This is a genomic window from Kordiimonas sp. (genome assembly GCF_048260245.1).
GTDB lineage: Bacteria > Pseudomonadota > Alphaproteobacteria > Sphingomonadales > Kordiimonadaceae > Kordiimonas.
The window spans coordinates 1-50,288 of the sequence record NZ_JBLXGZ010000029.1 but is presented as its reverse complement, the minus strand read 5'-3'; the positions used below and the strand labels follow the sequence as shown (position 1 = coordinate 50,288).

Annotated in this window: 44 protein-coding genes, 1 tRNA gene and 1 pseudogene; 20 read left to right on the top strand and 26 right to left on the bottom strand. The window is 55.0% G+C overall.

Translation table 11 applies throughout. The annotated features are described in order from the left end of the window. From ACN0VM_RS13790 to mobA, 3 genes and pseudogenes are all read right to left on the bottom strand, one after another. Nucleotides 1-922 (bottom strand): annotated as a pseudogene (locus ACN0VM_RS13790) (hypothetical protein); the annotation flags it as partial. A gap of 248 nt (nt 923-1,170) precedes the next feature. Further along, a complete protein-coding gene (locus ACN0VM_RS13785; RefSeq protein WP_262692902.1) occupies nt 1,171-1,377 on the bottom strand; it encodes a cold-shock protein in 207 nt (68 codons plus the stop codon). A 225-nt stretch (nt 1,378-1,602) separates the two neighbouring features. Continuing rightward, complete coding sequence (mobA, locus tag ACN0VM_RS13780; RefSeq protein ID WP_417451471.1) at nt 1,603-2,139, bottom strand: molybdenum cofactor guanylyltransferase; 537 nt, start codon at nt 2,137-2,139, stop codon at nt 1,603-1,605. 583 nt (nt 2,140-2,722) lie between these two features. Here mobA and ACN0VM_RS13775 point away from each other — a divergent pair. The 3 genes from ACN0VM_RS13775 to ACN0VM_RS13765 are packed head-to-tail and all read left to right on the top strand — an operon-like array spanning nt 2,723 to nt 7,727. After that, a complete protein-coding gene (locus ACN0VM_RS13775) occupies nt 2,723-3,415 on the top strand; it encodes an RNA polymerase sigma factor (protein ID WP_417451470.1) in 693 nt (230 codons plus the stop codon). A gap of 34 nt (nt 3,416-3,449) precedes the next feature. Continuing rightward, the gene (locus ACN0VM_RS13770) at nt 3,450-4,448 is read left to right on the top strand and encodes a FecR family protein (protein WP_417451469.1); all 999 of its coding nucleotides are present in this window, start codon (nt 3,450-3,452) and stop codon (nt 4,446-4,448) included. Between the two features lie 54 nt (nt 4,449-4,502). Beyond that, entirely contained in the window at nt 4,503-7,727 is a 3,225-nt protein-coding gene (locus tag ACN0VM_RS13765) for a TonB-dependent receptor domain-containing protein (RefSeq protein ID WP_417451468.1), read from the top strand. Nucleotides 7,728-7,782: 55 nt separating this feature from the next. Here the strand turns inward: ACN0VM_RS13765 and ACN0VM_RS13760 are convergent, their stop codons facing one another. Continuing rightward, nucleotides 7,783-8,142, bottom strand: a complete 360-nt coding sequence (locus ACN0VM_RS13760) for an energy transducer TonB (RefSeq protein WP_417451467.1) — start codon at nt 8,140-8,142, stop codon at nt 7,783-7,785. Between the two features lie 197 nt (nt 8,143-8,339). On the opposite strand from ACN0VM_RS13760, the gene ACN0VM_RS13755 reads away from it, so the two are divergent. The 4 genes from ACN0VM_RS13755 to ACN0VM_RS13740 all read left to right on the top strand — a co-directional run bounded on the left by ACN0VM_RS13755 (nt 8,340) and on the right by ACN0VM_RS13740 (nt 12,776). Beyond that, a complete protein-coding gene (locus tag ACN0VM_RS13755) occupies nt 8,340-8,885 on the top strand; it encodes an NAD(P)H-dependent oxidoreductase (protein WP_417451466.1) in 546 nt (181 codons plus the stop codon). Further along, nucleotides 8,878-10,674, top strand: coding sequence for a monovalent cation:proton antiporter-2 (CPA2) family protein (locus ACN0VM_RS13750; RefSeq protein ID WP_417451465.1), 1,797 nt, complete (start codon nt 8,878-8,880; stop codon nt 10,672-10,674). Before ACN0VM_RS13755 ends, ACN0VM_RS13750 begins: the two co-directional genes overlap by 8 nt. Nucleotides 10,675-10,743: 69 nt before the next feature. Next, entirely contained in the window at nt 10,744-11,016 is a 273-nt protein-coding gene (locus ACN0VM_RS13745) for a hypothetical protein (protein ID WP_417451464.1), read from the top strand. 206 nt (nt 11,017-11,222) lie between these two features. Continuing rightward, nucleotides 11,223-12,776: a SulP family inorganic anion transporter gene (locus ACN0VM_RS13740; protein WP_417451463.1), complete on the top strand. Its 1,554-nt coding sequence runs from the start codon at nt 11,223-11,225 to the stop codon at nt 12,774-12,776. Nucleotides 12,777-12,786: 10 nt separating this feature from the next. Here ACN0VM_RS13740 and ACN0VM_RS13735 read toward each other — a convergent pair whose 3' ends face one another. Together ACN0VM_RS13735 and ACN0VM_RS13730 are read right to left on the bottom strand one after the other, a co-directional pair. After that, nucleotides 12,787-13,353 carry a PAS domain-containing protein gene (locus tag ACN0VM_RS13735; protein WP_417451472.1) on the bottom strand — a complete coding sequence of 189 codons (567 nt, stop codon included), beginning with the start codon at nt 13,351-13,353 and terminating at the stop codon, nt 12,787-12,789. 83 nt (nt 13,354-13,436) lie between these two features. Then, nucleotides 13,437-14,585 (bottom strand): glycosyltransferase, encoded by a 1,149-nt coding sequence (locus ACN0VM_RS13730; protein WP_417451462.1) that lies wholly within the window; start codon nt 14,583-14,585, stop codon nt 13,437-13,439. A 120-nt stretch (nt 14,586-14,705) separates the two neighbouring features. Between ACN0VM_RS13730 and ACN0VM_RS13725 the strand changes: the two genes are divergently transcribed. After that, a complete protein-coding gene (locus tag ACN0VM_RS13725) occupies nt 14,706-15,920 on the top strand; it encodes a M24 family metallopeptidase (protein ID WP_417451461.1) in 1,215 nt (404 codons plus the stop codon). Here the strand turns inward: ACN0VM_RS13725 and aroQ are convergent. The 5 genes from aroQ to ACN0VM_RS13700 form a co-directional block, all read right to left on the bottom strand. Then, nucleotides 15,917-16,438: a gamma subclass chorismate mutase AroQ gene (gene aroQ / locus ACN0VM_RS13720; RefSeq protein ID WP_417451460.1), complete on the bottom strand. Its 522-nt coding sequence runs from the start codon at nt 16,436-16,438 to the stop codon at nt 15,917-15,919. The genes ACN0VM_RS13725 and aroQ overlap by 4 nt on opposite strands. Beyond that, a complete protein-coding gene (locus tag ACN0VM_RS13715; RefSeq protein ID WP_417451459.1) occupies nt 16,438-16,947 on the bottom strand; it encodes a SixA phosphatase family protein in 510 nt (169 codons plus the stop codon). The genes aroQ and ACN0VM_RS13715 overlap by 1 nt, the downstream gene beginning before the upstream one ends. Nucleotides 16,948-16,969: 22 nt before the next feature. Continuing rightward, complete coding sequence (locus tag ACN0VM_RS13710) at nt 16,970-17,860, bottom strand: alpha/beta hydrolase family protein (protein WP_417451458.1); 891 nt, start codon at nt 17,858-17,860, stop codon at nt 16,970-16,972. Nucleotides 17,861-17,934: 74 nt separating this feature from the next. After that, entirely contained in the window at nt 17,935-20,730 is a 2,796-nt protein-coding gene (locus ACN0VM_RS13705) for an MASE1 domain-containing protein (RefSeq protein ID WP_417451457.1), read from the bottom strand. Between the two features lie 70 nt (nt 20,731-20,800). Then, nucleotides 20,801-22,030 carry a TIGR03862 family flavoprotein gene (locus ACN0VM_RS13700; RefSeq protein WP_417451456.1) on the bottom strand — a complete coding sequence of 410 codons (1,230 nt, stop codon included), beginning with the start codon at nt 22,028-22,030 and terminating at the stop codon, nt 20,801-20,803. A 268-nt stretch (nt 22,031-22,298) separates the two neighbouring features. Here ACN0VM_RS13700 and ACN0VM_RS13695 point away from each other — a divergent pair, with 268 nt between their 5' ends. The 4 genes from ACN0VM_RS13695 to ACN0VM_RS13680 all read left to right on the top strand — a co-directional run bounded on the left by ACN0VM_RS13695 (nt 22,299) and on the right by ACN0VM_RS13680 (nt 26,140). Beyond that, entirely contained in the window at nt 22,299-23,222 is a 924-nt protein-coding gene (locus ACN0VM_RS13695) for a hypothetical protein (protein WP_417451455.1), read from the top strand. Nucleotides 23,223-23,357: 135 nt separating this feature from the next. Next, nucleotides 23,358-24,410 (top strand): pseudaminic acid synthase, encoded by a 1,053-nt coding sequence (gene pseI, locus ACN0VM_RS13690; protein ID WP_417451454.1) that lies wholly within the window; start codon nt 23,358-23,360, stop codon nt 24,408-24,410. Beyond that, nucleotides 24,410-25,372 carry an ATP-grasp domain-containing protein gene (locus tag ACN0VM_RS13685; RefSeq protein ID WP_417451453.1) on the top strand — a complete coding sequence of 321 codons (963 nt, stop codon included), beginning with the start codon at nt 24,410-24,412 and terminating at the stop codon, nt 25,370-25,372. Before pseI ends, ACN0VM_RS13685 begins: the two co-directional genes overlap by 1 nt. Nucleotides 25,373-25,378: 6 nt before the next feature. Further along, on the top strand, nt 25,379-26,140 hold the full coding sequence (locus ACN0VM_RS13680; protein ID WP_417451452.1) for a cytidylyltransferase domain-containing protein: 762 nt from the start codon (nt 25,379-25,381) through the stop codon (nt 26,138-26,140). 18 nt (nt 26,141-26,158) lie between these two features. On the opposite strand, the gene ACN0VM_RS13675 is transcribed toward ACN0VM_RS13680, so the two are convergent. The 4 genes from ACN0VM_RS13675 to ACN0VM_RS13660 form a co-directional block, all read right to left on the bottom strand. Further along, the gene (locus ACN0VM_RS13675) at nt 26,159-27,337 is read right to left on the bottom strand and encodes a type III PLP-dependent enzyme (RefSeq protein WP_417451451.1); all 1,179 of its coding nucleotides are present in this window, start codon (nt 27,335-27,337) and stop codon (nt 26,159-26,161) included. Nucleotides 27,338-27,437: 100 nt separating this feature from the next. Further along, complete coding sequence (locus tag ACN0VM_RS13670; RefSeq protein WP_417451450.1) at nt 27,438-27,584, bottom strand: hypothetical protein; 147 nt, start codon at nt 27,582-27,584, stop codon at nt 27,438-27,440. 268 nt (nt 27,585-27,852) lie between these two features. Then, entirely contained in the window at nt 27,853-28,515 is a 663-nt protein-coding gene (locus ACN0VM_RS13665) for an RluA family pseudouridine synthase (RefSeq protein WP_417451449.1), read from the bottom strand. Between the two features lie 3 nt (nt 28,516-28,518). Next, nucleotides 28,519-29,064, bottom strand: a complete 546-nt coding sequence (locus ACN0VM_RS13660; protein WP_417451448.1) for a GNAT family N-acetyltransferase — start codon at nt 29,062-29,064, stop codon at nt 28,519-28,521. A 129-nt stretch (nt 29,065-29,193) separates the two neighbouring features. Here ACN0VM_RS13660 and ACN0VM_RS13655 point away from each other — a divergent pair, with 129 nt between their 5' ends. Beyond that, complete coding sequence (locus tag ACN0VM_RS13655; protein ID WP_417451447.1) at nt 29,194-30,936, top strand: formate--tetrahydrofolate ligase; 1,743 nt, start codon at nt 29,194-29,196, stop codon at nt 30,934-30,936. A gap of 35 nt (nt 30,937-30,971) precedes the next feature. Here ACN0VM_RS13655 and ACN0VM_RS13650 read toward each other — a convergent pair whose 3' ends face one another. The 7 genes from ACN0VM_RS13650 to ACN0VM_RS13620 all read right to left on the bottom strand — a co-directional run bounded on the left by ACN0VM_RS13650 (nt 30,972) and on the right by ACN0VM_RS13620 (nt 38,988). Further along, nucleotides 30,972-32,300, bottom strand: coding sequence for a hypothetical protein (locus ACN0VM_RS13650; RefSeq protein WP_417451446.1), 1,329 nt, complete (start codon nt 32,298-32,300; stop codon nt 30,972-30,974). Between the two features lie 84 nt (nt 32,301-32,384). Beyond that, a complete protein-coding gene (locus ACN0VM_RS13645; protein ID WP_417451445.1) occupies nt 32,385-34,742 on the bottom strand; it encodes a radical SAM protein in 2,358 nt (785 codons plus the stop codon). Further along, the gene (locus ACN0VM_RS13640) at nt 34,711-35,388 is read right to left on the bottom strand and encodes an HAD family hydrolase (RefSeq protein ID WP_417451444.1); all 678 of its coding nucleotides are present in this window, start codon (nt 35,386-35,388) and stop codon (nt 34,711-34,713) included. The genes ACN0VM_RS13645 and ACN0VM_RS13640 overlap by 32 nt, the downstream gene beginning before the upstream one ends. After that, on the bottom strand, nt 35,385-36,383 hold the full coding sequence (locus tag ACN0VM_RS13635; protein ID WP_417451443.1) for a C-terminal binding protein: 999 nt from the start codon (nt 36,381-36,383) through the stop codon (nt 35,385-35,387). Before ACN0VM_RS13635 ends, ACN0VM_RS13640 begins: the two co-directional genes overlap by 4 nt. A 4-nt stretch (nt 36,384-36,387) precedes the next feature. Beyond that, nucleotides 36,388-37,167, bottom strand: a complete 780-nt coding sequence (locus ACN0VM_RS13630; RefSeq protein ID WP_417451442.1) for an HpcH/HpaI aldolase family protein — start codon at nt 37,165-37,167, stop codon at nt 36,388-36,390. Between the two features lie 22 nt (nt 37,168-37,189). Beyond that, a complete protein-coding gene (locus tag ACN0VM_RS13625; protein ID WP_417451441.1) occupies nt 37,190-37,936 on the bottom strand; it encodes a cytidylyltransferase domain-containing protein in 747 nt (248 codons plus the stop codon). Beyond that, entirely contained in the window at nt 37,933-38,988 is a 1,056-nt protein-coding gene (locus tag ACN0VM_RS13620; RefSeq protein ID WP_417451440.1) for a glyceraldehyde 3-phosphate dehydrogenase NAD-binding domain-containing protein, read from the bottom strand. The genes ACN0VM_RS13625 and ACN0VM_RS13620 overlap by 4 nt, the downstream gene beginning before the upstream one ends. Before the next feature lie 191 nt (nt 38,989-39,179). Here ACN0VM_RS13620 and ACN0VM_RS13615 point away from each other — a divergent pair, with 191 nt between their 5' ends. The 7 genes from ACN0VM_RS13615 to ACN0VM_RS13585 all read left to right on the top strand — a co-directional run bounded on the left by ACN0VM_RS13615 (nt 39,180) and on the right by ACN0VM_RS13585 (nt 48,211). Beyond that, a complete protein-coding gene (locus ACN0VM_RS13615; protein ID WP_417451439.1) occupies nt 39,180-40,478 on the top strand; it encodes a hypothetical protein in 1,299 nt (432 codons plus the stop codon). 81 nt (nt 40,479-40,559) lie between these two features. Next, nucleotides 40,560-41,510, top strand: coding sequence for an FkbM family methyltransferase (locus ACN0VM_RS13610; protein WP_417451438.1), 951 nt, complete (start codon nt 40,560-40,562; stop codon nt 41,508-41,510). Between the two features lie 11 nt (nt 41,511-41,521). Then, nucleotides 41,522-42,835 carry a nucleotide sugar dehydrogenase gene (locus ACN0VM_RS13605; RefSeq protein ID WP_417451437.1) on the top strand — a complete coding sequence of 438 codons (1,314 nt, stop codon included), beginning with the start codon at nt 41,522-41,524 and terminating at the stop codon, nt 42,833-42,835. A 16-nt stretch (nt 42,836-42,851) separates the two neighbouring features. Continuing rightward, the gene (locus tag ACN0VM_RS13600) at nt 42,852-43,844 is read left to right on the top strand and encodes an NAD-dependent epimerase/dehydratase family protein (protein WP_417451436.1); all 993 of its coding nucleotides are present in this window, start codon (nt 42,852-42,854) and stop codon (nt 43,842-43,844) included. A 7-nt stretch (nt 43,845-43,851) separates the two neighbouring features. Beyond that, nucleotides 43,852-44,784 (top strand): GDP-L-fucose synthase family protein, encoded by a 933-nt coding sequence (locus ACN0VM_RS13595; RefSeq protein WP_417451435.1) that lies wholly within the window; start codon nt 43,852-43,854, stop codon nt 44,782-44,784. 47 nt (nt 44,785-44,831) lie between these two features. Then, nucleotides 44,832-46,565, top strand: coding sequence for a hypothetical protein (locus tag ACN0VM_RS13590; RefSeq protein ID WP_417451434.1), 1,734 nt, complete (start codon nt 44,832-44,834; stop codon nt 46,563-46,565). Nucleotides 46,566-46,576: 11 nt separating this feature from the next. After that, nucleotides 46,577-48,211 carry a tetratricopeptide repeat protein gene (locus tag ACN0VM_RS13585; protein ID WP_417451433.1) on the top strand — a complete coding sequence of 545 codons (1,635 nt, stop codon included), beginning with the start codon at nt 46,577-46,579 and terminating at the stop codon, nt 48,209-48,211. Between the two features lie 25 nt (nt 48,212-48,236). Here the strand turns inward: ACN0VM_RS13585 and ACN0VM_RS13580 are convergent, their stop codons facing one another. The 4 genes from ACN0VM_RS13580 to ACN0VM_RS13565 all read right to left on the bottom strand — a co-directional run. Continuing rightward, complete coding sequence (locus ACN0VM_RS13580; RefSeq protein ID WP_417451432.1) at nt 48,237-48,995, bottom strand: hypothetical protein; 759 nt, start codon at nt 48,993-48,995, stop codon at nt 48,237-48,239. 173 nt (nt 48,996-49,168) lie between these two features. Beyond that, nucleotides 49,169-49,244, bottom strand: a tRNA-Phe gene (locus ACN0VM_RS13575). 212 nt (nt 49,245-49,456) lie between these two features. Then, nucleotides 49,457-49,630, bottom strand: a complete 174-nt coding sequence (locus ACN0VM_RS13570; RefSeq protein ID WP_417451431.1) for a DNA gyrase inhibitor YacG — start codon at nt 49,628-49,630, stop codon at nt 49,457-49,459. Nucleotides 49,631-49,641: 11 nt separating this feature from the next. Beyond that, a partial coding sequence (locus tag ACN0VM_RS13565; RefSeq protein ID WP_417451430.1) for a ribonuclease E/G occupies nt 49,642-50,288 on the bottom strand: 647 nt, incomplete at its 5' end.

The window sequence follows — 50,288 nt, the reverse complement described above, 5'->3', positions numbered from 1 at the left end:
TGTCGACCAGCGTGGGTCGCCCGTCGCCCGTTATGGTGTATAGGTCGCCAAGATAAAGGTAGGCGAGGGTGGGGCTCGTATCGCGCGACGCGGTGAGCGACCTCACAGCATGCGGGCCGTGGTTTGTCAGCCGCTTGTTGTCACCGTTTTTGTCATGATGCCACACATTGAAGGTGCCACTGCGGTCGCTGAGGAAATAGAAGCCACCCTGTTTATCCCAAACAGGCGCATGGTCGCCCGCCGGATCTGTGGTGATTTGCGTGTGTTTACCGGCTTTGGCGTCATAGAGCCAGATGTCGCGCGCGAAGGCGGAGCGGTCATGTTTGCGGTTTGGCGCTTCATATGCCTTTTCTTCACGGTAAAGGAGTTGAGCGTCATCCTCATTCCAGACCGCGTCCATCGCGCCATTGACGGGGAGTTGTACCGGGGTGCCGCCCGTAATCTTCACTTCGTAAAGCTCCGGTAGCCGCGTGATTGGATGCTGGGCCGTGGTGGCGGATTTTATCCGACCGCTGGAGAACAGGACCTTGCGGCCATCTGCGCTGAAGTCGGACGGGATATCGTCGGCACTGTGGAAGGTGAGGCGTGTGGCATCACCACCTGAGGCGGGCATGACGTAAATATCAAGGTTGCCGTTGCGGTCGCTTGCAAAGGCTATCTTTTTGCCGTCATGGGACCAGACCGGATGGCCTTCCCATGCAGAATTTACAGTGAGAGGAACGGCTGTACCACCGCCTGTCGCAACCCTGTATATATCGCCGCGAAAGCTGAAGAGGATGCTGTCTCCACCCGGTGAGATAGCGCTATGGCGCAGGAAATTTGGACTGAGCTCCGCCGCGCGCTGCGCAGATACGCCAAAGCTTGTGCTCAATGTAAGAAGTGCTATTGCGCCTGCTGTGCGCATGAAAGACCCGCGAGCCATAAGTTCCCCCTTCTGCCTCTGTCTTCAAGGTGCCGTGCCTGCGACTGGCTTTTTGTGGACTGGGCATAAAGACGCCAGCCCCATATCCCTGCCACTAAGTGGTTACTTTTGCAACTGATCATTGGTTGCTGTGGCTTGGTGCCGCAGAGAGAGAAAGGCTACTTGCCTGCTGTGTAATCACCTTGGGAACAAGGCAATAAAAAAGGGGCGGTAAAACCGCCCCTTCTCGCAACCAGCTATGAAGCTGATTAGAGAACTTCGATGTTGCCCGCAGACATACGACCGCGACGGTCTTCAACGAGTTCGTAAGAAACAGCCTGGTTGTCATCAAGAGATTGCAGGCCAGCGCGCTCAAGCGCAGAAATGTGTACGAATACATCATCGCCGCCAGCTTCCGGCTTGATAAAACCAAAACCTTTTGTGGTGTTAAACCACTTAACAGTACCTTTTGCCATAATCATGGTCTCCATATATCGCGAAGTCAGTCTTGGCATCGGTGTTGTTAACAGGTCGGTACCAGGCAGATCAGTCGCAGTCCGCATGCAGAGGCGAGCCAACCAGACCCTGCCTCCATGCAAGACGCACCTTATAACAACCATGAATACTGTCCAGCGGAATCAGGCGACAGTTTGGTTAAATTTTCGTTTCTGTGATGTAAATATCGCATATGGACAGGGCATTTAGAGACTGATGACCGGTTTTATTGCAGCCTCAAGTTGTTTTAATGCGTTCGGCGTGTTGACGTTTGTGAGCTTTAGGCGAAAGTTTTCGGGCACCGGTAGGCTCTCGAGCCGAAGAAATGATAGGAGGTCCCTCAGTCGTTCCGGCGGGCGGTAACTGGCAGGAAAGTGGGGTTGCGGAGCGTAGAACGGTAAATAGCAGTCGCGGAAATAGGCGCCTGATTTATTGCTGAGCAAAAATTCCAGTGTCTCAGTGTCAAGCGCTGGCATGTCTACGGGAAGGACGAGGATACTGCATGGTCGGTCTTGCTGCCTTAGCCAATTAAAAACTGCCCTTGCTGGGCCGGGATAGGCGTCTTGAGCGGTTGGATTGTCCGGCGAGCCAAGAATCACGACCTCCCTAAGCCTGATTCTGTGCAGCAAATCGCAAGCGCGTTGAAGCATTGGTACGCCGTGAAAAAGCATGTTTGCTTTATCTCGCCCCATGCGTTGCGAGCGGCCCCCGGCCAGAATGAGACCTGTGATGTCTTTGTGCATCCTCTTGCTGTTTTCCTTGCTGGTGATCTTGCGGTGTTAATATAGCGCACGGTGCGAGAAAACCAGACGCCCGCTGCATGTTGGCATAAGGGGCCTGTCAGATTTTCTGCCGAATCACTTTTTCAATGGGCTGACAAGCTCCAAACCAGAGCTATGCCTTTGGTTTATGAACTTTGCTCGTGACTGGACAATACCGCCTCGATCGTCAAAGCTTCGGTCAGATTCCATATACGTGTTGCATAAATGTAACATTAGGGATTCGACGGCACAATATAAGTAATAATATTTCAATAACCCAATAAAATTAAGTAATATATTGTTGATATGGTAATAAAAGAAAATAGAAGTTGGTGCAGAGAAAGTAAAAGCTCACTCTGCTGCCAAAATGAAACATGAGAGGGGACGCAAAACGTGTTTCACCCCTTACGACAATGCGGACTTGTCTGTTCCTCAAGCTTTTTTTGTTGAAGGCATATTTCCTTGGATCTACTACCATTATGAACCAGAGGTTATCGCTGGGTTTACGCGGGTATGGTGCTTATTTCAGGCGCGGTATCCCAAACCCTGAAACTGAGAGGGTTTTGTGGTCTTGCTTCAAAGGTCACCACATATCAGCCTCGTCACCGACGAGAGGGAGGAGCGCGGGTCCGCCAGGGACGCGCGGCCTGTTGATATGACCGTGCAGCTTGATGAGGTGGCTCGCAAACGGAATATCCGTTCGCTTGAGCGGGCAATAAAAGCGAACCAGGGGGTGCTGATTGGCTGGCTGAGCAAGAAGTTGAACAGCGCCTCTGACGCTGCAGATGTGGCACAGGATGTTTATATTCGTGTCTATAAGTTTGCCGAGGTGGAGATAATCGACAATCCGCAGGCACTGCTGTTCAAGACGGCGGCAAATCTTGCGATTAATGAGTTGAAGCGCCAAGGTCGTGTGCTCCGGCGCCAGGTCCGGACAGGCGATGACACGATGGCAGATACTATAGAGGCCGTGCCGTGTGACGGACTAAACCCGGAAGAAACCGTCGGGCACCGCCAGGACGTCAGGGCCATGGCGGCTGCAATCCGGCAACTGCCGGAAAAAGCCAGGGCGGCGTTTGTCAAAAACCGGTTTGAAGACAAAACCTATGCCGACATAGCCCGGGAGCTGGGTGTGTCGGAAAGTACAGTAGAAAAATACATGATGGACGCCCTCAAGCGATTGCGGGGGCGCCTCATGCGGAAACCACAGGCCAGTGTCTTGCCGCTACCGCGCAAGGCAAGGCGCGGCAAAAGTTAATTTACCTGTGGGGGACAGGCTAGAGGGCCTTGAAATGATGACGATGAATGAACGGTTGGACATAAATGAGCAAGCAATTGCATGGCTTTCAAAGCTTCTGAGCGGCACAGTCTCGGAAGCTGACAAACGCGCACATGCTGGCTGGAAAACACAAGACACACGCCACAAAGAGGCGGATGATGATCTTGTTACATTGCTTGCCGATGTTGATGAGGTTGGTGAGCAGGTGCTTGCCGAAGAAATGGTGCGTGAGCTTGAAGGCGAGGTCGTGCGTCGCAAACACCGTCGCTTTGTCTTGGGAGTGTCCTCTCTTGCTGCGGCGTTTGTCGCTGCGATGATATTTACCATCACCATGTGGGCGCCGGCACCCGCCGCGCAGATGTACCAGACAGCCGTAGGCGAACGCTCCACAGTTACGCTTGATGACGGCAGTCGGCTTCAGTTGAACACCGGCACCCGCGTGCAGGTGGCCATGCTGGGTGATGAACGCCGTGTCACTATTGATGCCGGTGAAGCTTTCTTTGACGTGACACGTGATGAGAGCCGGCCATTTGTGGTGACTGCGGGCAAAAGTGAGGTGCGGGTTCTGGGCACTCAGTTTAGTGTCCGGCTGGGCGCATCTTCGAATGTTATTTCAGTGCTCTCGGGTCTTGTCTCTGTCGCTCAACATCAGGGGGATGTTGATACAGCAAAGGAAATCGCGCTTCTGGGCGCGGGGCAGCAGGTTGTCCACGCCCCCGCCATCAACCGTGCTATCGTCGACGAGTTTGATGAAAATTCTGTTTTTGCCTGGCGCACCGGAAAAGCGTTTTATGCTGAAACTTCTTTGGCGGAAGTAGTCGCTGATCTTAACCGTTACTTCGACAACCCCCTTGAAATCGCCGATCTCGAACTTGCGAGCCTACCTGTGTCCGGGACATTCAACTTGAGCAATCAGGATGTGGTGATTGACGCACTTGAATCAGCGTTCTCAATTATGGCAGTTAAGCGCGTTGATGGCGTGATACTGCTTTACGCGCAAAAGAAAGACTGAAGCCTGACAGCATAAAGAAAACATGCTCAATGTGTTGGGTATCAAAGGCTCGGGATGGCGCTAAAATTAAAAACAACAATTTCAGCGGGGATAATCGCTACGGTTCTAACGGGCGTATGCTTTCCGAAGGCTGCGTGCGGTACTGACTTTGTCGGTCTGGATACGCTTGTCCATTTTGATTTTACCACAGGCCCGCTTGCAGACGCGTTACTCGAATTTACTGACCTGACTGGCCTCGCGCTGGTTTATGACAGCCGCATCGTTGGCGGCAAAAGTGCGCCACGGATTAGTGGCGAGTATTCGGCGCAGGTTGCGCTTGATCTGCTCCTGGGTCACACCGGCCTTCGGGTGGTGGACGTTGGTGGCGATACCCTTGCTATCGTTCCTGCAAAAATCCGTGATGCGGTGGTGGAAAAGGCGAAAGACAAAACAGTTGCCAGTGCGATAGTTGAGCCGGTGACTGTTAGTTCCCGCACCGTAGTTGATGAGCTGCTGATTGTGGGTACCCGGACGAGCAACCCCCCATACTTTAAATTCAAGCCGAGCATCGCCCTTGAGGGCGCACAGATACAGTTTGGCGGCACCATCAATGTGTCGGACTATTTGTTTCAACTACCGTCCATGTTGAGCGATGTAACCTCGGCCAATACCACGTTATTTGGTACACCTGCGGGATTGAATCTGGCGGATTTGCGTGGTGTTGGCCCTGAGCGCACCATGGTTCTGGTAAACGGGCGTCGTTTTATTCCAACTTATGGCGGGAACCAGGCCCTGTACGGTGTGGATTTGAATGCCATTCCCGCGGCGCTCGTGGAACGAATTGAAGTCGTGGGCGGCGGGGCGTCGTCATCGTTTGGTGGTGAAGCTGTCAGCGGTGTCGTGAATTTCAAACTGCGGGATAATTTTGAGGGTTGGTCGGCGGCTTTCCAGACCGGGCTGACAGGTCGCGGCGATCGGGAGGAGTTTGTTGCTTCCCTTACCTATGGCACCAAATTTGCCGGGGGGAGGGGTAGCCTTGTAGCAAGTCTTACGCTTGATGATCAGGCTGGCCTTCAACTCGGTGATCGTAAAATTACTGCGAACCCGAGCGGATTTGCGATGAATGGCAGGCAAGTGAATCCGGGAACGCCAGGCGCCGCCTTTCTTGCAGGATATGGCGGCAGTGCGCTTGGGGGGCGTGGCGCTTTCAGTTCGGTCATTACCGATGCCGGTACTGAGGTGGATCTCGCAGGCGCCTATATATTCAGTGAGGAAGGCACCTCGGTTCAGCCATTTGAGGGCCGTCTTGATCAGCTTTATAACTATGCGACCGACCAAACGCTTCTAACCCCGCTTGAGAGGGTTTTTGGCACGGTGAACTGGAAATATGATTTCCCCACCGGTGAGCGCCTCGTCTTTGAAAACAGTGTTGCCTCCACCTCAATCGCATCTGAACTTGCCCCCATGCCGCTTTTCCACACCAACGGCCTCGTCCTTGGGCTGGATGAGACAATTATGGTTCCTTTGGCGAACCCCTTCGTACCTGACGATGTACGTGCTTTGGTGCGCAGAGTGCCAGGTGCTGAAGGGATCGTTCTGCAGCGGCGCATCGTTGAGCTAGGGCCGCGACGCACCGAGATTGAGCGTCGGACCTACCGGTCTATGGTTGGACTTCAGGGCGCGATGCCCGGAGGGTGGACCTATGACGCCTATTATCAATATGGCCGTAGCCAGGTAAGGGAAGAACGGTCCGGTTTGCTGGATCTTTTGAACTATCAGGCAGCGCTGGATCCTGAGCGCTGCGCGCAAGTGCAGGGCTGTGCGGTCATCAACCCCTTTGGCAGTAAAGGGTTCAGCGTAAGCGACATTGATTTCCTCATGGCCCCCAGCGTCACACGGCGGCTGCACGCCGACCAACATATTGTTAGCCTCGCGTTCGCAGGACCTGTTGATATCTTAACTGCGGACGAAACGCGCGTTTCTTTCGGCACCGAATACAGGTTCGAAACGCTAAAGGACACACCTGATGAACGCCTGAGCAGTCGACCGGTATCCGGTTCGCTCAATTTTCCGGGCTCGTCGGGCTCGTTCGGTGCCCTTGATCTTTATGCCGATGTTACATTGCCTCTTCTTGCTGATATGCCCGGCATTGAGGAATTGGTCGCCACCGCCGGCGTCAGGGTCTCCGAGGTCTCAACCGTGGGCACTGTCGTGAACTGGCATGTGGGCGGCATCTGGTCACCTGTCGGCGGGCTGAGTTTCCGCGCGTCCTATCAGGGGGGGCGCCGCGCTCCCAACATTGCAGAACTCTACTCTGCGGGGCCCAGTACGTTCGGCTTCTATACCGACCCCTGCGTCTTAACCGATGCGACCCCGGACGTGGTTATAGAAAATTGCACTGCTGACGGCCAGTTGGGCACGGACGGCAATTTGCCTTACACCCCTGCGCCGATAGAAAGCCTTATTTTTGGTAATCCTAATTTGCAGGAAGAACGCTCGTCGAACCTTACTCTTGGTGTGGTGTTCGATACGGAAGGTGGCTACGACTATTTCCCCGGTCGCCTCCGGATCGGCGCGGATGCATATCGGATGGTGATTGAAGACTATATCGTATCCGTTGATGCCAGCCGAGTGTTGGCAGACTGTTACAATAGTGAAGAACTAAGCCATCCCTTTTGTGGGCAAAGCGCTTCAACGCGCGAACTTATGATCCAGCGGGATATCAGTACCGGCCGTCTGATGTCTGTCGAAAGCACCTATATCAATCAGGGACGGCAAACCCTTGAAGGGGTTGACGTTGACCTGCAGTATATTGCGGACCTTAGGGATGACGGCATATTGGGATTGATTGACGAGATATCATTTGTCGGACGCTATACGCTCAATCACCGTGTTGACTGGCAGCCTTCGCCAGACGGCGAGGTGATTGAATATCTGGGGACCGCGAAGTTTCCCAGGCATAAGCTCCAGTTTGGTATTAGTTTGGGAATGGGTACAGTTACGGTTGACTGGGATACTCGTTTCCGCAGCAGCGCGGTGTCAAGCAATGAGGCGGTTAAAGCTCTCGGTGGTATAGATGCCTCCTCGGAGATTCCTGAGGTGAATATCCGGTCCATATGGTACCACGACTTGTCCGCACGCGTGCGTATTCGCGGTAATTCGACACTTTACGGTGGTGTGCGCAATCTCTTTGATGCGCAACCGAACCGTATTTTTGGCGGATCTGTAGGGGATACATTCCCTGAATATTACGATGTAGTCGGTCGCCGTTTCTTTGCGGGCGTTGTGATCGACTTTTAAAGACGCGCAGTAAGCGGCTTTCAGGGTCTGCGCAGGGCCAGCGTGTCGTCGCTGCTTAGTCCAGCGACCATGTCAGTGGTAGAATAAAAGAAAGCTCGTCCTGTCCTGCGGGCAGGGGGGGCAGCGGGCTAAGGCGATCAATTAATTTTGGTATTGCGCGGTCCAGCACATCTTCTCCCGTTGGCTCCATAATCTCGAAGCTGCGGATTAATCCGTCAGAAGTGACCGTAAGCCGAACTTTGGCTGACCCCTCTAGCTGCCGTGCCACAGCCATGCGGGGGTAGCCCTGTTTGGCAGCTACTTTTTGGACGACCGCACGTTGCCAGTCTTCCATCGCGTCAGCGCCAGCGCTGTTGCTGGTCGAAGCAAACCACATCAGCCCGGTCAATATCAGCAGATATCTAGAGATATTCATTTTACTACCCATTCAAATTCAGTGCGAAAAGGACGTGGCACTTACACAATGCCGGAGGCTGTTTGGTGCCGTGAAGCTACGGTCTTCTCCCGACACAAACAATTAAACCCTGCTTTGGAGAAAATTACCAGACATCGCTGGTATCGCCGGTGAACGGGTATTAAGCTCGGGGCGTAAAATGCAAAGGCCGGGCTTTCATGAAGCATATACTTCTACTCTATGCACACCCAACCCCCCGGGGATCATATCTCAACCGCTATCTCGTTGAAAGTCTGCGGAAGATACCTAACTGCGAGGTGCGCGATCTTTACCAGTTATATCCCGACTTCTACGTCGACACCGCGCGCGAGCAAGAATGTCTTTCTCGCGCTGACGTCGTGGTGATGCAATTTCCAATCCGCTGGTTCAATGTGCCATCCATCATCAGGGAGTGGCAGGACAGTGTGCTCACCAAGGGCTTTGCATTCGGCGATGGTGGCGATGCCCTGAAAGGTAAACGTTTCATGGCGGCGGTCAGTACAGGGGGCCAAGCCTATTCCTACGGCCACGAGAAGCCGCATGGTGCGGTGATCGACGCTTATCTGGCACCGCTTGTGCAAACGGCTGTGTTTTGCGGGATGGAGGTGGTGAAACCCTTTGTTGTCCATGGCGCGCGTGATCTTGATGCAACGCAAAGGGAACAGGTGGCGCGGGACTATGTCGACCGCCTCACCGCTTTGACGGAGGCAGTGTCCGATGACTGAGCAACCCTTTCTGCAGAGTGCTTTGATCTATCTGTGTGCTGCGGTTGTCGCGGTGCCGTTGTTCAAGCGGCTTGGCCTTGGCTCTGCGCTCGGTTATCTGGTGGCGGGTATGGTTATCGGACCATGGGGACTGCAACTGATCAGCGATGTGGATGCCATCCTGCGCTTTGCCGAACTGGGCGTGGTGCTGCTGATGTTTCTTATCGGGCTGGAGCTTGACCCGGGGAAATTGTGGGCGCTCAGGCGGCAGGCCGTAGGTCTTGGAGGTTCCCAGTTGCTGGGCAGTACGCTTCTTGTGGCAGCGGCAGGCTTGGCATTTGGTCTGAGCTTGCCGGTTGCCCTGATTGCGGGTCTTGCAATGGCCATGTCCTCGACACCGATCGCGCTGCAAGCCCTTGAAGAACGGGGCTTGACCCGTGCGGGGGTCGGGACGTCCGCCTTTGCGGTTCTTCTCTTTCAGGATATCGCGGTGGTACCGCTTCTTGCTATTGTCCCGCTCTTTGAGCCGGGCGCACATGAAAGCCGGACGGAAGGCTGGGTGGCAGCGCTGCAGATATTTGCGTTTTTCGCGCTTATTGTTCTGGGCGGGCGTTTTGCGTTGCGACCAATCTTCCGCATTATCGCCGGAACACGGCTGCGAGAAATTTTCACAGCCTTCTCTCTATTTCTGGTGATTGGCGCGGGTCTGCTTGCTGAGGCGGTAGGAATATCCATGGCGCTTGGAACCTTTCTTGCTGGTGTTCTTCTCGCAGAATCGGAATATCGGCACGAACTGGAACTGAATATAGAACCGTTCAAGGGGTTGTTGCTGGGCCTCTTCTTCATTGCGGTTGGCATGTCGGTGGATTTTTCGCTGCTGCTGGCCAAGCCCCTTGTTGTGACTGGCCTTGTGCTGTTGCTGGTTGCCATAAAGGTTGTCGTGTTGCTGCCGGTTGGGCGGCGGGGCGGTCTTGTACCAGCAGAACAGTTTCTCTTTGCTACCGTGTTGTCTCAGGGCGGCGAGTTTGCCTTTGTCTTGATCTCCGTGGCGCTGGGCGCGGGGTTGATCGTGCCAGAGTTTGCGGCACTGATGGTTGTTGTTGCGACATTCTCCATGTTGGTGACCCCTTTGATGCTGTTCCTGTATGATAGGTATCTCTATGCACGTTTGTGCAAATCGGACCAGAAGGCCAGCGATGTCATTGGCAATGAGAACCATGTCATTATCGCAGGCTTTGGCCGTTTCGGGCAGATCGTAGGGCGGTTTCTGATGTCATTTCAGGTGCCGATGACGGTGGTGGATCATGACCCTCATCATATCGAGTTTATTCGCAAGTTTGGGTACAAGGTTTTTTATGGTGATGCCGCCAGGCTCGATCTGCTGGAGGCGGCAGGCGCGGCAAGGGCGCGTTTGCTGGTATTGGCGATGGATGACAGCGAAGCTGTGTTGCACGCTGCCCGCATAGCCCGAGAGCATTTCCCCAGCCTTACAATCCTTGCGCGCGCGCGCAACAGGCAGCAACTGAATGAGTTGCGGGACCTCGGTGTGGTGCTGATCAGGCGAGAGACTTTTGCTTCCGCACTTGAAATCGGGGAACTCGCGCTGCGTGAACTTGGCTTTGGTGCGCACGAGGCACATAAGGCGGCGAGGAAATTCCGCCATTATGATGAAAAGATGATCGAAGAATCATCTGCATTTCGAGGGGATCAGAAAAAGGCAGCTGATTATGCCAAGAAATCTCGCGCCCAACTGGAACGCATCATGAGTGCGGATCAGGCCGAAAATACATCCGATCCCGGATGGCATTGACAGGCAGGCGGCTGCGGGGCAGTAAGGACATCGTCCGCATAAGCCAAGGGCCGAGACAAAGGATTATCCATGGACAGAAGTCTTCAAGTTGCCGTTTTGAAAGATGGTGAAACCTTCCTTCACGGTACTTTTGACGTGTCAGACGAAGACTATGACACCGTCATCAAACTGTTGGACGAGGTGGAGATGGACCACGGCCAGGCAGCAAGCCTCATAAGCGGTTATATGCACGCTCGTGACGTGGGTCAGGTGACGGAAGACATGGGGAAAATTGCCATGTTCGCAGTGGTTTACATGCTTCAGGCGGGTGAAACCAATATTGAAATTCCTTTCGAGGGCTGATCCCGGCACAAAGCTGTCATGGCAATTTAACCACAGTAGGCTTGCATTCTGGGGCAAAATGCCGCAGAAGGCCCCCTCAATTCAGGTGGCAGCGCTTGCCCCTGCGTGGTGCCGTGCCCATAGCGTACACCATTTCACATATGCGATACATTTAAGACGCCTGCAGCCCTGATATTTCATACTGCCGCGTGCGAGAGAACAAAACCATGAGCATTTCTTTTACCCCAGCTCGTATCAGGACGGAACTTTTGTCCGGCCTGACCGTCGCCTTGGCTTTGGTTCCAGAGGCTGTCGCTTTTGCCTTTGTTGCGCATGTGCATCCTTTGGTGGGCCTTTATGCAGCATTTATCGTTGGGCTTGTGACAGCGCTTTTTGGCGGGCGGCCCGGTATGATATCAGGCGCGACGGGTGCCCTCGCTGTGGTGATGGTTACGCTGGTGATCAATCACGGCGTGGAATATCTTTTTGCGACAGTAGTGTTGATGGGCATTATTCAGGTCGTGGCGGGTATTGCGCGGCTGGGTAAATTCATTCGCATGGTACCTTATCCGGTGATGCTTGGGTTTGTGAACGGCCTTGCCATCGTTATTTTCCTCGCGCAGCTCGGCCAGTTCAAGATAGCCGGGCCTGATGGCACGCTGTCGTGGCTGGCTGGCAATGCGCTGTTTCTTATGCTTGGCCTGGTCGGGGTGACCATGGGGGTGATTGTGTTGTCCGGTCGGTACCTCAAGTTTATACCGGCCCCATTGGTTGGTATACTTGTTACCACTGGCCTCGTGACGTTCCTGAATCTGGATGTACGCAGCGTGGGCGACCTTGCATCGATCGCCGGTGACCTGCCCAGTTTCCATATCCCCATGGTGCCGCTTACCTTCGAGACGCTTGGAATTATTTTCCCTTATGCGATTATTCTGGCAGCCATCGGGCTCATTGAATCGCTTCTGACCCTCAATCTTGTTGCTGAGATTACCGAAACCCATGGCGGCGCCAGCCAGGAATGCGCAGCACAAGGCGCTGCCAACATTATTACGGGTTTTTTCGGTGGCATGGGCGGTTGTGCAATGATCGGTCAGAGCATGATCAACATTGAGTCCGGTGGTCGCACCCGGCTTGCTGCCATTGCTGCAGCCCTTTTTCTGCTTGGCTTTATCCTCTTTGGTTCTGCCGCGATCGAGCAAATTCCGCTCGCCGCACTCGTTGGGGTAATGTTCATGGTGGTGATCAGCACGTTCGCATGGTCCAGCTTTCGTATCATGCACAAAATTCCGCGGTCTGATGCGTTTGTGCTGGTGTTGGTCTCAGCAGTGACCGTGGCCACGGACCTAGCCATTGCAGTGATCGTGGGCGTAATTTTCTCAGCCCTGGTATTTGCCTGGAAAGCTTCACTCAAGATAACAGTTCAGTCTGAAATCGACGCGGCAGGGCGCAAAGTCTATAAATTGAGCGGTATGTTGTTCTTTGGTTCGATTGAGAGTTTTTCCACCTTGTTCGATCCCAAAGCTGATCCGGGCGAAGTGATCATCGATTTTGCCGGCTCGCGGGTGCTGGATCATTCCGGTCTGCAGGCGATCGACTCGCTAGCCGAGAAATACGAGCGCGCTGGGAAAACCCTGCAACTGCGGCATCTCAGTGCAGACTGTCGCAAACTTTTGACCAAGGCCGGAAGTCTGGTGCGCGCATCTGAGGTGGAAGACCCGAAATATGGCGTGGTCATGGACTACGGGCACACCTTTGACGACGAAGAACCAAAAGGCATCTAGCCAATGTATATCAGGCGGTAAGAGCGGTCGGCAGGGTTTGCAGATCAGGTAAACCAAAACCGATATCGACATAGTTTGGTGCAAACATTCTTGTGGTGCCGTAGTCTGCGGTACCGCTGTCATTGAGCAGACCTGCTGAACCGTAGTTTTCCATATAGCTGCAGCCCAGCAACAGCCACCGTCCCGCCACTTCATGTGCAAGTGGAAAGAATGTTGTCCGCAACTGTTTGGCGGTGCCACCCAGAGGGTTGACAATGCGTGTCAGGCATACCCCGCATTTTGCTTCATAGACATTGCGGTATATGCTCATGATATACGGGCGTTGGTTTGCAGGAATACGGGTGTTGAGAAAGTCATCGCCTGTCGTGTCGCGCCCGCCAAGCCGGGTCACCTCCGTGCCCATGAATTTCACAAACATATGAAACGCTGGCGCATGTTCCAGCACCCATAGGTGGCTCATGACCGGAGCAAGGTGTTGTGCTTTGATGTCTTGCCAAAAAGGCAGTGGAGCCCCATCGCGGCGAGGCAGCGCATGCCATGTTTTTTGAAGCGTATTGCCGGGGTTTACGGATGCCATATTCACTGAACACTCGTTCTCGCGACCCCCAGAACAGACTTTAGCAACAAAGTGTAAACAACAGGTATACGGGCAGCGAGCTGTCAGTACAGCGAGCGACTTGGTGCCAGCCTTAGTGGGAAGCGGGTAACCGCGTGCGGGCGCGCGCCTTGCCGGACAGCGGTGAGGTTGTTTGTGGCATCCAGATATCCGGGCAAGAGAGACAGAGCCCGTTGCCACAATGTGACTGCCGCCTCAGGCTTGCTTTGGTGCCAGTAGGCCAGCGCAAGGTTATTGAGGACATCCGGACTATTCTGGTTTTGAATGGCGTTAAGCTCACGGAGAGCCATACCAAAACGTTCCGATTTCAGGAATGCTGTGGCTGACAGATAGTGGGCCATCCACTGCCCGCTTCGGTTATAAGGGGGGATGTTTTCCTGCGATTGCCTTAATGCATCTGTATAGACCATCAAGTTATCTTCATCGGCGTGTGTATGAGCCAGGCATGCCAGGGTATAAAACCTCTCACCGTCCCCCAGCCGCGTTTCCGTCAACCGTTGGGCAACGGTGTGTAGTTCATGTTTTGATTGTGCAGCGCCTGTGAAGCGCTCTGAAACAGCAAGGTCACGCGACAGGGACTGCCCCGAATGTGCGTACCGGTAACCGGGGCTGTCCAGAATTGTGACTGACACACCAGCCATCAAACTGCGCAGCAGAAAGTCATAATCTTCTGCGCAGCGGTACTGTCGGTCAAAGCCGACCTGACGTGCGACGCTGGTCCTGAAACCTCCGGCCAGCATGGGAATCCAGTTCCGTTCAAATGACCGCCACAAACCGCCTGACGTTCGTAAAAAATCCGGTATGGGTAACGGGTGCATGTCCGCTCCGGTCGAGCTGTCGAACAGTATCACCGGATCAAAGGCGAGGTCGGCCCCTGCCTCAAGTGCGGCGCACATAGTATCCGCACGATGCGGCAGCGCCATATCATCAGCATCCAACCACATCGCGTAGGGGGTTTCCACAGCATCAACCGCAGTTTGGCGTGCGTTGCCCACACCGCTTGATTCCTTTGTTTTTATGATTGTTAACCTGTCGCCTAATATCTTTTGCGCGATAAAACTTGTTTCGTCTTCGGAATGATCATCAACCAACAGGACAGGATAGTCACCGCATGCCCTTGCTGATTGTGCAGCGCGGCCAATGGTGGCGGCGGCGTCCTTGGCCACAATGACAATGCACAGCTTGCGGTTCACGTGTGAATTCCCTGTTTTTCCTACTGGTACCATCATCTTTATGATGGGCCTATATGCAACAGATACTTCATGATAGAAGGAGCCGCATCAACGTGGTGGAATACAAAAGGGATAAAGCATATGGCAATCGGTGTCGGTGGCTCAAATAAAGCGGCAGAGCTTGCAAAGTTGAAAGATATGACCGTGGGTGTAGCCCCAATTGCCGAAGCGGAATTTGCCGCGCGGGTTGCGAAGGCCCAAAGGCGCATGCGGGAAGAGAATATCGCCGCTATCTATGTCAACGCGGGCACAAGCCTCTATTATTTCACAGGCACCCGCTGGTGGCCCAGTGAACGCATGGTCGGGGCATTGATCCCGGCTTCTGGGCCAGTAACCTATATTGCACCTTCTTTTGAGATCAGCACGATCAATGACTATATGTGCCTTAAGGGCGAGGTACGCGGCTGGCAGGAACATGAAAACCCCTATGAGCTGTTTGCCGAAATGCTGGTGGAAGCGGGCGTTGCCGGCAAGGTTGGGCTTGACGAAGCGTGCCCGTTTTTTCTGACCGATGGCCTGAGGAAAGCGGCACCAGATATCGATTTCATTGATGGTCGCGAAGTGATCGCCCATTGTCGGATGCGTAAGTCCGATAGCGAGCTTGCTATCCTGCAGCGCGCAAAAGACATGACGCTTGAGGTGCATAAAGCCGCTGCCGCTATGCTGCATGAGGGCATTACCACCACGGAGGTAACCGCCTTTATCCATGACGCGCACAAGCGGGTTGGTGCGCCCGGCGGATCTTTTTTCTGTATTGTGCTTTTTGGCGAAGCAACGGCATATCCGCACGGTGTGAAAGAACCCCAGACATTAAAAGACGGAGACATGGTTCTGATTGATACGGGTTGCGACCTCCTGGGCTATAAATCAGACATCACCCGCACTTATGTATTTGGCGAAGCGTCGGAGAAGCAGCGCACGGTATGGAACCACGAAAAAGCTGCCCAACTCCGCGCGTTTGAAGCCGCGCAACCCGGCGCGCGCTGTGGTGATGTGGATATCGCCGCGCGTAGCTTGCTGGAAAGCTTCGGCTATGGCCCCGGCTATAATGTACCTGGCCTGCCGCACCGCACCGGCCACGGCATCGGCCTTGATATCCACGAGTGGCCCTATCTGGTATCGTCTGACGATACCAAGCTGGCGCCCGGTATGTGTTTCTCCAACGAGCCGATGTTATGCCTCTACGGCGAATTTGGCGTCCGGCTTGAGGACCATTTTTATGTAACGGAAAATGGCCCCAAATGGTTCACTGAACCAAGCCATAGCATTGATGACCCGTTTGGCCTGAACGCTTAGTCTGCGCTTGCGCCGCAGCGTAGTGGCACAGTGCCGGAAACTGCGGTTTGCCAAATGGCGGCATCAATATGTGCGGGCCTTTCGGGTGTATGGCAGTTTTCGAGCAGCGGTTGTGCATCCTTCAGCGCCTGCAGGAATGCGGTGGTTAATTGGTTGATGCGCGGTCGAATATTCTGGGCCAGATCAGGCGCATCCCTTTCGGGCGTTGGGCCTGTCTGCCATGAAGCGATCAGGCTTCGTTGTAGCATCTTCGCAGCGTCCATCTGTGCAGTGACAGCTCTTGTCGCCACGTGCCGGTCAAGCCCAAGCGTGAGCGCTTTATCCACCGTTGCGGCTATCACCGAGGCCTCACGCTCTGGTGCATCCACAGCGATGCCGTGTTGCCACTTATAGTGCGCTACCTCAGTCATAACCTGTAGACGGTTTGCCATTGCGGCAGCCAAGCGGTCTACCGGGTCGTCCGCATGCGTGGGCGATACCCAAAACACCAGACACAGCAGACCACAAAAAAGCCTCATCAGTCGTCTTTGGGGAGCGGTGTTTGTGGTTCGCTGTAATGTATGGTGGATACAAGCCTGCGGCCTTTCGGTATGACCTTGTAAATATGGTCATAGACCCGCTCATCCAGTTCTTCATGTTCTTCATTTGTCAAAAGGCTTACCAGCATTGGCGTTGTATTGCTGTGTCCGACAACAAGAATGACACCATCCATGCCTTTTAGGGTTTCTGCAAAGGCTGGAAGCGCGCGCGGATTATAACTATTCACCGTCAGCCCTGTCACCTTGGCTGTGGGGGCGGCGGTTTGCCGGGTGCGCTGATAGGCGGTTGAATAGATGGCAGTCAGGCCCTTGTCCTTGAAATACTCGGCAAGCCAGTTTGCGCGGGCCAGTCCTGCCTGTGTCAGATTAGGGTCTTCGCTGTCGTCCGCCTCTTTTTCGGCGTGTCTGACAAGATAGATCGTGGGGCCTGCCGATGCTGCGGGTGTCAGGAACAGGAGGCAAAGAGCTAAGGCTTTTAGTTTCAACATGAGCATTTCCTGATGGATAATTCTATTGGCAATTTTGCTGCATCCATAATGTGACAGCTTTCATGAAGGCAATGCGTTTCCATGAAAACCCGTGGTCGGCATCCATAACGATATGTTTAAAGGGTGCGGCGTTGGCAGCTTCCGCAGCCTCTGCCAGCGGTGTCTGAATGCTTAGCGGAACGACGGTGTCTTTATCGCCCGAGATGATCATTAGGGCGCGGGCTTCAAACGAAGGCATCTTGGTGATGAGGGAAAAGTCTTCCAGATTGCTTTTGGTTTCGCTCACAAGGTCAGCAAATGAATACCCGTCAAGCCCGGGCACAGATGCTTGCGCTTCTGTGCTGACGACGTCTTCACTGGAGACGGCGCCGACAAAGTGCACCAGATCTGCGGGCGCTGCGGCAACTGTGCAGCGAACGCCCTTGTCGGCGGACCCTGTATAGATTGCATTAAAGCCGCCCAAGCTGTGGCCAAACAGGCTGATACGGTCGGGATCGATACGCATGGCGCCTGCTTCGCCTTGCATGCGCACAAATGCGAGAGCGGCAGATGCATCTTCAGTTACATGGCGCACACTGTATTTGCCTTCGCTACCCCAGGCACCGCGATAGTGGAAGTATAGCGTATTAAAGCCTGCTCGCCTCAAGGCCTGAGCCAGATCAAGGTTTTTCTCATTGCCCGGAAAGCCATGAAGCATCACCACCGTGGGGTGTGGGCCCGGGCCGTTCGCGGTGTATAGGTGGCCTGTCATGTGGGCACCATTGCTTGGCACCACAAGCTCAACCATCCCCGGGGGGGCGTCACGATCGATCCTGGCAGGGTCTGTGTTTACCGGGTCCGCGGCATGAACCACAGTTGCCAACAGGACCGCGCTGATAGCCGCGAAGGCTGATTTTATACTAAGGGTTCTCATCAGGATATCCTCCGCACTTTGTATTTTTTCCAGCTTGGACATATGAGGCAAGCTGTCAATCATAAAGGCGGCATTCAGGGTGAACGCAGGTCAGCGATTTCACAAAATTCAAGATCGAGGGTACTGGCAATGCAGTCATAAAAGTCGGCAAAAATAATGGGTTTGTTGATACAGGCGTTCATGCCTGCAGCCTGATATTGTTCATGCTGCGACGGAAGGGCATTGGCGGTCAGGGCGATAATTGGAAGCGCCGCGAGCGGATCGTGTCTGCCGCGTATGGCCCTTGTCGCTTCAAGGCCGTCCATGTCTGGCATCTGGATATCCATTAAAATGATATCCGGCAGGTTATCGTTCGACAGCCGGTCCAGTGCGGACAGGAGCTCTTTGCCATTCGACATAAGGGACACATTGTGCCCTTGCCGCTCAAGTATTTTTTGAACAAGAAGCTGATTTACAAAGTTGTCTTCTGCCACATAAATGTTCAACTTTTTTCTAGCCTTGGCTGCGGTTCCATTGGCGTTACTGCTGCGCTGTTTTTCCAGCAGTTGGGCCACCTCAAGGCTCGCGAACATTATGGTAACGCGAGTGCCGATGCCAATCTCGCTTTCAAGGGAGATGGTCCCGCCAAGAAGTTCGACAAGCTGTTTAGTGATGGCCAGTCCGAGTCCCGTACCTTGATGCCTCCGTTTCGACGTGCTGTCCACTTGGGTGAAACGTTCAAAGATCCGTGTCTTTTCGGTGTCAGGGATACCTGCGCCGGTATCCTCTACAATGATTGATACAGTGTAGCTTTTTTTGTCATTAGGTATCTGCACGAGCGAGGCGGTTACGGTGCCCTTGTCGGTGAATTTGATCGCATTGCCAATAACATTGAACAGGATTTGTTGCAGCCGCGCCTCGTCAAAAAGCAAAGCGGGTGCTGGAGTATCACCAAGCCTGCAAATGATCTCGATATCCCTGTCAACCGCGGCGCCCTGCAGCAGTTGCACTGTATCACTTAGGGCGTCCGCGAATTTGACGGGTTCATAGGAAAGGGCCAGCGCTCCGTCGCTCAGTTTCGAAAAATCCAGAATATCATTGATAACCGCGAGCAGAAGCTTTGCCGACTGGTGTGCCGTGCCCAGCAGGCTGGATTGTTCTGCGTCCAGCTTTGTATCGCGCAGCAGGTTTATCATGCCAAGAACCCCGTTCATCGGAGTGCGGATTTCATGGCTCATATTGGCAAGGAAGTCGGTTTTTGTGCGGTTCGCCCTGACCAGTTCCTCCGTACGTTTGACAACCAGTCGCTCAGTTTCAAAATGCCATCCGGTCAAGACCAGAACCAATATAATCAAGGTCGCAGCCGAGATCCAAACCGCTAATAAAACAAGCCATGATGTTTTGGGCCGATAGGCAAAAACATACGCCGGTGTGGGCGTGACGGTGATTGACCACTGGCGATCTACAACGCTGATTGTTTGGCTTACATCCAGATCCCGCCGCAATGTTTTATCGTCGGCTTCACCGGGCGGGAGGTCGCGATACAACTCGCCTAAATCAGGTGGTGCGTCCATATCGTTGACGGTCACGACAAGGCCCGGCGCGGACGCTCTCTCCAACGCTTTTTCAACGAGATGGCCTATCTCCATGACGCCCGTTGCGTAATTTTGGATGCTGTCATTGTTGCCCACGGGCATCAATATCAGGGCGCCATAGCTTCGGCTCCGGACCAGATTAATTCGTGACGTAATTGCGGGCTTGCCGGTCAGTCGTGCTTTTTCGATGGCGTCGTGTCTTATGGGACTAGAGTTGATATCCAGCCCGATAATTCTGCTGTCCGCTCCGCCCGGTACGATGCTGTGTACGTATACGTACTCATTTGTTGCAGGGGCGAGTTGTGTCGAGCCGTCAGGCCCGATCGCAGATATGTAAACCGGGCGACCATACAGTGAAGAGAGTGCCTTCTCCTGCTCGGCCCGCGCGGCACCACGCAGTTTGCGGCTCCACGAGAGCGCGGTAAGGCCCGGGGTGCGCTCCAGTTGCGAACTGGCGTAGCGGTTGAAGCTGGCGGGATCAAGTCCGGGCGAAATAATCAGGGCATCGGCAACGGTTTGAACTGCATTTAATGCTCGTTCGGTTTCATCGCTCAGGGTACGGGCAATGATGTCAGCCTCATGTTCAAGCCGCCGTTTTAAGTCTTCTTCATTCCATTTTTGCGCGTGGTACACAAAAATGGTCAAGATGATAAGCACAAGCACTGAACCTGCGGAAACAGCGGCACGGCGTCGCTGCCAGGCATTATCTTGCGGCAAGCTCCAGCTTATAATCAGGGGTGTTAGAAGAATGACGCCGTTGGTATCGCCGATCCACCATGTTGCCCATGTATTGGCGAAGTCCGCTGCCGGAATGACGGCGAAAGTGTAAAGGCTAAGGGTGCCTATTGTGGCGGCTACCAGACAGGAAATCGGCCCCGCGAGCGCGTAAAACCGTAGGATGTCTCCTAGCTGCGTAAGGGGGCTACGAAAAAGGCGCGCCCGCTTCAGGAGATAGGCGGCGATGAGTGGCTGCAGTGTGTTGCCAGCGGCGATGGGGTAATTCTGCAGATCGGACAGGAACAGGTCTGATAGCTCAAAGCCTGATCCAGCAAAGGATATATTGACCGCGAGTGCCCCAAAGACAATCGCCGGCCAGATACGGTAGCCCAGCAACAACACGGCCGCGACTGCAATCCCGGACGGTGGCCACACAAGGGTGGAATAATCGTTGTTGGCGGATAACAACAGCCCTAGCTTGCCGGTCGCGAAATAAGTTATCGCGACAGCAATTACTTGAAACAGGTACTGAATCCGCTGCCGTATCACGGATTTTGTAAGTGGTGCCTGAACTGTCACTTGCCTGATATGCTCCTGAGGTGGGGCATTATGCGGGGCAAATGTTAAGGGAGTATTAGCCTGCTAGGTTTTACGGTTGCTGCATAACATGGCGAATAATGCCCTTCGCAGCCTGGCGGCCTTGGGCAAAACACGCAGTCAGCAGATAGCCACCGGTTGGTGCTTCCCAGTCCATCATTTCTCCAGCAACGAACTGGCCCGGAAGGCCCTGCAGCATCAAGTTGGAATCAACAGCATCAAAACTGACGCCGCCCGCTACGCTAATGGCCTCGTCGATCGGTCGCGGGGAACTCAACGGTAATGATAACGCCTTGATGTTTTTCGCCAGCTTGGCCGGGTTCTCGAAAGCGCTTTTGGGCAGTAGTTCGCGCAGTAACCCGGCTTTCACACCAACCAGCCCGGTTGTTCGCTTCAGATGTGTCGCGAAGGACTTTTTGCCGCGCGGTCTCCCTAATGCACCGAGCAGATATTCGAGGCTGCGGTCCGGTGTCAGGTCTATGCTCAGGGTGGTTTCGCCCTGTTTTTCTATTTCGTCGCGCAGGTAGGCGGATAGCGTATAAACCGAACTGCCCTCTATCCCTGTCCCTGTAATAACGAAGTCACCCTGTACGGTTTCATTGCCATGTTTCAACAGTATATTTTTGACAGGGGCGCCAGAAAAACGCTGCCTGAAAAAATCACTCCAGACGTGATTAAAGCCGCAGTTTGCAGGTTTGAAAGGCGCAAGCTTGATGCCTCTGTCAGCGAAGGCTTGCAGCCAGTTGCCGTTGCCGCCAAGGCGTGGCCAACTGGTGCCGCCAAGTGCAAACAGGGTGGCATCGCCCTGCACGGTTTTTTGTCCTTGCGGGGTGTCGAAGATGTGGGCGCCATTTTTATCCCATCCTGTCCAGCGGTGCCAGGTATGGATCCGGGCGCCTGAGCCGGTGACGCGCACAAGCCAGTTGCGCAACAGCGGGGATGCTTTGCGCGCTTCGGGAAATACACGGCCTGAACTGCCGACAAATGTGGGATTATCGAGGCCTGCTGACCATTCGCATACAGCTGAAGGAGGAAAGGCCCGAACGGCGTCTTGCAGACCATGCCTGAGTGGCCCGTAGCGGGTGAGGAAGGTTTCCAGCGGTTCGCTATGGGTGATGTTCAGGCCGGATTTTCCTGCCATTAGGAATTTCCGCGCAGGTGTGGGCATGGCGTCAAAAATATCGACAGACATGCCCGCGCCTGTCAACTGCTCGGCCGCCATCAAGCCTGCCGGGCCCGCCCCAATGATTGCGATCTTAACCTTGTTTGCTGCGGTCTTCATGGAGCTTCTCACCGTGTCTAGCGCGTGGCGGGCACCCTATCTTTATTACCGGGAAACGGCAAGTCTGGCCGGGTGGGTGGTCGCGACAACGGCAGATTATGCTGTGCTATAGAGGCGGGCATGAATGCGGATTCTTGATTTTCTTCTTTAACTATATGTTATTAACATTTGGCATATAGTATGCATGATTAAGTGTACTGTTTGGGGTGCAATGGGATGGAGCCTGCTTCAAAGGCTTACTCATATTGTTTTTAATTGGGAGAATGATTTGGCGCGAGCGTCAATCATCATCGAATGTGGCAGAAAGTCGGGCCTTGGCCGTGTCAGGCGAACGCTGACGCTTGCGCGCGCGCTGGCGGCACAGGGGATTGGCTGTGATGTTTATGTTACCAGCGATGAAGGCAGCGACCTGATCGCGAGTATGGGGTTTGTTTCCAGCCCTGTTGAGCAGCTGCCTGGGCAGTTCGACTTTCTGGTCATGGATACCTGCAGTTTTAGCTCTGAAGAAGTATCGGCTTTGTGTGCCAAGGCGCGCACCAGCTGTGTGATTGATGACCTTGCGGAACGGCCGGTGGTTTGCGATTTTGTCATCAACCCCAATCTTTATGCGCCCAGCCTCGATTATTCCGCCTATAAAGCGCGCGAAATTTTTCGTGGGCCGTCCTGCGCGCTGGTGGACGACGTGTTTTTCTCAAGCGCCAAGCCTACTGAAAATCGGGAAGGTTTTGTGGTCAGTTTCGGCGGTACAGATGACGGCAGCCTCGCGGCGCCTGTGGCAGCCGAGTTGCACGCCCGCACCGGAGAACCGGTATATGTGCCAATCCCGGCATACCAGGAGCCCTGCGCCGCACTTCTGGCACTGGATGGCGACAAAGTAACCATTTTGCGCGGCGCGGACATGCCGGTTCTTCTGGGCAGCGCCAGAACTTATGTTGGTGCCGCCGGGGCAACTGTTCTTGAGGCTCTTGCCGCAGGCTGCAGGGTTTGTGCAGCCGCTACACAGGAAGACCAGCACAAGAATGTCGGTTTTCTTCCCGAGATTGGTGTTGCGACGCTGGACAGCTATAACGCCCACAATGTTTCCGTCATGGCTCTTTTGCAACACCATGAGCCAGGTGGTAGTGCAGCGCTACAATCGGGCGCGGCGGGCAAGATTGTGGCGCGAATGGCGGAATTGATGGTTGCGCGTTGACGTCATGCGGCGGGGTGTCTGTCGAGGTGCTGCCAAATGTTGAAACCAGCTTGCATTTATGAGCATTTCCAATGAATTATGGCACCGGAGTGTAGCGATCAGAGCTGCAAGGTTGGGAATTGGAACGGGAGCCATATGTTTAACCGTACCTTCAACATCGAAGGCCGCGTAATCGGTGAGGGTGCTGCCCCATTGGTGGTCGCGGAAATTTCCGGTAATCATGGCGGGTCGCTTGAGAATGCGCTCAACCTTATCACCGCTTGCGCTGAAGCGGGCGCCGAAGCCGTAAAATTTCAGACCTACACCCCCGACACAATCACCCTTGAAAGCGATGCACCGGCCTTCCGCGTGCAGGCCGACCTGTGGGCGGGGCGCACGCTTTACGAGTTATACAAGGAAGCCCATACGCCTTTTGAATGGCATGAAGCCCTTTTTGCACATGCACGCAAACTTGGTTTGATAGCTTTCAGTGCGCCTTTTGACGGTACAGCGGTGGATTTGCTCAGGAGTCTTGACGCTCCGGCTTACAAGATTGCCTCCTGCGAATTGCCGGATGTCGGTCTGATTGAACGGGTAGCCAGAACAGGTAAGCCAGTGATGCTTTCCAGCGGTGCAGCTGACGACGCCGAGCTTTCTGAGGCGTTGGCCGTTCTGGCCAACAGGGGTGTCCGCGACGTATGTGTATTGCACTGTGTAAGCAGTTACCCAACAGCGTTTGAAGATGCGGCCCTGTCGTCCATACCTTATATTCGGGAAAAGCACGGTGTGAGTGCCGGTTTTTCCGACCACACCTTGGGCATACAGGCTGCACTTGCCTCTGTGTCACTGGGTGCCTGCGTGCTTGAAAAGCACGTTTGTCTATCGCGGGATGACGGCGCAATCGATAGTGCCTTTTCGCTGGAGCCGGATGAACTGGGAACACTCGTCACGCAAACGCGGCAAATATTTGCCATGCTCGGACAGCCCAAAACAGCGCCGATTGAAGCGGAAAAAGAGAGCCTGCGTTTCAAGCGCTCGCTTTATATCGCCAAAGACCTTAAGAAGGGAGACAGGCTCGACGGCGCCAACGTGCGCAGCGTTCGGCCTGCGGGTGGCCTTCATCCCCGGCATCTGCCGGAGATAATGGGGCGAGAGCTAACACGGGACGTGCCACAGGGCAGTCCGCTTGGGTGGGACATGCTGGACTGATGACAACCGCAAAAGCCATCAATTGCCTGATCACCAGTGCGTCCGCCAAAGTGTTGCTGGTTGAGGCTTTCCAGAAGGTTCTGCACCCGTTGGGCGGCAAAGTGATCGCCGCCGACATGGACACGCAGTGTTGCGCCGGACATTTCGCTGATGCTTTTGAAGCGATGCCTCGTGATGATGCGCCAGACTATGAAACCACTCTCCTTGATATTTGTCAGCGTCACGATATATCGCTTCTGGTCCCGACACGGGATGGGGAATTGCAGCAACTTGCGCGCCTGAAAGGCAGGTTGGCCGCGCTTGGCGTGACCGTGCCCTTGCCCGACGCATCCGTTTTGGCGCTCTGTCAGGATAAAAAGGACTTTCAGGCTTACTGCCTTACAAAAGGCTTTCCGGTGCTGCCCATCGCCGATGTGTCGCATGCAAACGCCTTCCCGATTTTCATGCGACACAGGAACGGTACCTTTACCGGCGGTGGTGTGATGATCGAAAGTCTCTCGGCTTTCCGGCGGCTGGGCGTTGATATAGATGACTATGTGCTTCAGCCCTATGTGACTGACCGCGAGCTGAGCTGTGACCTTATGATGGATTTTGACGGCAATGCTGTGCAGGCAGTGGTGCGCGAGCGGCTGAAACTCGTCAACGGTGAAAGCTGGCGCTCACAGATTATCGACCTGCCGGAAGTGGAAAAGCTGGCGCTTGACCTGGCCTCCGGCCTTGGCCTTCGCGGTCACAACCTTGTGCAGTTTTTCTATAATGAGCAGGATGGCCCCCGGGTGATTGAAGTGAACGCGCGTTTCGGGGGGTGCTCGAACCTCAGCATTCAAAGCGGCCTTGCCTCCCCCGAACGGCTTGTTGCCCTGATGCACGGGGATGACCGTGCCCGCGAAAACCGGGCGATTAAAACCGGCATGATGTCGCTGCGCTACGCGACGGACCGGTTGATCATGCCAGGACAGTAGTGCGTTATGGCGGGTCTACACTGCATCTGTGTCATTCAGGCACGGCGGACCTCCAGTCGGTTGCCGGACAAGGTGCTGAAGTCGCTTGCTGGTGTGCCTGTCTTACAGCGTGTGATTGACCGTTGCGAGCGTATCGACGGTGTGGACAAGGTCATCATTGCGATGCCGGAAGGCGACCATAACGCGCCGCTTCGTGCGGCGGCAGAACACGCAGGCGCGGCGGTTGTGCTTGGTAGCGAAGCTGATGTGCTCTCCCGTTACCTGAAAGCACTTGAAGCTTATCCCGCATCCTATGTCATGCGGGTCACCTCAGATTGCCCGTTCCTTGACCCTGAAGTCTCAGGTGGCCTGCTGGCAAGCATGATCGAACACGGTGCCGACTATGGTGCGACGGCTTTATGGCCGCATGGCCTGGACAGTGAGGTCATGACGGCTAAGGCGCTCAGGCTGGCTGGAGAAAAAGCCGAAAACCCGCTCGACCGGGAGCATGTAACCCTGTGGCTTAAGCGAGCCGAAGGTATCAGGCGTTATATTCATATGGCGGACAGAAACTATACAACCGATCAGCGGTGGGTGCTGGATTACCCCGAAGACTTCGCCTTCCTCGAGGCATTGTGTACTGAATTGCCACCCCATCCGGTAATGCCCGGGTGGCGGGAAATTCTGGCTGTTTGTGAGCAAAACCCGGCACTGGGCGCGATCAACCGCATGCGCATTACCGAATGGGCCGACAAGAACCAGCAAATCATTCGGGATGCAGCCGATTAGGCCACATCCCGCACGTTTTTAACATACAGCGACGAGCGTTTCGGAATAAAAACCGTTAAACCGAGCCTGCATCGTGAGGCCGTATGCACCCAAATGTTCGAACAGCACCCAGTCACCTTCGCGCGCGTCTGCTGGCAGCGGGAAAGGGCCTGCCATCTTGTCGCAGCTGTCGCATGTGGGCCCATAGGCACGGTAGCCGATGACATCATTGCTCAACGCGCGCTCGTCGCCTGCCACAAGGTCAAGCGGAAAGGGCCATTCGGGCACGCCGGCGTCAAACAGGGCGCCATAGGTGCCGTCATTCAGGTAGAGGTCAGCGCCTTTACGCAGCTCAATACGCGCGGCAACAGCACCAGCTTCGGCCACTAGTGCCCGGCCGGGTTCACACAGTGTCTCGGTGTCGTTGAAGCCATTGGCATCGAGGGCGGCATGGATCACGCGGAAGTATTCTTCCAGTGCTGGCGGCTCCATGCCGGGATAGGCTACAGGGAATCCGCCGCCCACATCAATGAGGTCAAGTGTCACGCCAGATGACTTCAATACACCTGCGGCCTGAGCGATGGCATCAGCAAACGCATCTGGACGCATACACTGCGAGCCTACATGGAAACAGACACCAAGGCGCTGCGCCGAGAGCCTTGCACGGCGTAGTATGAGCGGCGCGAGGTCGAGTGGCGCACCAAACTTGCCGGAAAGCTCGTAAGCCGCCCCCTGTACCGCGACACCAAGGCGCAGGAACAGCTTGAGGTCAGCCGCGCCGCTGGTTTCTTCTTCAATTTTGATCAGTTCATCAAGCGTATCGAAGGAAAAACCGCGCACACCCATGGCGTAGGCATGGCGAATGGCCTGACGGCTTTTGACCGGGTGCATAAAATACAGGTTCGCGCCGGGCAACGTTTTGCTGACCAGTTCAACCTCCCGCAGCGATGCCACATCAAAGTCGCGTACGCCAGCCTGCCACAGGCTTTTCAGAATGGCCGGGTGCGGGTTTGCCTTGACGGCATAAAGGTTGGTGCCACGAAAACCCGCAAGGAAGCGTGCCGCCATTTCAGCCAGTTTTTTTGGGTAAAAAACATGCACAGAATCGTTGCATTGCTCAGTCTTGAGGGCGTCGGCAACGCTCGCATATGTGTTAAGCCCCTCAAGGGTCCAGTTTTCTGCGGATGGGAGAGGGCGGAGAACTTCAAGTACCTGCATTGGCCAAAATCCTGGTCTACAAGGATGACAGCTTATGGCTCAAAACCACCATGGTTCGAGCCGGAGACAGGACCGCCAGCTTTGGCTGGCGTTTGGCGCATCAACCGTGATGCGCGGTGATATAGGTAAGTTCTATGACGCTTGAAAAATAATCAAACATCTCGCGCGGCAGGAACTGCCGGTTGGCTTTAAATTCGTGCGATGCGGCAAGGTGCGAAAGCGCGCCCATTTTTGTCGTGCGGATCATCCCGGCAAACCCCTTCAATCAATGTGGGAACTGGCCTAAGCCATACCCCAATCAACAAAGGACGATTTGCGTCGTTACCCGTACGTGTCTGCCGGTTTGCATCAGCAATAAGCCGGGAGTCGTGGCACGTGCGCTTTTTACGTCTGACGGCGCATATGTGGCTTTTTAGACCTCAATGCAAGCCTTTTTTTGTGCCATATTTGAGCAACCATAAAAATGGCGTTTTACGGCCAATCAGAAGTGTGAATTCCTATGACGGGTCAGTCCCTTAAAAGGGCACGGGCGCGTCGAAAGTGAGTGATTCACCACTTTCAGGGTGTGCAAGCGTTAGCTGGCGTGCGTGCAGGCACAGCCGGTCCGCCATGGTGAAGGCTTCGCCCTGAGCATACAGGTTGTCACCCAGAATGGCATGCCCGAGGCTCAGCATATGAACCCGAAGCTGGTGCGACCGCCCGGTAACGGGGTAAAGGGCCACGCGGGTGGATTTTTCCTCGCGCGCCAGCACCTTATAGCGCGTGAACGCCGCGCGACCGTTTTCAAAGTCCACCCGATGTTTTGGCCGGTTGGGCCAGTCGATCAGCACGGGCAGGTCAATCTCACCCTCATCGCGGGAGAGGTGGCCGTATACGCGGGCCTCATAAATTTTGTCGGTTTTGCGTTCCTCGAACTGGCGGCCCAGGTGGCGCAGCGCATCCATATGGCGCGCCATGATGATGACGCCTGAGGTTTCCATATCCAGCCGATGCACAATGCGCACGCCGGTGAACTGTTTTTCTGCGCGGGTCGCCAGACAATCCTGTTTCTCAGGCGTGCGACCCGGCACGGACAAAAGGCCGTTCGGTTTGTTGAGCACCAGAATGTCGTCATCGACATAAAGGATATCGAGTGGCACGTTGGGCGGGTCATAGTCTTTCAGGATTGGGGCACTCATAATTCAGCGGTGTTTTTCCATTTTGATCAGCGGCACTGTGACCCCGTTTGAGGTTGGCACGTCCTCACGCACAACCGGCGAGTAGCCGCACGCGCGGTACAGTGGCTCGCCGGACAGGGTTGCCATCAGCTCATAACGGGTGAAGCCTTCCTGTGCAGCCTTTTTTTCGCACAGGTCCATAATGAACCGGCCAATGCCACGCCGGGCGTGGGCGGGATGCGTATACATGGCGCGGATACGGGCTGCGTCGCGGGTTGGGTCCAGCAGGCGGGCGTCGCGGCCCTTGGTATGGTTGGCGCCATATAGAGTGGCGCGGCGCGACCAGCCGCCACAGCCGACAATCTGGTCACCGTCAATAATGGCATAATAGGTGCCGTCATCAATGAGCTGTGTGTCCATGCCCATCAGTTCGAACGATGCCTCGACCTGCTCGGGTGAGAGAAAAGCCTGTTGAAGCTTGGCGATCGAAGCATTCATGATACCGGTAAGTGCCGGGATGTCCCCGCGGGCCGCAACCCGGTAGCTGAAGGGCAAAGCTTTATAGGCCATGTCATGATCCGTTTATGGTTTAGGCATTCTTGATACCGGTGTCTGGCACCGTAGGCAATCAATTGAGTGTTTGACTTGGCCGCTGGCGCTCACCAAAGTGGCAGCAAGGGACAACGAGCGGCGCCATGAATGAGTGCCCAAATCGCCAAGGAGTATGCACGGGTGGTAGACACATCGGCAAACCAGCACGCACAACCGAAATCCGACATCGAGATTGCACAGGCGGCGACCATGAAGCCGGTCGCTGATATCGCGCGCGACCGGCTTGGTGTTGATGCGGGGGAACTTGAACCTTACGGCCACTATAAGGCCAAGCTATCGCTGGATGGCATCAAGGCGCGCGAGGGTAACAGGGACGGCAAGCTCATCCTGGTTACGGCCATAACCCCGACACCTGCGGGTGAGGGCAAGACTACCACAACAGTGGGGCTGGGTGACGGGCTGAACCGTATTGGCAAAAAAGCAATGATCTGCCTGCGCGAACCCAGCCTTGGGCCGTGTTTTGGCATGAAGGGCGGTGCGGCGGGTGGCGGCTATGCGCAAGTCGTACCCATGGAAGATATCAACCTGCATTTCACTGGCGATTTCCACGCCATCGGCGCAGCCAACAACCTGCTGGCAGCGATGATCGACAATCATGTATACTGGCGAGAGAACGATAAAACCGGTCTTGATAACCGGCGCATCACATGGCGCCGCGCTGTGGATATGAACGACAGGTCGCTCAGGCAGATCACGACCTCGCTTGGCGGAGTGGCCAACGGGGCGCCGCGCGAAGCGGGCTTTGATATTACCGTCGCGTCCGAGGTGATGGCGATATTGTGCCTTGCGACTGACTTGAAAGACCTTGAGCACCGCCTTGGCAATATCATTATTGGTTACACGCGGGAGCGCAAACCTGTTTTCGCGCGCGAAATCAATGCGCATGGCGCCATGACAGCGCTGCTGAAGGAGGCGATAAAACCCAATCTGGTGCAGACGCTGGAGGGTAATCCGGCTTTTATCCATGGCGGGCCGTTCGCCAATATTGCCCACGGCTGCAACACATTGATCGCTACAAAAAGTGCGCTCAAGTTGGCTGATTATGTGGTTACGGAAGCGGGCTTCGGCGCGGACCTTGGCGCGGAGAAGTTTTTCGATATCAAGTGCCGAAAAGGGGGGCTCAAGCCGGATGCGGCTGTGCTTGTTGCCACTATTCGTGCGCTTAAAATGCATGGGGGGATTGAGAAGGACAAGCTGGCGCAAGAAAACCTCGATGCGCTCAAACGCGGCTGTGTGAACCTTGAGCGGCACATCAAAAACCTCAAGCGTTTCGGCATGCGGGTCATTGTTGCCATCAACCGTTTCTCTGCCGATACAAAAGCCGAGCGCCAGTTGGTGAAAGACATCTGCAAGGGCCTGCATGTGGACGCGGTGGAGGCTGACCACTGGGCGCGCGGCGGAGAAGGCGCGGAAGATCTCGCACGGGCGGTGGTGGAGGTTGTCGATGGGGAAGGAAGTGATTTCCAACCTCTGTATACCGATGATGAGCACCTTTGGAACAAGATTCACAAGGTGGCGACCGAGTTATATGGGGCCAGTGATATCAGCGCTGACAAAAAGGTCCGCGACCAGATCCGCGCGCTAGAGGCAGACTATGGCCATTTTCCTGTGTGTATTGCCAAGACCCAATATAGCTTTTCCACCGACCCCGCCATCAAGGGTGCGCCCACCGGCCATGTGGTGCCAATCCGCGAGGTGCGGCTTTCTGCCGGGGCCGAGTTCCTTGTGGTGGTCTGTGGTGACATCATGACCATGCCCGGCCTGCCGAAGGTGCCTGCGGCCAATAATATCCGCGTGGGGGATGATGGCCGGGTTGTCGGGCTGTTTTAAGGTCAAAAAAAACGGTGCCGCCAATGGGGGTGGGGTTAGAGAAAATCTGATTCTGCCATCAGTTCCATGCTTTCCAAAGTCTGTGCAATGCTGAGGTAGTGAACGGACGCAATGAGAACATAGGGCTTGGCTTCGGCGGTAGCCAACAGGGCCTCTGCCTCGGGTTTTGATAAAACAGGAAGCTTGCTTTGGCCATATTGTTCGGGGTGGGCTACCGGCTTGAGGCCGTCAATGATACCGACGGGGAAGATGGCGTGCCGGTCGAGAAAGGAGATAAGGCGCAAGGCGGCTTCCCCCTTGCCCCAGATGTATATGGGGCGCCCTCCATCGTGTGTAATACTCTGTAGTTTCGCGAGATACGCTTGCCCCATATAGTCCTGTAACTGGCGAATAGCCTCCGTAATTCGGTTTTGGGCCAGCAGGCTTTCAAGTGCCTGATGGCAATGTGAAAATGCGTGCATATCGACCGACTGTTCGAGCGCAGGCACTGTCACTTTGGCGCGCCACAGGATTGTGCGCAGGTTGTCTGCCAGTTGAACAGCGCTGGTGCCTGTCTTCAGTTGACGGTCTATTGCCCTGATGTCTGCGGCGAATCGTTTGTCGGTGTCCACGGCGTAGGAGGCTGGGTCACACGGTGGGGTCGTTGAAACCATATTTAACCGCCCGGCCTGCTGCTGGTGTGTTGCACTGTTTTCGATGGTACAGATAGGGTCGCCGCAAAAGAGCCGGTTTTTGTAGGCTTGGGGCCCTACGGTGACAGCCTGCAGGCCGCCAGCCGTTACCGAATAGCCGTGCAGGGGGTGAAATACAGCACAGTCGTGAGAGCCATCTATCACCGCACAACCCTGCTGCCTGGCGTTAAAAAGCATCCAGTTGTCCCACCCTGCCCGGCCCACAGCGAGGTGGGGAATGTCTTTCAGCCAGCCGCGATTGAACATGAACACGTCAATGGCAAATACATCGTCCCAAGTGCCGTATTTTTCATCAAGACGACGGATATGGTCCTGCCAGTTTTCTGTCCCGGTGAAAATGGGTTCCGACAGGGGGATGTTCCGGCGGCGGGCGACATACAGAAAATCTGAAATTTCGTCGGCGTCGCATGTCAGCATACTGGCGAAGGCGTCAGCGGATTGTGTGTTCAGGATGATGTCGGAATTCACGTAGGCAAGGTAAGGCGTGTCCGTGTTTGTGTGCGCGGTGCGAAAGAGGTCATGGATTAAGGGAATATGGCTGGAGTTTCTCTCCACCACCTCAATGTGGCCGCACGATAGCTCCGCCGCGATATCGCCGGTACCTGGCTCGTCACCGATAATAAGGATTTTCAAACCCAGCGCGTGCCAGGAGCGTAGCGCATTTTCCTGCATGATAGCATCCAGCCCTGTAAACGGCTTACAGGTCGTGAAAACGGTGAGGTCTGATAATGTCGCCTTATAATTCATAATGACTGGTCAGCGCAGGAAAGGCTCGGCCTTCTGGTCCTGTCGGTTACGACCAACCTGAAGCAGAAGGGGAGACAGGTCCCAGGGGTTTACGATATCGCTTTCAAAAATGGGGTCGGACAGCTCCTGTAACAGCGCTGTATGATCCGGGTGGTCAGGGTTGAAAATGTCACGCTCCCTGAAGTCTTCAGCGGGGTATGTCCCCCACTGTTTTAACCGGTAGAACAGCACAGCATCCACATGCCATGCCGTGCACATTTCTATCAGGCGTTTCATCTCGCGGAAATTGCTTTTCTGGACAACCATGTTCACTTCAAGCCGGTCAATTATCCCCTGTTTTCTTACCTTGCCGATCATGTCCATATTCTGGCAGATTGCCGAGAAGGTGCCGCCGCGCCGCAGTTCTTCGTATGTCTCTTTGGTGGCGCCATCAATTGAGACGGTGATATAGCCGGGCAGGTCGTGCAGGTTGGAAAGATTGTTCCACAGCTTCTCGGTCAAGAGCTGGCCGTTCGTCATCAGGTGTAGCGTGAGATTAGGATAATCCTGGCGATTGAGTTTGTGCAGAATGCTGTTGAAGTGACGGCTGCCAAAGGCATCGCCCGAGCCGGTTATATAGGCAAAACTGACTTTCTTCAGAAGCGGCAGAATGGTTTCTGTTTCGATGCGCTCCAGTTCCTGGCGCCACTGACCTTTGGCGGTGATCATCGAGGTGCGGCACTGGGGGCAACTGAGATTGCAGGACCGGTCATAACTGAGCGCCAGTCGGTAGGGTGCCTGTTTGGTTACCATGGAACCGGTTTTGACGGCATGTCTGACTGCGGGGTCAGTGTCCTCATAGTCAGGTAGCTTTTTCATCAGCGGACAGCTGATGGGACTACAATACCGGTAGGAGCCATCGACAATGGACTGGCGAACCAGTTGCGCCCTGCGGGAATTCCAAATGTCCTCGTGATTTTGGTGGAAAACATTTCCAACGGTCACCGGCTGCCAGGGTTTGCAGCATAAGTGCACGTCCCCACCCTGAAAGATCTCAAACGCCTGAAAAGGTTTGCCGCAATATTTGCCCGCCAGATGCAGCGTTAGGATTTTCTGCCGCGTGGCGTGCAGGAAAAGTTTCTGCACATAAATGTCATCATAAAAAAGACCGAGGCATTTGGTCAGAAGCTGCGATGCCTCTGTGCGGTCGTCCTGCAACAGGGCACGTTCTGCAAGCACGACAAGCAAGGGAGTATAGTTTTCATAGTGGCGCCGGTAGATTGAGAGAAACAAGTCCTGCTCTTCCGGGCCAAGCTTCGCCAGAATGGCGCGGATCAGCCTGCTTCTGCCCAAGCAGCAATTCTCACCCGCAAGTTCATCTGTGCGGTAGAGCTGGTTGGGCTCATTGTCCGGTTGAGGCCGCGACGCTTCCTCCTGTGCCGGCCAGACGTGCTGGAAAAACAGGCGGTCATAAACGCCGTGAGAGAGCGAAGGATCACGGAACTGCTGAGCGATATCATTCGCATAATCGTCGACGACCGTATCTGTGACGGGGAAATCGTCCAGTATATCGCTCAGGTCATGGCCCAGCGTGCGTTTATCATGCCTGAGTTTGGCCAGGTCCAGCGCTGGCGGCGCGGCTTTGATGCCGCGTGCTGCCATCAGGCCTGCCACCCGACGCCCTACCTCCGCTTCAAGGTGTGGGCGATTTTGTGGGTGTGTGAGCGCCGCTTCCCAAGGCTCTGTTGTAAAAGCATCGTTTAGAACGGCGTCGTTTGCAGGGAAGACCGCGGTGGGCGAATAATAATGGTAGCCGAGGGAACGGTCTGCATGCCGGGTAAGCTTGTCAAAAATCGGTGGCGTAGCCGGGTCGCTTTCGGTCTTTTGGGGGAAAAGCACCAAATCAAACCGGCAGTGTGACAGAATAAGCCGCGCGGCGGATATTGCTGCGGCTGACGTGTTTTCGATCACCAGCACGCAGGGTTGGCTTTTGTGTTTGTCCCCTGCGGCGGCAAACTTAGGGGTATGCTGGATGATTGTCTCAGGTGTTTCCGGATCAAAGGTGACGCAGGTGTCAAGCGGCCGCAAGTTTTTGTGTGACGTTGTAGCCGCCTGTGACAGCAGTACGTTCAGTCCGCGCCAGCCCCGCTGATATAGGGCATAGGTTGCGTTACCCTCTGCGCCGTATTCCGCACCCAGGGTGACATAGATACCCTGCTTGTCGTGCCTGCAGAAGGTGCTGATATAATAGTCGTCAAAATGTTCAGAATAACTTTTTTGCACCAGTTGATCCCGTGTGTGTTCCCGAAAGCGTGACAGCAAACCATTTAAAATACAGGCAAGTACCGTACCATCTTCAGCGCGTGCGCCCAGCCACATTTGCCGCATGGAGGGTGTCCAGTTCGCGGATGTTTTTCAGCACCCTGATATCTGGATGGGACGGCAGGTCCTGCTGCCATGTCGGCATTTCTGTCCAGTCGGTCAGGAAGTAGAACTGCATGCCGAAATGCAGGGCAACCTCACAGTCGTGATGACTGTCGCCGATAAAGGTATCAGGAATGCCGGAGTGGCGCATCAGTCTATGCACATTATCGGTTTTGCTTTTAGGGCTGCCGAAAATGCCCTTGAACAGGTGGTCGATCTTTTTCATGCTCAGGATATCGCGCAGCTCGCCTTCCTCCGCGCCCGATATCACAAAGGCCTCGACCCCGGCACTGTCCAGCCGGGAGATAAGCTTCTCAAGCCCCGCTGCGACGTCGCATTGCACCAAAGCGTCCCGGACATTGCGGGAATAGTCGGCGCACAGGGTTTCGTAGTCGGCTTGATAATCCGTTTGCCTGTTCAGGATGTGCTCAAAAAAATAGCGGAACTTTATTTCCCGTCCGATCCCTCCCCGAGGCTTATGATACGCTAGAAGGGCCTCGGCCTCCGCTTGCCCGTATCGGCTCGCCGCCTGATACATTGCGTTGGACTTGAGCGCGTTGGAGTTGAGCAGTACACCGTCGCAGTCGAATACCCAGGGCCGTGCCGTCATGCAACGTCTGCCGGTCTGATGCGATTGCGGATCGGTCCGCCCGTTAGAACCAGTTTCGCAGTTTCGGCTGCTTTGTAGCGCATTTCCCGCCACGCCTGTTCCGAATAGTAAGCGGTATGTGGATTAATGATCAACCGGCCCTGCAACCATGTGGCGCCCCGTCGCCAAGCCGTGGTCAGCTTGTCGTCCAGTGGTGGTTCTTGCGGCAGTACATCAAGGCCAAGCCCGGCAAGGTGGCCGCTTTCCAGCGCGTCATGCAGCGGGTCAAGGTCAGCTATCAGCCCGCCGCGTGCCGTGTTGACCAATATACCGCCGGGTTGCATCGCGCCGAGAAAAGCCGGGTTGATCATGCCGGATGTTTGCGGGGTCAGCGGGCAATGTACCGAGACAATGTCAGCTTGTTGCAGCAAGGCATCAAGGGAATGTGCGCGCTCATACCCAAGCGCTTTTTCATGCCCGGAGGGCAGGTGCGGGTCATAGCCCACAAGCCGCACCCCGAACGGGCGCATTCGCCGCATGACCGATGAGCCAATGCGGCCCACGCCAATTACGCCCAGCGTTGTGGTGCTGAGCCGTTTGATACCCGATACGGTATTTTCCTGCCAGCTATCGTGATACTTGCGTGCCTTAAAATCATACTGGCCTATCGCGCGAGCGAGAGCGAGAGCCATGGCCGTTGCCGTGTCGGCAACTTCTTCCGTGCCGTAGTCGGGCGTGTTGCAGAAAATAATACCGGCTTCTTCCAGTCCGGCCACGTCGATATTGTCGTAGCCGACGCCATAGCGCACAACTACGCGGCATTTTTTCAGCCGGGCGATCACATCCCGGTCGATATGGGCGTGCCAGACCAGCAACGCCTCGACCTGCGCTAACTGCGCATCGTCGAAATCTTGCGCGTGAATGGCATTCAGGAAAACCAGCTCTGCATCGCCGCCGAGCGCTTCCTGTTCAATATCGCCGGGGGCTGCCACATAGTCCGTTATGCCGATTTTCATTCACTCAGCCTCTTTTTTTTGTGGCCAGCCGGGAAGCTGAACACAGGTTTTCCGTTGACCTATAGAGGATGGCTGTATCATTGAGATAGGCGAGAAAGCGCACGCCAAGGTCTTGGGCAAAGGTGACCATCTCAGCGCTGTTGACCAGCATGCCGACGGAGGCATCGCCCCTTTTGCAGATATCGACAATCTGCCGGATATGATGCCGCATTTTGTCTGACATGAGGTCGCCCGTGGAACCAATGGTTTTGGCTAGGTCGTACAGGCCGACATAAACGACACTGAGGTGTTCGCCGTAGGTTGCCACAATCTCCGGCAGCGCTGAAATCCCGTCCTGATCCTCAATCAATATGCCGAGAAAGCAGTTGCTGTTAGCCGCCGCCATTCGTGCCGGGACGTCGCTGCCATCATAGCCCATGGCGCGGGTGAAGGGCGATAAGCCGCGGTTGCCGGACGGCGGGTAAAGCGCGCTTTCAACAATTTTCCCGACATCGGCAACAGACCGGACGTTGGGCACCATGAGGCCGTGGCACCCGGCATCCATCACACGCTGAATAAGGCCCGTATCGATGCCGGGCGGACGCAGCAGCAGATTTTTCCCCGCTCGTTCAGCGGCGCGCACCATATTCTGCGTGTTATCAAGCGAATGGGTGCCGTGTTCCATGTCGTGGATGACAAAGTCAAACCCGGCCTTGCACATCAGTTCAACGGCACCTGGATCATTGATCAGGTTCCACGTACCGATTACCTGTCCGTCTTCTGCCAGTATATTTTTCAGGCGCATTGTTTTCTACCTACAGACTGTTTCAACTGCCATCGAATGGCGTGGACCCCGGGGTGTAGCCCTTTTCCTTCAACCAATGTTCAATGACGACGAATTGCCATTCGCTATCCACGTCGAAGCCATAGTCATTGTATAGGGCCTTGGAGCGATGCCCCATCCACTGGAAAGGCTGTGGCCCCTGGTCCATTTCCGTGAAGCATGACCAACGCATAACCTGCACAGACAGATCACAGAAATATATGCCGCCTTCGCTGGACCGGATCGAGCTGGCGTTTGTGCCCATCTGGTCCGGTGACAGATAGTTTTCGATGATGCCGTCTTCGTTGATTTTTCGGGCGCGAAGCGGGCTGAACATATCATAGCGGCACACTGAAAAGGCAGAATCCAGTGTTGGATCTTCCTGCAGAGCTTGAACACCTTCGCGGATCAATTTGACGTCGATTGCCGGGTTGTTGGCAAAAAGCAAAACGATAATGTCAGGCGCTTTGCCAAGCCGTTGTTCGATCTCGTGCGCGGCGTGTTTGAGGACATCTTCTGTCAGGCTGTCGGGTTGGGCGAGATTGGCTGGGCGCTTGATGATATTGGCATCATATTTTTTACCGACCTCCATAATTGTCGGGCTGTCAGTTGAGACAAAAATATGGTCGAGCCCTGCTGCTTTCCCGGCGATAAATCCGTATTCGCACATCGGGCGCCCGACAATTTCCCGGTAATTTTTACCCGGCACACCTGTACTTTTATCTTTCCCGATAAGAAGTCCGCAGATCATTTTTGTCCGTTCCCTTGCTGCTGTTCCAGAATATGGCAGGCGGTGTCAATCGCCCGGCAGGCATACCCCCACTCATTGTCATACCACAGAATAAGCTTGATCATATTTCCCGGCCCGGCCTTTGCCCACTGCATGTCAACAATCGCGGAATGCGGGTTTTTTTCATAGTCGGCTGAAACAAGGCTTTCCCGGTTCAGTTCGATGTAGGGAGATCTGGAAAACGTCGAAGTCAGATCTTGTTCAAGTTTTTCCTGTGAAACGTCGCGCTGGGTAATCAGGGTAAGATCCGCACTGGTAACGACAGAGGTCGGGATGCGGTAGGAAAAACTTTGAAGCCGCCCGGCCAAGTCGCCCAGAACAGGTTCTGTCGCTGAGACGGCCGTTGTGTTTTTTGGAATGAGCATGCCGACACTGCTTCGGCCCAGCGAATAATCCGGCCAGTAATGACCGGGGTCAGACTGGCCGACCACCGCAGCGTCGGTCAGGTTCTGATAGCCCAGCCATGGATGCAGGGTGGTGACCGAGCCATGCTCTATGCCGTAAGCGTCATCGACAAATTTCAGCAGGTGCGCGATGGCATTGGCGTCACAAATGCTGCTGGAGACGACGAAGTCAGCCTCGCTGTCATATTGCGCCTCATTCACCCCCATGATGATGTGCCTGTCGATGCCGTCTTTGGGCGAATGAGTGACCACAACGCCCTTGAGTTTCCCCTTCCCGCGCAGGCTGTGGGCGGCGAGTACGTTGTCTTTGGTGCCGCTGCAGTCAATCACGATATCGGCGTCGATCTCCTGCCAGGGCAAGGCATCGATCTCGCGACAATTGAAAACTGGAATTTTGTGGCCATCAACGGTAAGGGCCTTCTCTTCCGCAAGCGCCCGCGCAGGAGTCGCGAGGCGGCCGTAATTACTGTCGTAATTGAGCAGGTAGGCAAGGTTGTCAACGTCATCCACGATGTCGTTTATGCCGGCAAGCACCAGTTTTTTGTTCTCCAGCAATATTCTGGTGACCGTGCGGCCAATGCGCCCAAAACCGTTTACAAAAACCCTCATCTGCGGACCCTGAATATAATTTGAAAAGAGGATGACCTAGTTTGTATCCAGCCTAGTGGATGACTTCTCGCTTTAAAAGCAATTATTTAGTGACCTTGCAGGCCGTTCGGGGCATGCTGCGCAGTGTGTCGGCCTGGCTGGCACCAGGAGAAGTTTCACATGTGGGTGTTGGCAATTTGAGGTGAGTTAAAGTGATCGTTTTGATAACCCATGTCATGGCGAAAGATGCCCTTGAGGCCGCCGCCCAGCGACAGGGTGAGGAGAATTACTGGGGTTTTCTTGGCTTCTGGGAAGACTGCATCGCGCAGTTGGCCGAGGAAGGCGTGGAAGTCCGGTTTCTGATCAGCGAGTGCTTTCTGCCCTATCTGGAGACGGAGAAGGCTTGCAGCCGCCTTGAGAAGGTCAAGGGCTGTAAAGTCTACTGTCTGCCCGATGAGTATTTTTATGACATGTGGCAGGACCAGCCCGACGCGTTGCGGGATGCGGCCATATTGAAATCGCTGAAGCTTGGCGACATGCAGCCTGATATCGTTCAGATGCATGATCCGTTGCACAAGCTGCGCTTCCTGTTCCCCGATGCCAGCATTGTGGGGCAGGAAGTTGGTGCATACTCCCGCCCGCCTTATCCCAGCACTTTCTTCATTGATCCGTTGAGTTTCGACTGCAAAGGCGTGGTTGAGGAATATTGTGCCATTCAGGATGAAAATATGACGCAGGCAACGGATGTCCTGACCCCGCTCAGACACGCGCTTGAGGATAAGTTCAAGCTGCAGTCGCCTGAGATACAGGCCTATCTGGATGATCTACGGTCGCGGTTCAGAAATGTTCTGGTGTTTGCGGTTCAGTATCCCTCTCCCCGGTACAGTCCGTACACACAGTATGCCACGTCCATCGAGATATACCGGGATATACTGGAGAATACGCCTGCGGACACGGTGGTCATCCTGTGCCCTCGTGCCCATAATTTTCAGGATATGGGCATGACGGAGGACGGCTGGACCGAACTGACCCGACAGTACGTCGGGGCGGCCCTGTTCCCCGGCGAGCTGGCTTTCCCCTATTATACCCAGATGCTGGTGCCCCACACTGACGGGGTGGTGGCGGTGACGTCAACGGTGGGCCTGCAGGCCGCTTTGTGGGGCAAACACTGGTTTACCAGCCCCCAGTCGTTCTATCGCGGCATCACGCCCAGTTATAAGGAAATGGCTGAGGTTCTGACGCAGGACGGCGCGCCTGAGGCCTGGGGCTTTGTCAACTGGATGAGCCAATATATGTGGCATCCGAAAATGGTGCTGAAGCGCGGCAGCCTTCTGGCGGACTATCTTAAACTTGTGAGGCAGGTCAGGCAGTCTGGAGAGGGAGAGATTTTGCCGCACATCAAGAAATTCTTTGATGCGCGTCCCCAGTTTCAGTCCATGCTGCTGAACCCGGACCTGACAGACCTGACCAGAAAGCACGGTTCTCAAGTTATTGATGTCATGTCTATTTGATGGTGGCCTGGCGCGATTTTGTCTGCGGCGGACTGCTACTCGTGAGGCGTGGGTATTAAGGGATTGTTTTAAAACCCGTTAGTGTCCCAAAGTGGCTCACATTTTGCTTTGCTCAATGGCGAGTTTAAAATTACCGGTGGTACTGGTTGCGGTCATGTAAAGACGGGATGCGAAACAGGTGCCTGTGAGAAAGTTAAGGAAGCGATAGTGACTGACCAACGCGATTATGTCTTCATGGAGACGGAAGAGGGCATTGCCTATAACCTGCATCGCAATTCGCTTGAGGATAAAGCCGTATATTATACGAAAGGTTCGCTTGAGGCGAAGTTGCAATATCTGTTTCGGCGGTTTGTGCGGGAGGGGGACTATGTCCTCGATATCGGGGCCAATAGCGGGTTTCACACGGTTTGCCTGTCCGGCATTGTCGGTGATGCCGGGCGTGTGCACGCCTTCGAACCTGTGCCTTTCAACTATATCAAAATGGTCACCAATTTGCATTTGAACGGTATTCGCAACGTGGTGACCCATGATTGTGCGCTGGGCGCGACAAATCGCCAGCAAGTGATGAATGTGATCAGGGAAGGTGAGCTGGAACAAGGCAACCACTCCCTTGCAGCCAATGAGAAAATTGTTGGCGCCCTGAAGGACAAGATCGACCCTCTCGAGGTATCGGTCAGGCGGCTGGATGATGTATTGCCTTCAATTCCCCGGCTTGATTTCATCAAGATCGATGTTGAAGGGTATGAAAACGAAGTGTTGAAAGGGGCACAGGCCCTGATCAGGAAGCATCAGCCCATTGTCATCATGGAATGGGTCGAGCCCCGCCTGAAACACCTGGGCATTGAACGTGGCCAGTTTCCCCCCTTGTTTGGCGACAATTACGCCTTCTTTGAAATCAACTGCGATGATGCCGACGACCCTTCCCGGGTGACGGCCCTCAGCCCCTACCGGTTCGACCGGCATATGTCGGCCGGAAGCTGGGACCTTGTATGCCTGCCGCTTCGGCGGTTCCGGTCTGATCAGGACGGATAAGGAAACCTTCGATGAAGTTTGATATTTGTATTGTGGGATTGGGATACGTCGGCCTGACGTTGGCTGCGGCTTTCGCAAACAAGGGTTTGCGGGTTCTGGGCGTCGAGAAGCGCGCCGACATTGTGGAAAAAACCAATGCGGGCATTCCCCATTTTCAGGAAAACGGGCTGGATGAAATTCTTGAACACGTGGTGGGGTGTGGCAATCTTGTCGCGCGCGAGAGGCTGGCATCCGACGACGAAATTGACAGTACCTTTATCATAACCGTCGGGACACCGCTGACGAAGGCCGGGCAGATAAATCTTGATTTCATTCAGTCGGCGACGCGCGACATCCTGCATCACGTGACGGATGGTTCGCTGGTGGTGTTGCGCTCGACCGTGAAAGTGGGCACATGTCGGGATATCGTCATTCCGATTTTGCAGTCCAGCGGCAAGGCTTGCCATGTCGCCATGTGCCCGGAACGCACGCTCGAGGGCAGGGCGATGGAAGAACTGGGCCGCCTGCCGCAAATCATTGGCGCGGATACACCAGAAGCCATGGCGCGGGCGGAGAAGCTGTTTACCTCGCTTACGAACGCAATCATCAAATTGTCGTCATACGAGGCGGCCGAGATTACCAAGCTTGTTGATAATACTTACCGGGATGTTCAGTTTGCTTTTGCCAACGAGGTGGCCCGGATATGCGAGGCATATTCGGTGAACGTTATGGAGGTCGTTGAAGGAGGCAAGCTTGGCTATCCCCGGACAAATGTGGCTTCGCCGGGGCTGGTCGGTGGACCCTGCCTTGAGAAGGACCCGCATATCTTTCGTGCAAGTGCCCAAGCGAAAGGGCTGGACCTTGAGATGACGCGGGCTTCGCGGGTCATCAACGAGCGACAGCCGCAAGAGACCGTTTCCTTCATACGCCAGCAGGCGAAACAGCGCGGGGTGGCGGAACAGCCGACGATTTCGGTTCTCGGTTTGGCCTTCAAGGGGGTGCCTGAGACCGATGACCTGCGCGGCGCCATGTCCCTTACCGTCTTGCGTGAACTCGAACAGCAATTTCCTGATGCGCGCTACAGGATATTTGATCCGGTGATTGAACGATCCGTGCTGGAAGATGGTTTCCCGGGCTATGAGGTATGCGACAGCATCCGCGACGCGGTTGCGCAGGCGCACATCGCGATCATTACCAATAACCACCCCCGCATGGCAAAATGGACACCCAACCAGTTATCTGCCTGGATGGCACCCAGTGGGTTTGTCTACGATTACTGGAATAATTTCAGTTCCAACATGACGGATAGCCTTTCAGAAAACTATTACGCAGTTGGCAACGTTTGAACATGAGGACAGGACTTTGAGGCATGCAGTAGTAACCGGCGGCGGTGGATTTATCGGTGCGCATCTGGTGCGCCGTCTCCTCCGCGACGGATGGGATGTGACCGTGGTTGACAATATGCTGCGCGGTGCACCGTGGCGTCTGGATAGTGTGCGGGCAGATGTTACAATTGCCAATATTGACGTGCGCGATGCCGAAGCGCTGGCCCGTGCGGCGAAGGGTGCGGATGTGATGTTCCATCTGGCCGCCGTCAATGGTACCGAAAACTTTTACAAGCAGCCGGAACTGGTGCTTGATGTCGGCATTCGTGGCGCGCTCGCGGCTGTGACCGCCTGTCAGCAGGCCGGGGTGCCGGACCTGGTGCTGGCATCATCGGCAGAAGTATATCAGACGCCTCCGGTGGTGCCGACGGATGAAACTGTGGCCCTGACGTTGCCGGACAGCCTGAATCCGAGATATTCCTACGGCGGGTCAAAGATCATCTCCGAATTGATCGCGTTCAATTACGGGCAGGATCATTTCCGTAAGGTTCAGGTTTTTCGGCCGCATAACGTATATGGCCCGGATATGGGCTATAAACATGTCGTGCCGCAGTTCCTGCTGCGGGCGATGAAGGCACATGAGACCGCATCAGGGCCCGGTGTGACTGCCGACTTTGCCATCCTTGGCTCAGGTACAGAGCAGCGCGCCTTTTGTTATGTCGATGATATCGTTGACGGCATTATCCTGATGTATCTCAAGGGGGGACACCGCGAGGTATATCATATCGGCAATGACGACATGGTATCGGTCGCGACGCTGGCCGCTTGTGTGGGAGAGGCTGTCGGTCTTGAGCTCAATATTGTGCCAAGTACCGCCCCTGCCGGGGAGACGCCCCTTCGTTGCCCGTCGATCGAAAAAATGCGGCGCCTGGGCTATGCCCCGTCTGTCAGCCTCAGGGAAGGCCTTGCCCTCACCCTGCAGTGGTACCGTGAACATGCCGACAAGGCTGTAGAAAACGAATTTTTGTAGGCGGCACATGGAAAAGAATAGCAAAATTTATGTTGCAGGCCACCGCGGAATGGTCGGTTCGGCGATTGTGCGTGGCTTGCTGCGACAGGGCTTCAGCAATATTGTCACACGCAGCCATGCCGAACTGGCGCTGGACGTGCAAGCGGAAGCCGACAGCTTTTTTGCCGAAAGCGGTATCGACTATGTATTCCTTGCCGCTGCCAAGGTGGGCGGCATAGCCGCCAATATGGCGCAAGGCGGGGATTTTATCCGGCAGAACCTGCTGATACAGACCAATGTGATCGACGCTGCGTACCGGGCTGGCGTGAAAAAGCTATTGTTGCTTGGTTCCAGCTGTATTTATCCCCGTGAGGCAGCGCAGCCGATGCGGGAAGATGCGCTGTTGACCGGGCCGCTGGAGACAACCAACCTGCCATACGCAGTGGCGAAAATTGCAGGCAAGGTCATGTGCGACGCGTACCGGCAGCAGTATGATTTCAAGGCCTTTACTGCCATGCCGTCCAATGTGTATGGCATAAATGACAACTTTCACCCTGAAAATGCGCACCTTGTGGCAGGTATGATGCAGCGCTTTCACAAGGCGAAGAAAGAAGGTGCACAGGGTGTGACTGTATGGGGGACCGGCACACCGCTGCGCGAATTGATCTATGCCGATGATCTGGCGGACGGCTGTATTTTCCTGATGAACCATTATGACGACGGCGGGCTGGTCAATGTGGGCTCGGGCGAGGAAGTGTCGGTGCGAGACCTCGCTCAGCGCATCAAAAAGACCGTTGGCTTTGAGGGGCGGTTGACGTTCGATACCGACAAGCCGGACGGCACACCCCGTAAGATCATGGATAACAGCAAAATCAATACACTGGGCTGGCGCGCAAACACAGGGCTTGATGAAGGGTTGGCGCAGATGTATGCCGCCTATCTCTCCACCCTCACTGTTTAAATCCTTTCACTTAATCCGAATATTTAAAGCCTTCAGGGACCGACCATATGACACTGACCCAAAAACGCCTTACGCCAGATGAATTTGCAGCGTTGGAGCATCAGGTTCTCTGGTCACGGCGCTACGCGCTTGAGGTAATCGAAAGGCTGGAAACCCTGCCGGCTGACGTGAAAACGCTCTATCAGGATCTTTTTGCCAACGCACTGACCAAAATCACCCTGCCGGACCTGCCAATGGCTGCTGCAGCTTCAACTGATGAGGCTGACCGCATGCTGGTGGAGTGTGATGATAATATCCCCCTGTCTATCGTGGTCACTACCCGCAACGATACCCATACGGAGCGTATGGAAGAGCGAACACAAGCCTTTATAGACAGTGTTTATCACGTGGCTGAAACTGTCGGTCGCCGTGTGGAACTGGTCATTGTGGAGTGGAACCCGCCAACTGACCGGCCAAGCTTGCGTGACGGATACCGGTTTCCGCGAACCCATGACTATGTGAACACCGTGATATACACCGTGGGTGAAGAGGTGCATGAACAGTTCGACATGGCAGACTTCACGCCGCTCTATCAGATGATCGCTAAAAATGTGGGTATCCGGCGCGCGCGCGGAAAGTTCATTCTGGCGACCAATATCGATGTGCTTTTTTCCGCGCCGCTGTTTGAGGCGATGACAGCGCCTGATCTGGCCGCTGGTGCGCTTTACCGCTCGCACCGCTGTGACATCAACAGGAATGTGCTCGACCTGCCTGATATCAACGCCATTACCGAAGCCGCTGACGAACGGGTGTTGCGCATCCATTTTCAGGAAGGGCCGCTGGAGCCCGGAGAGGCGCGTCGGCAGCGAGAGCAACATGTGGAGGACGATTTTATCGCCTCCCAGTTTGCTGAAAGGCGCGATGCGCAGGGACGCCCTGTGATCTATAATGTTGCCAGTTGCTATGTGGGCTGGGATTCGCTGCCTGCTCTCCATTATCAACAGTGCGGCGACTTTCAGCTTATGCACCGTGATGACTGGCTCAAGGTGCGGGGCTATATGGAGCTTGATGGCTTTATTTTCCACCTTGATAGCCTTCTGGCGATCGTGTGCCATGCCGCAGGGATGAAAGAGGTGGTCTTCCCTGATGACTGCCGCCACTATCATATTGATCACACCACGGGCGTAGAGATCGAACCAGGCCGCTACCGGACGAATTCCGGCAAACTTGTCGCGCACCTGTCCATTATCGAGCTCTACGGCCTCTACCGTTACATGGAGGCCAAAGACGACTATTGCCTCTATAACGACACGGCATGGGGCTGTGGTGCTGCCGATGTGAAAGCTGATCTGGTGACCACAACGCCGTGGGCGGCAGCGTTGCCGGTGCCTGCCCGCCTTGACCGGCAGTCGGTCATTGCCTGTCACTTCAAAAATGTTGAGGCGCTGCAGAACCGCGAGAACCTCATGACAAATGACAAGTTGCGCACCATGTTTGCGGGACTGATGCGATATCTTTCGGCCCGTCACAGGGGGCGGAAAATATGGATATGGGGGGCGGGTGGCCGTGGCCGTCACCTGTTGCACTACCTTCTCGGGCATGATCTACAGGTCGCTGGTTTTATCGAAACGGCTCCGTCGGGTCTAAAAACCGTGGATGGTTTCCCGGTACAGTCACCGGACAATTTGCAGTTTGAAGAAGGTCATTTTGTCCTCGTGGCGTCCCTTTTCGCCGGTGAAATATACAAAAGCCTGCTCGCGCTTGACGCCCGCGAGGGAGAGCATTTTCTCATCACACCATAGGCAGCATGACCATGAAACGAAACATCGTTCCCTATATCCGAAAAGCCCAAAACTTCGCCGCTTCCGGCGATATGGGTGCATGCAGGGAGCAGTGTGTGAAAGCCTGGTCGCTGGACAGGCTGAACCCTGACAATCTGGTGGCTGTTTGCACAACATTGATTGATGCCGGGCAGGATGAACTGGCGCTCGACATATTGGGTGAGGCTGTGACCCTGCAGGGTGAAACCGAGGCTCTCTGTTCTATCATGGGGGAAATGGCGCTGCGCATGAACCTGCCTCATGTGGCGGAAAAAGCCTATGCAAAAGCGTGTGAGCATAACCCCGCCGAGCCAAGCCACATTTTGCACCTTGCCAAAGCGTATGAGCTGCTTGAGCGGCAGGATGATGCGGTACAGCTATTACAGACATCCCTGCAAATGTTTTCGCAGTATGCCGCATTCTGGAATGCGCTTGGCATGTTGATAAACCTGTATACGAGCGACCTTGCCAATAGCCGTATATTCTTGCAGGAGGGCATCCGGCTGAGGCCGGATGTCGCGGACTATCATCACAATCTTGCGCTGACCTTTCATGATCAGCCACCTGCTGAACCTCACTATCGTGAGGCGCTGCGGCTTGCACCGCGTAATTCGCAGATCAAGGTCAGTTATGGCATTTATCTTTTGCAGCGTATGCGTCCCGAGGAAGCCTGGCCATATTATGAGGCAAGGCTGGACCCGGAGCTTGGTGACAGCAAGGTCGCGCAGTATGACCATGGTGTTCGAGCCTGGAAAGGACAGTCCCTTGAGGGGAAAAGCATCTTCGTCTATGCCGAACAAGGCATTGGAGATGAAGTTTTTTTCTCGCTTTTCCTACCGCGGCTTCTCGATATGGGGGCGCGGGTGCATGTGGGCTGCGATCCAAGGCTCACGGGTCTCTATGAACGCAGCTTCCCCGGGGTTGCGGCTTACGGCTTTGACGACGTTAAAAACTTCCGCTACCGCGTGCGCCGTTTTCCGGGACTTCATGACTGGATGAAAACGAATGGCAGCAAGGTTGATTTCAGCGTCGCCGTTGGCAGTCTGCCATACCGACTAGGCCTGACACTTGACGATATCAGGAGTACGGAAGGTCATATATTCACCCCGGAACCAAGCCGCCTTGAGGAACTGCGCAAATATATTGTTCCAGGCAAGCGACCCAAGATTGCGGTGTCATGGCGCAGCTCAAATATAAGTGGCGTCAGACGTTTCTATTATTTGGGGCTGGATTATGTCAAAGCTCTTTCGAGCGCGGTTGATGCCGACTTTTATGTTTTGCAATACAGTTACACAGACGCCGAGCGGGCCGAACTTGGTGCGCTCGACAATATCCATTTTTTCGATGACCTCGACTTGAAGCAGGATATTGAGGCCAATATCGCTATCCTGTCGATGATGGACGCATCGGTCGGCCCGCCGACTGCTACTCAGATGTTTGCCCAGGCCAGCGGGACGCCCATATTCCTTGTGAATAATGGGCCACCCTGGACCAGTTTTGGTGCTGCATTGGCACCGCCAAGGTATAAAGAGGGCAGCCGTTTTATCCATACGCGTTCGGGTGTTCACTTTAAAAGCAACGAACAACTGGTGGCGGATATCAAGGCCAGCCTTGAGGAACTTGCCTGACCGTTCACAACAGCCGCGCGGGCGGTTAGTGTTGCGCCGGTTGGCCAAGCTTTCGTAGCAGTTCCGCCGGCATATCCTTGCTTGCCGCAAGGTAAGATGTCATCTCGCCAACTTTTTCCAGCTGTATCAGTTCGTCGCTTGGCAATCGCTGGCTGACGGTCAGATAGGCAAAGACGGCTGGGTCATAGACCGTATAATAGTTTCTTTCCGCCACCATCAGGGTCAGGCGCCGGCTGATTGATGCACCTTCAATGCGCAGGATGTTCGCATCTGGCACGCCGTTCTGACGCAGGATTTCGCACTGAATAGAATTCGCGGTACAGCTGACAAGCGCGCCGCTGGCGATAACGTCCGCAAGCGTGACGTTCGGGTCCACTGCGTCCTTCAGGCCATAGAGATAATAATTAGTGGTCACCAGCGGTTTGATCCAGAGGAACTGATCCTCGCGCGCCGTAGTGCGGTCCACGGGGTAGAGGAGGGACGTTGGGTTCGCGACCGTGCGCCGGAACGCGGCAGACCACGGCAGCAGCGTCGCCCGGGCTGTCAGCCCGTGCGACTGGATGAAACTGTCAACTACAGGCACGAGTGAGCCGATCAGTACGCCTTGCGCGTCCTTTGTAACGTATGGCGGGATCGCTGAAGTGTAGAGATCCAGATCATACGCCTGATCATTAGCTTCGTCGGCTACCGTGGGGCCAGCTAGCCATGAAGGCAGCACAAAGGCGAAAAAGGTCAATAGCCGCAAAACCTTGCGGATACGAGGAAGGATAAGCTTGCTACTCATTACATACTGTCCGTCGTTGAACGGTGATCGGCTGATCGCATTATGCCTTGTAGTGGCGATAAAGAAAAGAGCCTTGCAAGCCGCAACGGCGGTAAAAGCCTTGCCCTCCAAGTCTTTTTCGAGGTTGGTGAACACATAAAAAAACCGCACCCGAAGGTACGGCTTTTTTAAAGTGGTGCCCGGGGGCGGATTCGAACCACCGACACGCGGATTTTCAATCCGCTGCTCTACCAACTGAGCTACCCGGGCAGGGTGCAAATGACGCGCGGCGTCATGCGTTAGCGAAGGGGCTTATAGGCAATAATACGGGGCCTGTCCAGCGCTGAATGTTATTTTTTTTGCATTCTTCCGGTGGCGGGCGAGAGGATGAAAACCTGCACGAATATGTGCATGATCTGTGCAATAAATCGGGCACTTTCGGCAGAATCTGTGCCAAATGTGTGCAGGCGTTGAGCAGCGTCTCAGTCGCGGTCTTCGGGCATGCCCACATCGTCGGGAATCTCGCTGTCACCGGGTAAAGTATACTCCTCATTGAACCAGCGGCCAAGGTCCAAATCGGCGCAGCGCTTCGAGCAGAAGGGGCGGGATTTCTGGTCCACCGGTTTACCGCATTCGGGACATTTTGCTGTGGGCATTGCCGGAACTCCTACTTCAAAACAACGTCTGGCGCGCCGCGCTCAAATGTCACGCTGCGCTGGGTCTGCAGTTTCAGGTCGTCGGTGTAATCCGTGTGGGCTTCAAACCAGGCGATGACCGCATCGCTTGCCGTGATGACCAGATTGCCGTTGGCGGGCGTGCGGCCAAGCTTGCGGGCGCGGCGCAGGAGGTCAAGCGCGGTAGCGTCTGCGCGCGGGATAGGGGCGCGGGACGTCGTCAGGCGGTCGCGCAGTGAAAGCCCGCGCCGTCTGCGGTTGATCTCCACAAGGCCGAACTGCGAAATGCCGGTATGCTGTACCGGCACCGGGTCAACGTCAAAGGCGGCATCGAGCGCGCTCATCAGGTCGCGCGCCGCGCCTTTGGCCGACATGTCGATAAAGTCCACCACAACGAGCCCGCCGATGTCCTGAAAGCGCAGGTGATAGCCCACGGCCATAGCGGCTTCCATGTTCACAATCAGCTTGGCGTCGCCAGCCGACCGGCCCTGAAGCGCGCTGCCCATGTTCACGTCCACCACTGTCAGGGCGCGGGTCTCATGGACCGATATCCAGCCGCCGGAAGGTAGCAGGATCTTGTCGGCCAAGGCTTCCTCGATCGCTTCTTCGACGCCAAAATGCTCAAAGGCCGCACCGTCAC

Bases quoted from the DNA above. Each gene is read 5' to 3' on its own strand.
- ACN0VM_RS13650 (WP_417451446.1), bottom strand. From the start codon at position 32,300: ATGCAGGAAAATGCGCTACGCTCCTGGCACGCGCTGGGTTTGAAAATC.
- ACN0VM_RS13605 (WP_417451437.1), top strand. From the start codon at position 41,522: ATGAAGTTTGATATTTGTATTGTGGGATTGGGATACGTCGGCCTGACG.
- pseI (WP_417451454.1), top strand. From the start codon at position 23,358: ATGTTTAACCGTACCTTCAACATCGAAGGCCGCGTAATCGGTGAGGGT.
- ACN0VM_RS13640 (WP_417451444.1), bottom strand. From the start codon at position 35,388: ATGACGGCACGGCCCTGGGTATTCGACTGCGACGGTGTACTGCTCAAC.
- ACN0VM_RS13725 (WP_417451461.1), top strand. From the start codon at position 14,706: ATGGCAATCGGTGTCGGTGGCTCAAATAAAGCGGCAGAGCTTGCAAAG.
- ACN0VM_RS13715 (WP_417451459.1), bottom strand. From the start codon at position 16,947: ATGTTGAAACTAAAAGCCTTAGCTCTTTGCCTCCTGTTCCTGACACCC.
- ACN0VM_RS13710 (WP_417451458.1), bottom strand. From the start codon at position 17,860: ATGAGAACCCTTAGTATAAAATCAGCCTTCGCGGCTATCAGCGCGGTC.
- ACN0VM_RS13665 (WP_417451449.1), bottom strand. From the start codon at position 28,515: ATGAGTGCCCCAATCCTGAAAGACTATGACCCGCCCAACGTGCCACTC.
- ACN0VM_RS13685 (WP_417451453.1), top strand. From the start codon at position 24,410: ATGACAACCGCAAAAGCCATCAATTGCCTGATCACCAGTGCGTCCGCC.
- ACN0VM_RS13630 (WP_417451442.1), bottom strand. From the start codon at position 37,167: ATGCGCCTGAAAAATATACTGGCAGAAGACGGACAGGTAATCGGTACG.
- ACN0VM_RS13645 (WP_417451445.1), bottom strand. From the start codon at position 34,742: ATGCGGCAAATGTGGCTGGGCGCACGCGCTGAAGATGGTACGGTACTT.
- ACN0VM_RS13675 (WP_417451451.1), bottom strand. From the start codon at position 27,337: ATGCAGGTACTTGAAGTTCTCCGCCCTCTCCCATCCGCAGAAAACTGG.
- ACN0VM_RS13655 (WP_417451447.1), top strand. From the start codon at position 29,194: ATGAGTGCCCAAATCGCCAAGGAGTATGCACGGGTGGTAGACACATCG.
- ACN0VM_RS13595 (WP_417451435.1), top strand. From the start codon at position 43,852: ATGGAAAAGAATAGCAAAATTTATGTTGCAGGCCACCGCGGAATGGTC.
- ACN0VM_RS13700 (WP_417451456.1), bottom strand. From the start codon at position 22,030: ATGAAGACCGCAGCAAACAAGGTTAAGATCGCAATCATTGGGGCGGGC.
- ACN0VM_RS13590 (WP_417451434.1), top strand. From the start codon at position 44,832: ATGACACTGACCCAAAAACGCCTTACGCCAGATGAATTTGCAGCGTTG.
- mobA (WP_417451471.1), bottom strand. From the start codon at position 2,139: ATGCACAAAGACATCACAGGTCTCATTCTGGCCGGGGGCCGCTCGCAA.
- ACN0VM_RS13570 (WP_417451431.1), bottom strand. From the start codon at position 49,630: ATGCCCACAGCAAAATGTCCCGAATGCGGTAAACCGGTGGACCAGAAA.
- ACN0VM_RS13760 (WP_417451467.1), bottom strand. From the start codon at position 8,142: ATGAATATCTCTAGATATCTGCTGATATTGACCGGGCTGATGTGGTTT.
- ACN0VM_RS13580 (WP_417451432.1), bottom strand. From the start codon at position 48,995: ATGAGTAGCAAGCTTATCCTTCCTCGTATCCGCAAGGTTTTGCGGCTA.
- ACN0VM_RS13660 (WP_417451448.1), bottom strand. From the start codon at position 29,064: ATGGCCTATAAAGCTTTGCCCTTCAGCTACCGGGTTGCGGCCCGCGGG.
- ACN0VM_RS13635 (WP_417451443.1), bottom strand. From the start codon at position 36,383: ATGAAAATCGGCATAACGGACTATGTGGCAGCCCCCGGCGATATTGAA.
- ACN0VM_RS13735 (WP_417451472.1), bottom strand. From the start codon at position 13,353: ATGGCATCCGTAAACCCCGGCAATACGCTTCAAAAAACATGGCATGCG.
- ACN0VM_RS13670 (WP_417451450.1), bottom strand. From the start codon at position 27,584: ATGATCCGCACGACAAAAATGGGCGCGCTTTCGCACCTTGCCGCATCG.
- ACN0VM_RS13620 (WP_417451440.1), bottom strand. From the start codon at position 38,988: ATGAGGGTTTTTGTAAACGGTTTTGGGCGCATTGGCCGCACGGTCACC.
- ACN0VM_RS13585 (WP_417451433.1), top strand. From the start codon at position 46,577: ATGAAACGAAACATCGTTCCCTATATCCGAAAAGCCCAAAACTTCGCC.
- ACN0VM_RS13745 (WP_417451464.1), top strand. From the start codon at position 10,744: ATGGACAGAAGTCTTCAAGTTGCCGTTTTGAAAGATGGTGAAACCTTC.
- ACN0VM_RS13765 (WP_417451468.1), top strand. From the start codon at position 4,503: ATGGCGCTAAAATTAAAAACAACAATTTCAGCGGGGATAATCGCTACG.
- ACN0VM_RS13785 (WP_262692902.1), bottom strand. From the start codon at position 1,377: ATGGCAAAAGGTACTGTTAAGTGGTTTAACACCACAAAAGGTTTTGGT.
- ACN0VM_RS13770 (WP_417451469.1), top strand. From the start codon at position 3,450: ATGATGACGATGAATGAACGGTTGGACATAAATGAGCAAGCAATTGCA.
- ACN0VM_RS13755 (WP_417451466.1), top strand. From the start codon at position 8,340: ATGAAGCATATACTTCTACTCTATGCACACCCAACCCCCCGGGGATCA.
- ACN0VM_RS13750 (WP_417451465.1), top strand. From the start codon at position 8,878: ATGACTGAGCAACCCTTTCTGCAGAGTGCTTTGATCTATCTGTGTGCT.
- ACN0VM_RS13740 (WP_417451463.1), top strand. From the start codon at position 11,223: ATGAGCATTTCTTTTACCCCAGCTCGTATCAGGACGGAACTTTTGTCC.
- ACN0VM_RS13680 (WP_417451452.1), top strand. From the start codon at position 25,379: ATGGCGGGTCTACACTGCATCTGTGTCATTCAGGCACGGCGGACCTCC.
- ACN0VM_RS13625 (WP_417451441.1), bottom strand. From the start codon at position 37,936: ATGATCTGCGGACTTCTTATCGGGAAAGATAAAAGTACAGGTGTGCCG.
- aroQ (WP_417451460.1), bottom strand. From the start codon at position 16,438: ATGAGGCTTTTTTGTGGTCTGCTGTGTCTGGTGTTTTGGGTATCGCCC.